The sequence below is a fragment of the Bacillus sp. AFS023182 genome, assembly GCF_002560575.1.
GTDB lineage: Bacteria > Bacillota > Bacilli > Bacillales > Bacillaceae_G > Bacillus_A > Bacillus_A arachidis.
Window position 1 is genome coordinate 173014 of the sequence record NZ_NTRO01000028.1, and the last position, 57671, is coordinate 230684.

Below are 57671 nucleotides of genomic sequence, written 5' to 3' on the forward strand. Positions count from 1 at the left end.
AGAGATGTTTTTGTATTGAGAAAAATCTTGAAGCAGGAAAATAAGAGTGAGAAAACGAATGTTATCATTAAATGTAAGCGCGTTCAATTTAGGGGGATAATATATTTTTAGGAGGGATCACGATGAACAGTAGTACAGTAAGTAGGCAAAAGGGTATTCAATTAATTCCGTTTACGGTAAATAAAGTAGTGGAGCAAGTGAATGAAATTCCGCCAGGTGTACAACTGATTCATGCTCCTGAAGTTTGGGAAAAGAGTGCAAAAGGGAAAGATATTATAGTTGCGGTATTAGATACAGGTTGTGATATAAATCATGTTGATTTAAAAGATCGTATTATTGGTGGAAGAAATTTCACTGAGGATTATGAAGGTGATCCGAAAATTTATCTTGATAATAATGGTCACGGTACGCATGTTGCAGGAACAATTGCAGCAGCAGAAAATGGTGTTGGAGTCCTAGGAGTTGCGCCACTTGCCAAGTTATTAGTGCTAAAAGTATTATCAGGAGATGGCTCGGGAAGCTATCAACAAATTATTGAAGCGATTGATTATGCTGTACGTTGGAGAGGACCGAATCAAGAACGAGTACGGATTATTTCTATGTCACTTGGTGGACCACAAGATGTACCAGAGCTACATGAAGTCATTCAACATGCTGTAAAACAGGACGTACTTGTCGTATGTGCTGCAGGAAATAATGGAGATTGCAGTGATAAAACGGAAGAATTAGATTTTCCGGGTGCATATTCAGAAGTAATTGAGGTAGGGGCTGTTAATTTAGAAAGGAAACTCGCTTGCTTTAGTAATTCAAATCAAGAAATTGATTTAGTTGCACCAGGGGAGAAAATCCTCTCCACTTATCCAGAAGGAAAGTATGCGGTATTAAGTGGGACTTCAATGGCAACACCGCATATTGCAGGAGTATTAGCGCTTCTGATTAAGCAATGCGAAAGAGAATATGGAAGAAAGTTATCAGAGCCAGAAATTTACGCACAGCTTATTAAACGTACTGTACCATTAGGGTATGAGCGAACATCAGAAGGAAATGGATTAATAGATTTGTTAAAAGAATAATTGTTACTAAAAAACATCTCATTTGAATATGAGATGTTTTTTAGTATGGTTCTGTCCCATGTAAGAGTGTATCAAGTAATCCTTGGAATCTAGCGTTTAAATTTTTTGTTCGAATTGAAATCTTGTGTTTAGAAGAAGTGATCGGCATATAGAAAAAGAAGACAGTGAAAAGTAGAGCGTTATTTCATAATTGAATAACTATAAAATGATACTTCCATCAGTGGAAGATTCGCCATTGATGATGATTTGAATGAATCAAGTTTTGACTTTCTATTAGTATAAGATAAAATAATTATGTAAACAAAATGACGAAAAGCACTGTTTTAGTAATATTACTAAAACAGTGCTTTTCGTTTAGATTGAATAGTTGCAGCATTTTCATCTTCTATTCCTGCTTCTTCGATAATTCGTTTTTTTGCTTTATCCAATAGGTGATTGACTGCTTCACCAAAATAGTTAGCTTCGCGCTTTGTGCGGGCTGCTCGTAAACATTTATAGTTTTCTATCAGTTCCTCTTTTTCAGAGTCTGTTAAGAAATCTTCTATTTTTTGTTTTGTCATACGAAACACCCTTTCTTCTGACAGACGACGCAATTCAGAAATATTTATTCCCCATTATAACAGTAAATTTCAAATGAAGTATAGCTTAACGTCGCAATAATTTGTCAATTTCTTGGATTTTTTCATCAGCTTTACCAATCTGTGTGTTTTTTGCTTGTTCACCACCGAGAGCTTGATGAAGTAAAAATGTTTGCCCTGAAATGGCAGTGACAATGGACACTTTAATAATTTCTTTTAAAGTATTCACATCAAATAAGACGAGTCCCAGAAGTGCCGCAAGACTACCAGTTAAAATATCAGTGAAAAACCCGAGGTGAAAAAATGTTTTTAAACGGCGTGGAAGCAATAACTTGCCTTGGTTATTGATAAGATGGGAAACGAAACCAGTAACGCCACCAATGAGAACAGCAGTTAGCCATTGATACATCTCCATCAAATCCACTCCTTTTAGTGAATAAGATTCGTTTTTTGTATTTGTATTCCTTTTTAAATTTTATATCAGCATATTGAGAAAATTTGGTCTGGCTACGTGCTTGTTCATTTTTATTATAACAGAAAATTTAGATATATTTCAGTCTATTATATGATATCACTTTTCATTATTACGAGTTTAGAAAAGGGGGCAAGAAAATGAATATGAATACTCCCCCACTTAACTTCGTTTAAAGTAGGGGTACTCTTTCGGTAAAATCTGTTAGATTATCGAAAAAAGGATGTAGAGGGCTATATGAAAAATATTGGACAACTTGTTAATATGCTTGAGCATGCAAGAGCGGTCACATTGCAAGAAATAAAAGATTAAAAAAAGATGATGATTGGTTAATGTCAGAAGGACGATGGGAAAACGGCGTCGTATATAATCAGTACTATTTGTGGTTTCATGTACTAGAAGATGAAATCAGCCATCGTGGGCAAATAAGAACAATAAAAGAAATGTATCTGAAAAATCAGTTAAATAAAGTAGCTTTTCAAAATTCTATCACATATAATGAAATTAACTAAAGTAAGAACGGAGTGATGTGTTATGGCGATGATTATTGATATGAATGTTAAAGCGAATACAAAGGTGGACGGAAAGAGCGGTACTTTGTAAGAATCGCGTATTCCTTCCACTGAGTTCAAAATAGGGAGGATAAAAATTTGAATCAAAATCGTTTAGAATCATTTGGATGGGATTCTTTTTTTGAGGATCAATCTATAGAAAAATATGAAGTAGGTCGTATTTTACTTGAACATAAGCACATGTATCGTATTATTTGTGATGATGGTGAGTATATAGCTGAGTTATCCGGGAAATTTCGTCATGAAGCATTAGATAAAGGGGATTATCCAGCAGTTGGTGATTGGGTGCATATAAAGAAAATAGAAGAGGAAGGCAAGGCTATTATTCATCATGTTTTCCCAAGAAGAAGCTCCTTTTCTAGGCAAGCAGCTGGCGAGAGAACGGCTGAACAGATTGTGGCAGCAAATGTTGATTATCTTTTCTTAGTCAATGCGCTTAATCATGATTTTAACGTAAGAAGAATCGAACGTTATTTATTATTAGCTTATGAAAGTGGATCAATGCCTATTATTGTTTTGACGAAAAGTGACCTATGTGAAGAAATGGAGCAAAAGATATTGGAAACAGAAGCGGTAGCCATGGGTGTTCCGATCTTTGCGGTTGATAGTTTGCAGCAAACAGGAATTGAATCATTGAAACAATTTGTTGCTTCTGGCAAAACGATTGCCCTTGTCGGTTCATCTGGTGCGGGTAAATCTACTTTGTTAAATGCATTAATGGGAAGTGAAGTTGCAAAAACAGGTGGTATTCGAGAAGAGGATAGTAAGGGAAGACATACTACGACTCATCGTGAGTTGTTCCAATTACCAAGCGGTGGCCTAGTGATTGACACACCAGGAATGCGAGAGCTTCAACTATGGGAGGGAAGCGAAGCAATTCATGCAGCGTTTTCTGATATTGAGAAACTTGCGGAAGGATGTCGTTTCCGTGATTGTGAGCATGAAAATGAACCTGGGTGTGCCGTTCGCAAGGCTATTGATGAAGGTGTTTTAGCAGAAAACCGTTTGCGAAATTATAAAAAATTGCAAAGAGAGATTGCATACGCGATGAGAAAACAAGATCCAGTGCTCGCTCGTGCTGAACGAGGGAAGTGGAGAAAAATAACAAAGCAGAATCGGAAAAAGTAGAATAAATTAAAAAACCAAAAGCAAATAGAGTGCTTTTGGTTTTTTGTCATTTATTCTATAAAAAACAGAAAATTATAGTCGGAAAATAAAGGATTTTGTTATATACGTGTATAATTATTGTAAAATAGACTATTTATAAAGGAGAAGAGTATGGGAGTGTACTGGGGAACTAAAAGACATTCTTGGCTTAGCTATGCCTCATTTTGGTTAAGTATTTCATTTTTTCTTATCTTTTTAATTGAGGTGTTTGTATTTAAAACACTTTTAAATAGTTCGAGTGGTGTCGTACAAATTATTAAATATTTTTATTTCATATTTGTACCACTAAATATCTTTATTAGTTTAAGACTATTGTTTAAAAAGAATGAAAAGAAAACATTACCGATTTTTAGTTTTATTGTCTCGTTATTATTCGCAAGTTTTATAGCAGTATTAGCTTTAGCTGCTACAGGAAAAGTATTTTGATGAAAAACAGGAATGATAAAAGTCATTCCTGTTTTTTTTCATAATTTATATAAAAGTGATAAAGTAGAACAGGCAGATGAATACAGCAAGTCAATTGATATATGGTACAATAAAATTGATAGTGATAGAGAAAAAGGGTATATAAAATACTCATTGTTTTTTAGTAAGAGAGGGGTTATCTTATGCTATACGGGGATTTGATGTCATTATTTCAAGTTGCTCCAATGGAAGATAAGAAAAATGGCTGGAAATATATAATCCAAGAAGAAGATGGTCAATATTCAATTGTTAATAGTGTATCAACGGAACATATGAGTGTAGAATTGTTTTTTAATGAATATGACGAGTTGCGAATTACTTTATATAAAGAGGGTCGGCAGATTACAACTATACAACGAATAGCAATCTTAAAAACCGAGTTAGAAGAGGATGAAGAAGCGGTTCAATTTGTTTTAGAGCGTATGCCAAGCAGAATGATTCGGTTACAATTAAAACCATTTCTCGCAGTAGAAATGGGGCTATATTGGGAAGTCTGTGAAGATTGTGAGTAAAAAAGCATCCGTACATAGCGGATGCTTTTTTACTATGTTTTTTCTAACTGTTTATATGCGATAATTGGCAGAAGAATGATGCTAACCCATCCGATGATAGGATATAAGATATGAAGAAGTTCACTGTAACCAATATAGCTAAAACAATAACTAATAAGTAAAATAAAATAAATAATATGGTTGCTCTTCCAGCCAGTAATAGACTGCATTTGTTTTGTCATCCCAAATACGTTTCCAACTAATGTTGTAAATACTTCCCCAAAAATAATAAGGACAAAGAAAAAATGGAAAGTAGCATTAAATCTTCTTACTACTTCAGCCATAGGAATATTATATTGGTAAAATTGATCAATAGATAAAATAGCTAGATGACTACATAATAGAATAAAACACAGCCCAGCTCCTCCTAAAATTCCGCCCCATAGAATCGCTTTTTGATCTTTTACTTCGCTTGCTAGCGGTACCAGAACACTTTGGGCGAGAGAAAGATTTAAGGCGACATATGTAAGGGGACTTGTTACCCATTTCATATTCCAACTCTCTGTCGGAACTGTGTTAAGGATAGGGATCGCACCATGAATAAAAGTTGTAATAGCAAGTCCGATAATAAAAATCATCATAATTGGTACGACAAGTGTATTTACTTCAAATACACCTTGTAAGCCGCGGCTTCCAATGATAATACACGCGATAACTGTAATGAGAATACCGAGTTGTCGTGGTAGACGTAGTTGTTCCTCGAATACAGCACCAGCACCTGATAGCATGACACTTGTTACACCAAAAAGTACGAGTAATAACAAAGTGTTTATCACATTTCCAAATACATCACCAAACAAATATCTGTTAAATTCCTGAGCGGAAAATGCACCGATTTGTGAAGAAAGTAACATCATTTTTGTACCCAGCCAAATGAAAAGAATTCCACTTATGCATATTCCAATTGTTCCGTATAATCCGTTAATCGTAAAAAATTCAACAATTTCTCGTCCGGTTGCAAATCCAGCCCCAACGACAGTCCCAATATAAGTAGCAGCAACTTTTTTAGCTACTTTCCACTGCTGATTATCCATGTAATCCCTCTTTCTACTATGATGAACGTGACCTATTATTATGCATATGTGTGAGCTTGGACAATTAGACATATGAAGTGAAAGAAAGGGTACATAGATTTTTCAACATTAGTAAATGATTAAAGTTGTTGCAACTTTGTGACATATAGGTGGATGATTTGGATGAGTAGGGAATTTATGGTACAATAAGAATGTGTTCTTAAAAGAGAATAATTATAAGATAATAAGAGGAGTGGATTGAATGAGTACAAAAACAAATGTTGTTGAAGTATTAAACAAACAGGTAGCAAACTGGAGTGTGTTATATGTAAAACTTCATAACTATCACTGGTATGTAACAGGCCCACACTTCTTTACATTACATGAAAAATTTGAAGAGTTTTATACAGAAGCAGCAACGTATATTGATGAATTAGCAGAGCGTATTTTAGCGTTAGAAGGAAAACCATTAGCAACAATGAAAGAGTATTTAGAAACATCTACTGTACATGAAGGAACGAGTAAAGAATCGGCTGAAGAAATGGTACAAATATTAGTAAAGGATTTCTCAGCAATCATTCAAGAATTAAAAGAGGGTATGGAAGTAGCGGACGAGGCTGGAGACGAAACATCAGCAGATATGCTATTAGCGATTCATACAACATTAGAACAACATGTTTGGATGTTAAGTGCATTCTTAAAATAAGATATTGAAAACCTATTGAAAATTCTTTCGATGGGTTTTTTTATGATTTTTAAGCTTTCTTTTTATGGTATAATATAGTAAAAAGGAGGCGATACAATGTTTCGCTTTTTCAAAAGTGGAAAAGAGGAGAGGCAAATTACGAAAGATGAATTAGAACAAGCAATGGCTAAATTTCTAGAAAAAAATGCCAATATTGTTTATACAGTATTAGTTAATGAAGATTATACAGTGAATTATGACTTATTAAAACCATATCTACCAGCATTTCCTACAAATACGTTCATTATAACGAAGGAAACACTTGAGGTATTTGAACATACAGAAGAAAATTTAGAACTTGTAAAAGAAATTGATATTGTACAAAAAGCGGTAGACCAATATGTTACCGAAAAAGAAATGTTTCCTATTGTAGAAAACGATGAGGATCGCCTTATATGTGGAATGAAACTAGCACCGTATTTAGATCGTATATTAAAGCGAAAATTATATATTTCAGAGAAACATTATTTAGTCTCAAGTAAACCAGATAAAAGTAAAAAAAATATTGTTTAACAAAAAAACAACAATGATATATTGTTGTTTTTTTGTTAAAAGAAATGTGAAACTATAGTATATTTTGTTTTATAAATTGACTTTTCTGTCAATTTTGTATTTAATTATATAAGAGATAGAAAGGAGTGATGTATTATGAAAAATTGTAAGTTATTTTGTAAACGTTATCCTAAGAGTGGGAGTAGTTACTGTTAATCTAATATTTAAAATTTGACAGTATGTATTACCGGAACCTTAGGGTGACTGAAAGCATGTTAAAGAAATATATATTCCTAAAAGGTTACGGGAGGTAAGTGTAGATGAATAAGGTTACTTACATTGGTTTACTAAATGAGACGTTAGAATGTTACGCGAAAGATGGTAGTTTAGAAGCATATTATTATATTACTAAAAATGCAGACAAGGTAACTGGTGGTAATAAGGCGCAAATATTTAATTTTAGATATGCATTGGCAAGTGCATCTGGGCTTGAGAAAGAAGCTTTACATATAATGAAAGAAGCGATTGTCGAAAATGAGTTTTGGTATGGATATGAATATTTGATTACGGACGAAGATTTAAAACCGCTTCATAAATATGAAGAATTTAATCAGATGATTCAGTTATGTAAAGAAAGAGAAGAAGCAGCAAAGAAATCTGAACAAGTTCATTTGAAAACGCTACAAGGGAAGAGCGGTATTCATAACAATTTATTAATTGCAGTGCATGGTAATCAAGAAAATATAAAAATAGCAGAACCGTATTGGAAACCGGTTGTGAATCAAGGTTATTTGTTAGCATTACCGCAGTCCTCTCAAATTCAATTTTCAGAAGGTTATGTTTGGGATCATGTCGAAAAGGGATCCCGTGAGTTAAAGGAGCATTATGAAAGTATTATAGCGAACAATCGTGGTGAGCTAAATCATACAATTATCGGAGGCTTTTCTGCTGGTGCAAGGGTGGCGCTACATGCAATATTAAACGAAGATATAGCGGTACAAGGTTTTGTTTTTGTAGCACCGTGGGTTCCTGAGATTGAAGAATGGGAAGACTTGTTGAATAAATTGAAAGATAAAGGTATTAAGGGATATATTATTTGTGGGGATCAGGATGAAGATTGCTTTGAATGTACACAGAGGTTTGTGAAGCTATTGGAAACGAAAAACATACAATATAAGTATAAAGTTATATCTAACGTAAACCATGATTACCCTGAACAATTTGAAGACGTATTGAAAGAAGCTGTTGAATATATTACGAAAACAGAAGTATAAAAAAGAGATGCATCACTCTATGTGATGCATCTCTTTTTTATGCTTCTGCTAGCAACCGATATGACTTTAATTTATCCTCAAATAAACAAGCGAATGTTTTTACATCCGCTTGTTATGAGAAATGCCACGTTCATAATGATTCATCTCCACTAAAGTTAAAATATATTCGTAGTTATCGATCTCCATCTTAATTTGATTTCGATCTTCTTCAGTTAAATTTACATTTAATAATTTTTTGCATAATAGTTGTTTTTTTAATTCTAAATGTTTTTTTGTTTCAAGATAGTCGTAAGTGCGTTTCATTGTTATCAATCCTTTCCTTACATTTCCTATCTGCATCTTTATTATATGATAAGGAATGGCGAATGAGAGTAAATCTCTGTGAATTATTAATGAATATTCTGAAATATATTGTGTTGTTCTACTATACTTATGAATACAATTCAAAGAATCACTGTTTTGTATTTTTTAAAGCAAGGGGTGGAATGATGCAAGTGCATACACAATCCCGTGTTACAACTGATGAAATGTTGAAAATTATTGATAAAGGATTACCGAAAACAGTAGAGCCAAAACAAATCATTATAGTTGGTGCTGGAATGGCTGGTTTAGTATCAGCATCGTTACTTAAAAACGCAGGGCATTCTGTGAAAATTTTAGAAGCGAATAACCGTATAGGAGGCCGAATTGAGACTGTTAGAATGGAGGACACTGGATTATATTTAGATGTTGGAGCGATGCGTATACCATATATACATACACTAACGATGGCGTATATAAGAAAGTTCGGGTTGCAAGTAACTCCTTTTATTAATCGAAATGAGACAGATATTATTTATGTGAATGGTAAAAAAACGACGTTGCAGCAATATGAAAATAATCCTAGTATTTTAAAGTATCCAGTTGCAGTGAATGAGGTGGGAAAGACCTCTGAGGAGTTATTATTATTAGCAGTACAGCCAATTATTGATTTTATTAAAAGAGACCCAGATAAAAACTGGAAGATTGTTGAACAAGACTTCGGAAAGTATTCAACAGCACAGTTTTTAAAATATCATCCGTATCAATATAAAACGTATTTTTCACCAGTAACGATTGAGATGATTGGTGTACTTTTGGACTTAGAAGGTTTTTTAGAAAAATCATTTGTTGAAACGTTACGATTTATATATATTTTGCAGCAAGAAAGTGGTTTTTGTGAAATTAAAGGGGGCAATGATCAGCTTCCAAAATCTTTTTTACCGCAGTTACAAGATGATATTATATACAATCAAAAATTGATGAAACTTCATCAACATCAAAAAGGAATAACAGCTTATTGTAGACATGAAGAAACGTTTGAATATAGTAGTATAACCGGTGATTTAGTTATTATTACAATTCCGTTTTCTACAATGCGCTTTGTGGAAATTGATCCTTTCGATTCTGTATCACATGAAAAGTGGAGAGCGATTCGTGAATTACATTATATGGCTGCTACGAAAATAGGAATTCAGTTTAAAAGTCGCTTTTGGGAAGAACAGGGTCAATTAGGGGGAAGGATTATAACGGATTTACCAATCCGTTATGCATATTATCCGAGTCATGGGATTGGTTCAAAAGGACCCGCTATTATGCTTGGAAGTTATACATGGTCTTTTGATGCATTATTATGGGATGGATTATCGAAAGGTGATCGCATCTATTATACATTACAAAATTTAGCGACTATATTAGGTGGTCAAGTGTATGATGAATTTATGTCAGGAATATCCAAAAGTTGGACGTTAGATCCGTATGCATTAGGAGGGTTTGCTATTTTTCAAGCTGGTCAAGAAGTAGAATTGCAACCAGCAATTGTAAAACCTGAAGGAAAAATTTATTTTGCAGGAGATCATACAACGCTTTATCATGGATGGATACAAGGAGCGATTGAGTCTGGAATACGTACAGCGGTAGAGGTGAATCAGTTGATTGTATGAGTTTAATAGTAGAGAAAGTGTGCATATAAATTGAGTGAGCGTGTTGTTTAAGTTTTAAAATAAGTAAAATTCAGAAAAGTATTTACTATATAGTTTAAATTTAATATTATTATATATAAAAGAAAGATGAGGAGTGTTTGGAATGAATCCATTATTACTTGATTTTCCTTCTGAATTTTACACAGACAGGCTTTTTATTCGAATGCCGAAACCAGGGGATGGAAAAGCAGTATATGAAGCTATCAATGCATCGGTAGAAGAACTAAAGCCGTGGATGGTTTTCGCTCAAAAGGAGCAAACAGAAGAAGAAATCGAAGCGAGTATAAGAAGGTCGCATATTCAATTTTTACAGCGTGAAGATTTGAGATTACTAGTATTTTTAAAAGAAACAGGCGAATTTGTAGCATCTGCTGGATTGCATCGTATCGATTGGGAAATACCAAGATTTGAAATTGGATATTGGATAGATTCTCGCTTCGGTGGAAAAGGCTATATGACAGAAGCGGCGCAAGGTATTATGAATTATGCTTTTACTGAGTTAAAGGCAAATCGGATAGAGATTCGCTGTGATTCACGAAATGTAAAAAGTAGAGCGATACCAGAGAGGTTGGGTTTCAACTTAGAAGGGGTTTTAGAAAGCAGTAGTGTAGCAGTAGATGGTAATGGATTAAGGGATACATGTGTGTTTGCGATGACAAGAAATAGGTATGAGAAAGCAGAGCAATAATGTAGTAGCTTTGCTTTTTGAATTGTATTATTATTTAAGTTTCAGTCATTATAAGAATTGTTTAATGATTTTTACCCAGCCTAAATAGGAAACTCCTAAAATAATAGCCCATAAGAATGCAAGTCTTGCACTTCTTGGAATAGATAACCAAATTTTGAGTAATTTCCAGGAGTAACCTTTATTCGAGTTATTCATAAATCCAACTCCTTTTTATGGTAATTATAACATAAAAAGGAGTTGGGTATTCAATACCTACTATAATGTGTTAGCACATTAAGGTACGGGGTGTCCATTCGAACTTTCAAAGATTGTAAACCATTGCTGACGATCTAATGTAAGTTTTGTAGCTTCGATTGCCGTCTTCACGCGCTCTAATTTACCAGAACCAACGATTGGCATCATGTTTGCTGGGTGAGCAAGTAGCCATGCATACATGATAATATCAATGCTATCAACATTTAATTCATTTGCAATCTTTTGTAAAGTTTCTCGTAAGCGTATAGCACGTTCATTTTGTCCTGTAAAGATTTCTCCACCAGCAAGAGGAGACCAAATCATGGGATTAATTCTTTTCTCTTGGCATAAGTCAATTGTACCTTTTTCAAAATGTTGAAGCTGCATCGCAGATACTTCAATTTGGTTTGTAATGAGCGGGAAATCTAAATATGAGCTAAGCATATTAAACTGAGACGGTAAAAAGTTAGATACGCCAAAATGACGTACTTTTCCATCTTGCTGTAAACGTGTGAAAGCTACTGCCACTTCACTTGGATCCATAAATGGGTCAGGTCGATGAATGAGTAGCAAATCAATATAATCGGTATGTAAGTTTTGTAGCGACTGTTCTACACTTTTCACGATATGTTCAGCACTAGTATTATAGTGAGCAACATATCGTTCTGGGAATTTTGGTGATAAGGGAGCGATTCCACATTTTGTGACAATTTGCATACTTTCACGTAAAGAAGTCTTTAATTGTAATGATTCCCCAAATAACGATTCGCACGTATATCCCCCGTAAATATCAGCGTGATCAAAAGTTGTAATTCCCATATCCATACAATTTTCGATGAAAGAAAGTAATTCTTGTTTTGACATATTCCATTCTGCTAAACGCCAAAATCCTTGAATGATACGAGAAAATTCAAGGTTATTAGCCATCTGAATTCGTTTCATTTTGAGTAGACCTCCTTGATGAATAATGATATTTTTGAAAAGGCTTTCTTGTTTGGTAATATTATATAGCTAGCAAGAGATGCTTACAATAAATATGTCTTTTCTGTATGATATAATGTATATAGATATAGGCATAAGGAGCTGTAAAAATGATTCCAGTAACAATTTTAACTGGTTTTCTTGGATCTGGGAAAACTACATTATTAAATCGTATTTTATCGGAAGAACATGGTAAAAAACTAGCGGTTATTGTAAATGAAATAGGTCAAATTGGCATTGATAATCAATTAATTATGAATGTTGAAGAAGAAATTATGGAAATGACAAATGGCTGTTTATGCTGTACAGTGCGTGAAGACTTACTTGTTGCTTTAAAACAATTACTTGACGTAAAAGCAGAAGGGAAAATGGATTTTGATGGTCTGGTGATTGAAACAACAGGTCTTGCAAACCCAGGACCGATTATCCAAACGTTCTTTTTGGATCCAGTTATTCAATCAGCATACAAAATTAATGGTGTTGTGACAGTGGTAGATAGTTATCATATACATAAACATTTTGAAAAAGGATTAGAAGCAAAAGAGCAGATTGCCTTTGCTGATATGATTTTAGTAAATAAAGTAGATTTAATTGAAGAAGTGGATAAGGAAAAACTTCTTACTGAGTTACAAGGGATTAATCCGATGGCAAAATTAATACCAACGACAAATTGTGAAGTAGATATTCCTGCTTTATTAGAAATTCAAACGTTTAAAACACGTGATACATTAGAAATTTATCCGCATAAAGAGCACCATCATTTAGAAGGTGTGAAATCGTTTGTATTACGTGAAGAGCGGCCATTAGATTTACAAAAGTTGAATGAATGGATGTCAGCTGTCGTTCAAGAATTAGGAGAGTATTTATATCGATATAAGGGCATCCTTTCGATTGATGGAGTGGATCGCCGTGTTGTTTTTCAAGGTGTTCATACTTTGTTTGCTGCTTCTTATGATAGAGAGTGGAAAGAAGGGGAAGAACGCGTAAGTGAAGTGGTTTTCATTGGGAAAGATATTAATAAAGAATGGTTCCAAGAACATTTTAAAGAGTGCGTAAAATAAGCCTGTTTTCACAGGCTTATACTTTCATTTATTTGTAATTCCATTATAACACCAACAACGGGTCCTTCATCATCAATATCACCAGTTAAGTGAAAGCCGAAAGACTCATATAGTTTCATTGCTAGTGTGTTGTCTGGATGAAGACTTAAATAAATTTTTCTACATTGAAATTTTTGTTGTAAATACTGGATTAGCAGCTGCAGAAACCGTTTTGCATACCCGTTTCCTTGGAAATGATAATCAATCATAAAACGATCTAACCATACGCTATCATCTTTTGCTGAATACCAACCATACATCGCATATCCAACAAGTGTCTCTCCATCATATAAGCCTACTGACGTTCCGTCCCCTTCAAATAAAGACTCTGCTAAAGAAAATGCATTACTCTCAATAAATTGTTGCTGCCCCTTTGTTACTTGTAAAGCAGCGACTGAACGCCAATTGTTTGCTGTTACTTCACGAATGTGAAGATTCATAGTTCCAACTCGCTTTCTGAAGTGTTATAAAGCTAATATGGATAATTTTACTTGCTCTTTCGTTTAAGTCAAGTTGATGTATTGGAAAAAGACAGCTGAATATGTCCAGCTGTCTTAGAGGAAAGGTACATTTAACTTGTAGCTTCTTTTAAAGCATTCACGTTTTCTTCCATTAATGTGAAGTAATCTTTGTTTTTCTTTGCATCATCTTCAGAAATAGTAGCGAGGTGATTTAAACGTAAAATTTTCGTTCCTGTTTCTTTTTGAATAACTTCTGCTACTTTTGGAGTAGAGAATGTTTCAAAAAGAATATATTTCAAGCCATGATCTTTTACTGTTTTTGTAATGTTAGCCAGTTCTTTTTGTGACGGTTCATCGGAAGCAGAGATTCCAGCAACTGGTATTTGTTTTAATCCATAGCGTTTTTCCCAGTACCCATATGCAGCGTGAGAAACTAGAATATCTTTCGTTTTTGCACCTGAAACAACAGATTTAAAATGATCATCTAAGTCAGTAAACTTTGTTTGCAGAGCAGCGAAGTTTTTCTCGAATTCTTTTTTATGATCTGGTTGCAATGCTACAAGTGCATCTTTAATTTTTTCAGCCTGTTTCATTGCGAGTGTAGGATCCAGCCATACGTGTGGATCTTTGTCGTGATGGTGATGTTCTTCTTCTTTATGACCTTCTTCGTGTTCATGATGTTCTTCTTCTGATGAAGCGATAAGATCGAAGCCTTTAGATGCATTAACAATTTTTACATTTTCTTTTTTTAATGTTTTTTCCATTTTTTCTGCAAACGGTTCTAATTCTGCGCCGTTGTATACGAATAGATCTGCCTTTGCAACTTGCACCGTTTGTTTTTGACTTGGCTCATATGTATGAGAGTCAGCACCAGGTGGATAAATTGTTTCAACAGTTACATAGTCACCACCGATTTTTTTAGCGAAATCAGCAAGTGGAAAAATGGTTGTATACACAGAAAGTTTGCCATCTTTTTTTGCTAATCCTTCTTTTTTGCTGGAACATCCAGCGAAAATTAATGTGAAAATAAGTATAAAAGAAAATACCATTAATCTTTTCTTCATATAATTCTCCTCTTTTCTTTCTTTTCCAATTTTATTTTCTCCCAAAATAAGAGAAAAAACATTTTTATTGCAAAACGTAATAATTACGTTTTAAGTTGCGAACTTAGTATAATACATCTTTACGAAAGTTGCAATAAAGTGAAACATTAATTGTTGTGGGATAAAGTCCCGTACCAATTATTAGCCTTCACCAATCAGGATTTTACGGGCAGTTGATCCCCATAAAACATCTTTATTGTGCTGGATTTTGAGGCGGGGATATTTCTGCACGTTAATGCGGAGTAAATAATAATCATTTCGATTTGATTTTGTTATAAAGTTGTCAAAAAGAGCAGTATTAATTTTTATGAATGTCGCATAAGTGGCAACATTGCTTTCATATATTGAGGTAGAGGGGATGAAAAGGGGATGAGCGAGTGGATTACTTGATGGAGGCAATTTTATTGATATTAGTAGTTGTTTTACCATTAACATGTGTTTTGATTTTCCTTAAAACATTAATAAGTAATCTGGGTGACTCTACAATCATAACAAAGTTACCAATAGAGAAAACAAGAGAGAAGAGTGAGTAAAGCGCTTGCGTCACGCATAGTGCTTTACTTATGATAGAATAAGTAAAAAGGAAACTCCTAGAAATAGGATTGGTACTGCCTAATTGGACGGTATAAAATTAGATAAAGAGGTATAGGGATAGATGAATAAACGAACAGCGCTAGTACTCGGTGCAAGTGGTTTAGTTGGACAAGAAGTGACGCAGCTATTACTTGATTCAGATTACTATGATTCGGTAATGGTTTTTGTAAGAAAACCATTACAATGGGAGCATGAAAAGTTACAACAGAAACAAGTGGACTTTTCTATATTAGAAGAGTATAAAGAGTTATTTGCTGTTGATGATGTCTTTAGCTGTCTTGGGACAACAATTAAGAAAGCAAAAACGAAAGCGAATTTTAAAAAAGTAGACTATGAATATACATTACGAGCAGCTTGTTTAGCAGAAAAACAAGGTGTGCAAAATTTTCTTGTTATTTCTTCTATGGGTGCCAATCCGAAATCTCTATTCTTTTATTCACAAGTAAAAGGGAAGATGGAGGAAGAACTTCAAAAGTTGGTGATTGGTGGAGTTCATATATTTAGACCATCATTACTACTTGGGGATCGAGAAGAATTTCGTTTTGGAGAAAGAATGGCTGAGAAGATATTTGGTATCGTACCATTTGTATTTAATGGTACTTTAAAAAAGTATAAGCCAATTACAGCTGAGCAGGTTGCAAAAGGGATGTATCTAGCAGCGCTACGTGAAGAATCTGGTGTTCATATTTATAATTCTACAGAGATTACAATGATGAAATAATGAAAGAGGAGAAGGGACGTCCTTCTCCTTTTTGTTTTATCTCATTTTAGCGGCGAGTCGGGGTTGTTTTACCGCGAGCACGTTGATATTGGTGTGGTTCTTGTAATTCAAATCCAAGTTCGTTGGCTGCTGTTCTTGGGAAATATGGATTGCGAAGTAGCTCGCGACCAATAAAGATCAAGTCCGCTTCATTATTTGCTAAAATTTCTTCTGCTTGTATACCACTTGTAATTAGTCCTACTGCGCCTGTCGCGATGCGCGCTTGTTTTTTTATATGATTTGCATATTTTACTTGATAGCCAGGGTAAACATCAATTTGTGCAGGTACAACTGCACCAGAACTACAATCAATTACATCTACCCCTTGTTCTTTCATCCATTTTGCAAATTGAACATAGTCATGTTCTGTTAATCCTTCAGGGTGATAGTCATTAGCAGAAATACGCACAAATAAAGGACCATTCCAAACTGCATTTACAGCATTAATGATTTCTCTTAAGAAACGGTAACGATTTTCAGGTGATCCACCATATTCATCAGTCCGTTTGTTTGATAATGGAGAAAGAAATTCATTAATGAGATAGCCATGAGCCGCATGTAATTCAATAATATCAAATCCTACTTGTTTGGAGCGGTATGCAGCATCTTGAAAAGCGGAAATTGTTTCTTGGATTAGCTGTTTATTCATTTCTAACGGAATTTTCATAGCATCATTAAATGCAACAGCCGAGGGTGCCACAGCATCTGTATGTAATTCAGCTTTTCGTCCAGCGTGTGCTAATTGAATAGCTGCTTTGGCACCATTTTCATGGATGAGTGAAACCGTTTGTTGTAAACCTGGAATATGATCATTATTCCATATACCTAAATCTTTATTAGAAATACGTCCTTCAGGTACAACAGCTGTAGCTTCAAGCATTACAAGACCTACTTGACCAGCTGCTCGAGATGCATAATGGATAGGATGGAAATTTGTAACCTTTCCATCCTCGTGTTCTGAAGAGTACATACACATCGGTGACATAACAATACGATTTTTTAATGTGATATCTTTCATCGTATAAGGTGAAAAAAGATGATAGCCCATAGTTATTCCCCCTTATTACAGTTTTCTTAATTGTATCATCATCATTTTTGTTTCCATAATAAAACGCTTATTCTCGAAAGATTGCACATTTGTGTTACAATTATTGAAATGAATCAAATTGGAGGGTAGGAGCATGTACCGAGCGTATTATGAAAGCGAAATAGGTTTGCTTGAAATTACTGCAAATGATGAAGGAATTACGTCTGTTATTTTTGTAGAGAAACGGAAAGAAGAGAATACAAGTCAAATTGTAGAACAGTGTCTCGCTGAATTAGATGAATATTTTCATCAAAAGCGAACTGAATTTACAGTACCACTATCAGCAGTCGGAACACCATTTCAAAAGAATGTTTGGGATGCACTTTATACGATTCCGTATGGAGTGAGTGCTTCCTATCTAGATATTGCAGAAAAGGTTGGTAACACAAAGGCAGTACGTGCGATTGGCGGAGCAAATAGTCGCAACCCGATTTCTATTATTGTTCCATGTCATCGTGTAATTGGAAAAAGTGGAAAGTTAGTTGGCTATGCAGGTGGACTATGGCGAAAAGAATGGTTATTACAACATGAGGGGATTTTAAAATAAGACGAAAAAATGTTCGGATGGAAATAGTAGTTTTCATTGATTAAAGGAAAAAGAATTCTATATTACGATCTAATCTGAATGGTTTCGCCTATTATTTGTGGGTGTACGATCCTGTAAAAGCCTCTTTCTTCAAATCATTAAGTTTTTAGTATGTTGGACAATAGAAGTATCAGTAGCGGACAAATCACGGAAAGAGGGATTATTTTGCATTGTATAAATTGTGGGAATCCTTGTCCTGACAGTCAGTTCAATTGTAAAGATTGTCAGCAAGTTTTACATAATAGAACAAAAGAGGAAACCTCACCAATAGAAAAAGATATGGAACAATATGTGGGAGCGCATTATCCATATTATAAAGGGAAATGGGAGAAAGAAAAAAAACGAATAGCAGGGTGGAGTTGGAATGGATGGGCGGCTATTTTCAATGTTGGATGGTTTGGCTATCGAAAGTATTACTTACCTGCTTGTTTATTTGTAATATTATTAGTAGCTTGTAATGCATTCTCCTATTATATGGGTTTCAATGTTGCACTTCCAATCATAAATATGGTGCCGCTTACTTTTTTATTACTCATTTTAATGATGATAGGAATTGGGATATTTGCTAATGGGCTATATTATCGATTTGCTGAGCGGAAAATATATCGAATAAAGGCAAGGGGGGTAAAGGACGAAGCTGTTGAAAGTTATCTTATTCGTGATAATGGTGGAACAAGTAAAATTGGAGCGGCTATTGTTACAATTTTGACAGCGACTAGTATATTTATGAGTCACTTTTTCTTTCCCACAGATCAAGATGTCATTCAAAAAGTACGAGCAAGTTCTCTTTATGAGTATCCCTTCTTTTCTATTGGAGAATCGTTTGAACACTATTTTAAGCAACCAACCTGGGTTTATTACCGCGGGGGAGATGGATTAGAATTAGTAGAATTTCATGGATATAATAATGGTATGGCAAGACAAAAAATTGTCATTCAATTTGTTGTCGATTACAGGTTGAATGAAATTGAGCCCTATTCTCTTACGATTAACGATGAGCCACAAGATGAAAAAGAATTCTTGATAATGATGGAAGATGTGTTTCGTACGCAAGATCTTTTTGAGTTTGATGATGGATTACAAAAAGATGAAATAAAAGAGATGTTATAAGAAATGGATGTAAAAGCGGATAAAGTAGCTTTTACATTCATTTCTTTTTATTTCAGTAAAGAAAAATATTTGAAATAATCTGAATGTTTTGTATAATATTATCATATAGGCCTTATTGTATACATAAAGATTGGGGGAAGAAAGAATGAAGAAAAAAGTTTCAACGCTTGCTGCACTTGCACTATCAACAAGTATGTTTGTTGCAGGTTGCGGGAATGGGGAGAAAGCATCGACAACGAAGAAAGAAACAGGTAAGGGGATGGCCGATAAACAAGTGTTAAACTTACTAGAAACAGCAGAAATTCCTTCGATGGATACGTCAAAATCAACAGATTCCGTATCGTTCCGAGTATTCGTAAATGCAATGGAAGGTTTATATCGATTAGATAAAGATAATAAACGAACTCCAGGTATGGCAAAAGATGTGAAAATTAGTGAAGATAAGAAAACATATACTTTTGAATTACGAGATGCAAAGTGGTCGAATGGTGAGCCGGTTCGTGCGCAAGATTTTGTATATGGTTGGCAACGTGCGCTTGATAAAGAAACAGCATCTGAATATGCATTTATTTTATTTGATGTAAAAAATGCTCAAAAAGTTAATAAGGGAGAGTTGCCTCTTGATCAGCTTGGTGTAAAAGCAAAAGATGATAAAACACTAGTGGTAGAACTTGAACAACCAGCTCCATATTTTCTTGATCTTACATCATTTCCAACATTCTTCCCTTTAAATGAGAAGTTTGTAAAAAAACAAGGAGATAAATATGCACTAGAAGCTGATAAAGTTTTATACAATGGACCATTTACGTTAAGTGAATGGAAACATGAGCAAAGCTATAAATTAAAGAAAAATCCAAATTACTGGGATAAAGGTACTGTAAAACTAGAAGAAATTAATGTCGGTATCGTAAAAGAAACGAGCACAGGTGTGAACTTGTATGATAGTGATGAAGTAGATCGCGTCATTTTAACCTCAGAGTTTGTTGATAAATATAAAAAGAATAAGCCAGATGAATTCAAAACGAAACTAGATCCGCGCATGTATTTCTTACGTTTTAATCAACAAAACTCAACATTTAAAAATCAAAAAGTGCGAGAAGCGATTGATTTAGCTTATGATAAAAAAGGTATTGCAAATGTCATTTTAAATGATGGATCATTACCAGCATATTTCTTAGTACCGGAAAAATTTACAACGGGTCCGGATGGAAAAGATTTTCGTACTGTAAATAAAAATTTCCGAGATAGTAACGATAATGCGGCAAAAGCGAAAAAGTTATGGGAAGAAGCGAAAAAAGAATTGGGTCAAGATACAATTACGGTAGAATTACTAAACGATGATAATGGTAGCCGCAAAAAAGTTGGTGACTTTATTAAAGAAGAACTTGAGAAAAATTTACCTGGAATTAAAGTGAATTTGAAACAACAACCATATAAACAAAAATTAGATTTAGAGAAGAAATTACAATATGAGTTTTCGCTATCAGCATGGAGCCCTGATTATCCAGATCCAATGACATACATTGATATGTTTATTACAGGAAGTTCATTTAATGAAATGGCTTATTCAAATCCAAAGTATGATGATTTAGTTGCTAAGTCAAAAGGTGAATTGTTAAAAGACGATGCAGCACGTTGGAAAGCACTTGCAGAAGCGGAAAAAATCTTAATTGGAGAAGATACCGCAATTTCACCTGCTTATCAGCAAAGTACAGCATATTTAGAAAAAACATATGTAAAAGGAATTGCAAATCATACATTCGGTGGCGATTTTAGTTATAAATGGGCATATGTTACAAAAAAATAGTATAATAAGAGATGTGCGAATTTTTGCGCATCTCTTATTTTGTAAGGAGGTTCTATGTTGATAAACGGATTTAATCATCTTTGTTTTTCAGTTTCAAATTTAGAAAGATCGATTCAATTTTATGAAACAGTATTAGAGGGAAGGTTATTAGTAAAAGGAAAAAAACTCGCATATTTTGATGTATGTGGAATGTGGGTCGCACTCAATGAAGAAGCAGATATTGCAAGAAATGAAATTCATCAGTCATATACACATATTGCATTTTCTGTTCAACAAGAGGAATTTGATCAGCTATTAAAGCGATTAGAGGAGAATAAAGTTCATATTTTACAAGGAAGAGAACGTGATGTAAGAGATTGTCAGTCTATTTATTTTATTGATCCAGATGGACATAAGTTTGAGTTTCATTCAGGTACATTGCAGGATCGCTTACATTATTATAAGGAAGCAAAACCACATATGAAATTTTATTGTTGAAATAAAGGGGGCAGGGAAGAGCATGCATGCGCTCGTTATTGGAGGGACAGGAATGCTAAAGAAAGTGTCCGTTTGGCTCTGTAATCAAGGCTTTTATGTTTCTGTTATTGGACGAGATAGGGATAGGTTAGAAGGTGTGAAACATGCATGTAATGCTCCCGGAAATGTTACATGTATTTCTCTTGATTACCACGATAGCGACATCTTAAAACAATCTATTAAAGGTGCTATTAAACAAAATGGCCCTATCACATTAGTAATAGCTTGGATACATACAACTGCTAAAAAGGCGCTTCAAGTAATTTGTGAAGAAATTGAGTTACATTCTAAATCCTATGGTTTGTTTCATATATTAGGGAGTAGTGCTTCTCAATTGGAACGGCAAAAAATAGGAAGTTCTTCATGTGATTATCATAGAATTTTATTAGGGTTTATTTTACAAGGTGAACATTCAAGGTGGTTGACTCATGAAGAAATTGCAGAAGGGGTTATAGCAGGAATTCAGAGTAAACAAAGTGATTGTATTATAGGAACATTAGAGCCATGGGAATTACGACCAATTCATTGAGGGGGAAGGAAACGAATGAAGACGACTTTATATGTAACACGTCACGGAGAAACAGAATGGAATATAGCAAAGCGTATGCAAGGAAGAAAGAATTCGAATTTAACCGAAAAAGGAATGCTACAAGCAAAACAATTAGGGGAACGAATAAAGGATATACCACTTCATGCAATATATAGTAGTCCAAGTGGGAGAACAATGCATACGGCAGAGCTGATAAAAGGAGAGCGGAATATTCCAATTATAGCTGACGAACACTTTTATGAGATTAATATGGGAATCTGGGAAGGGCAAATGCTTGCGGATTTGGAAGCGCAGTATCCAGAGGACGTACATACGTTTTGGAATGAGCCGCATCGTTTTTGTTCGACATCAGGAGAAAATTTTAATGATGTATATAAACGGGTGATAGAAGGGGTCAACATTCTTTTAGAAAAACATAAAGGAGAAAGTATTTTAATTGTATCACACGCAGCGGCAGCAAAATTACTAGTGGGGCACTTTGCTGGTCTTTCGGTTGAAAAAGTATGGGATGATCCATTTATGCATAGTGCTAGCTTAAGTATCATTGAATTTGAAGAAAAAAAAGCTAGTGTTACACAGTTTGCCGATATAAGTCATTTTCAGCAAGTGTAAAAAGACCGCAATAGAGCGGTCTTTTTACACTTACTATTAACAATCGGGGATAAAGAATTAGCAATCGCGTTTTCTAAACCAGAAGTGATCATTTTTTTTTCTCTTTTTGCAGGATGAACGTTTATGGTGATCGCAATCATGGCAGCTTGAATGACTGTCATCATCCCATGAGTGATCGCAAGATTTTTTATCATGCTCACGGATGAATTCACATTTTTTACAGAAACATCGTTTTGTCCAGAAACATTTCTTTTCAAAACGAACGCATTTTGTAACGAACGTACATTTTCTTACACGCGTACATTTTGTAACATGAGTGCACTTTTTCACACGTGTCCGTTTTGTAACGAAAGTACATTTTTTCACGCGTGTAACTTTCGTAACAAAAGTCCACTTTTGCACACGTACACGAGTACGCTTCGTAATGAACGTACATTTTTTCACACGTGTACATTTTGTAACACAAGTACATTTCTTCACACGCGTACATTTTGTAACGAACGTACATTTTTTCACACGTGTACATTTTGTTCGAGGACATTTACCACCCGTTGTATGTTTACAGTGTGTTGTACGTTTATGATGCGAAAATTTATCATCGTCGCACTCAAAAGTACTTGGGTCTTGATGTAAAAATTCCTCCATCCCTGCACTTTTGATTTCTTCAACAGCTTTTTGAATATCGCGTTTCATAGAAACCCTCCTTATCGCTAATTAAAATGAAAAGGTAACCTTTTACATTAATCATGATATGAAGAGAGAATCTCTTCTGCATGAGACAGGAGTTTAATTTTCAATGGAAATTGGCATATGACGGATATATGGACACATGGACAAAGTAATGAGCATACATTAAAGGGAGAAAAAAAGAAGGGGTGGAGAACAATGTTGCCTTCTTATGATTTTTTTATTCATCCAATGTATGTTGTTGAATTAAAGAAAGATATTTGGTCTGATAGTCCTGTTCCAGCAAAATTAACATATGAGAAAAGAAAATATGATATTGATATTGTTTACCGAGGGGCTCATATTCGGGAGCTTGAAAAAAAATCATATCATGTTATGTTTTACAAACCAAAACGATTTCAAGGTGTGAAAGAGTTTCATCTAAATTCTGAGTTTAAAGATCCGTCACTGATCCGAAATAAATTATCACTTGATTTTTTTAGCGATATTGGTGTACTTTCACCAAAATCTCAGCATGTTTTTATTAAAATTAACGGTCAAATTCAAGGTGTATATCTACAATTAGAATCTGTTGATGAAAATTTTTTGAAAAGCAGAAAATTACCGAGCGGTTCAATTTATTATGCAATTGACGATGATGCAAATTTTTCTTTAATGAGCGAGCGAGATCAGGATGTTAAGACAAATTTATCTGCAGGGTATGAGTTTAAATGTGCAAATGAACATAGTGAAGAGCAACTTAGCGAATTTGTTTATCAAGCGAATGCATTATCGCGAGAAAAATATGAAAAAGAAATTGTGAATTATCTTGATGTTGAAAAATACTTGCGATGGTTAGCAGGTGTTATTTTAACGCAAAACTTTGATGGCTTTGTTCATAATTATGCATTGTATCATAATGATGAAACGCATTTGTTTGAAGTAATACCATGGGATTATGATGCAACATGGGGGCGTGATGTAGAGGGAAGGCCACTTAACCATGAATACATTCGAATTCAAGGGTATAATACATTGAGTGCCAGAATTCTTGATATACCGGTATTTCGAAAACAGTACCGCAGTATTCTTGAAGAAATTTTGGAAGAAAAATTCACGGTTTCTTTTATAAAACCGAAAGTAGAGGGAATGTGTGAAGCGATCCGTCCGTACCTGGTTCAAGATCCCTATATGAAAGATAAAATAGACATTTTTGACCAAGAACCCGATATTATCTTTCAATATATAAACAATAGGCGTCAATATATACATGAGTATTTACATGAACTATCATAAATGAAAAAGAGANNTCTCTTTTTCATTTATGATAAATATAATCTTTCATTTTAGATAAAAAGTATGAATGCTTAAGTCTTTATGAAAATAATTGATTCCTTTTAAATTTTATGTGAATAAGCTACGATTTGTTTAGGTGCTGTAAATAAAGTTGAAACAGTATAGTATATTTTTAAGGTGGAGGAAATATGGAAGCGAAATGGATCGATTGGGTAAAACAAATACAAGCTATTGCTCAGGCTGGTTTAACGTATTCAAAAGATGTGTATGATATTGAACGTTTCGAGCAGTTACGTGACCTCACAGTTACTATGATGTCTCATTATACGAAGACAGATTGGGAAGTGGTAGAGAAATTATTTGCCAATGAAACAGGTTATCAAACACCAAAAGTAGATATTAGGGCTGTCGTGTATCAGGATGATAAATTATTATTTGTAAAAGAAAAAAGCGATGGGAAATGGGCTTTACCAGGTGGCTGGGCAGATGTTGGCTATACGCCAACAGAAGTGGCAGCAAAAGAAGTATGGGAAGAAACGGGTTATAAAGTTGACCATTTTCGATTATTAGCAGTATTCGATAAAGAAAAACATCATTCATCACCATCCGCAACACATGTATATAAAATATTTATTGGTTGTGAAATCGTTGGGGGAGAAAAACAAACAAGTATTGAAACGGAAGCAGTGAACTTTTTTGGTGAAAAGGAAATTCCGGAGTTATCGATTGCTAGAAATACAGAGGGGCAAATTAGAGAGATGTTTGCATGTATGAAAGACAGTAATAAGCAATCCTTACTTGATTAAGAAAAAATGTGTAAAGATAAAAAATAAGAAATTTTACATGTATAACCCTCTCTTTTCTTTCTATTTGTGCCTGGTATATTTACAATGAATGGTACATATTTTGGGTAAAGAACTAGGAACTTATTGGCATGCATAAATCTTTGTGAGATAATAGGAAGGCATGTAAGAAGAAAAGGAGACAGAAAAGAAAATGTTATCGAATTTAATAGAGCAGTTATTGCAATTTTTTGCAAGTTTAGGATACTTTGGAGTAGCCTTAGGGTTAATGATTGAAATCATTCCCAGTGAGATTGTTCTCTCTTATGCTGGATTTTTAGTAGCAGACGGTAAAATCAGTTTTATTGGAGCGGTGATTGCTGGTACAATCGGTGGTACTTTAGCACAAATCTTCTTGTATTGGTTAGGGTATTACGGAGGACGTCCTGTCGTTGAAAAATATGGAAAATATTTATTGATTAACAAGCATCATTTAGATGTGGCGGAAGGCTGGTTTAATCGATATGGGGCGGGAGTAATTTTCTCAGCACGCTTTATACCAGTTGTGCGTCATGCAATTTCGATTCCAGCAGGATTAGCGAAAATGCCTTTGAAAAATTTTACACTATACACAGTAATCGCGATTATCCCATGGTCAATTTTGTTTATTTATTTAGGAGAAAAACTAGGTGGGAATTGGCGTCATATTAAAGAATATGCCGCTGACTATACGCATTACATAATTATTGGGGCAGTGTTCTTTATTGCTCTTTATTTCGGTTTAAAAATATTGAAAAAAAGAAAAACAGTTCGTTAAAGCCAATGATTTCATTGGCTTTTTTCATACCTTTCAGTTCTAAAATAAAGAAGTTGTCCATAATGTGTAGTAATAAAGCGTAGCGGGGGAATGAAATGAAGGGATCACCGTTTTTACGTGGAACATTATTTTTAACGATGGCAACGATGATATCTAAAATGCTCGGATTTATATATGTTATTCCATTTACAGCAATGGTTGGTACTAGCGGATATGTATTATATACGTATGCATATCGGCCATATACAATTATGTTAAGCATTGCAACGATGGGATTACCACTTGCTGTTTCAAAAATGGTCTCGAAATATGATCAGTTAAATGACTATCATACAGTAAAACGGGTGTTGAAAAGTGGAATATTTTTTATGATTTTTATGGGGCTAGCTTCATTTCTAGTTCTTTATATGTTAGCTCCATATCTTGCAAATCTAGTGATCGATGGAAGTGATCAAACTGGTAATAGTATGAATGCTGTTACATATAATATTCAAATTGTTAGTTTTGCACTACTGATTGTACCAGTAATGAGTTTATTACGCGGTTTTTTTCAAGGATTTCAATCTATGGGACCATCGGCTTCTAGTGTAGTTGTAGAACAGTTCTTTCGTGTATTAACAATCTTAATAGGAAGCTTTGTTGTGTTGCATATTTTGAAAGCATCTGTTTCGTTAGCGGTTGGAGTTTCAACTTTTGGTGCATTTATGGGCGCGGCAGCTGGACTAACTGTTTTGATTGGATTTTATATGAAAAGGCGGAAATACTTAAAACGGAAAGAGAAAGCCAGTATCCCGCAGACAACGAAGTCTTTTTTTGCTTTATATAAAGAGCTATTTACGTATTCAATCCCATTTGTTGCGGTTGGACTAGCGATTCCGTTGTATCAAACAATTGATACATTTACAATCAATAAACTTTTAATAGAGATAGGTTACGTGCAAATCGAAGCAGAAAAAATAAATGCGATAATTGGGCTTGTTCAAATGGTTGTACTAATTCCAGTGTCGGTTGCAACAGCCTTTAGTATGTCTCTCGTTCCTGAGATGACGAAAGCTTATATAGCTGGAAATGTACAATTATTATATAAGCATTTCACGAAAACGAATTTACTTGTTGTAGCGATTACAATTCCAGCAGCAATTGGAATGATGATATTAGCTAAACCTATATATACTTTTTTATTTGGAGTAGGAAATGATCCGAGTTTAGGAAGCGCTATTTTACAGTACTATGCACCGGCATGTATATTATTTTCATTGTTCACAGTTACTGCTGCGATGTTACAAGGCATTAATCAGCAACAAAAAACAGTTCTGGGTTTAACCCTAGGGATTATCATTAAAGTCGCATTAAATATTGTATTATTACCGTACTTTGACTACACTAGTTTTATTATCTCAACATATGCAGGCTATACTGTTTCGGTTTCATTTAACTTGTGGATGCTTTCTAAATATGTTATAAAGGCAACATAAGCTTTTGGAAAGACAGAGCAATCTCTGTCTTTTTCTATTTTAAAAGAATTTATGAAGAAAAGCGTTTTCAAATTAATTTTCTATTGAAATTTGAACGTTTGTTTCATATGCTGAAAATAGCGGTTCAAAAACTGTTGTTTAAGTGAGGTAGATTCCCACATGTAAAAAGAATCGGGGTGATAGTATGTTAAATATTTATTTAACAGACCGAAACGGAAAACTACAAGAAATAGAGGAAATTGAAAAAGGTTGCTGGATTAATGTACTTCATCCAACAGAAGAAGAAATTCAATTTTTAGTGCAAACATTGAATGTAGAATTGGATTTTATTAAAGACCCATTGGATGATGAAGAACGATCTCGTATTGAAAAAGAAGATGATAATGCATTAATTATCGTTGACATTCCTACAGTGAGGCATGATGAAGAAGGAAATTCAATATATGACACGATTCCGATTGGTATGATTGTAATGCCGGAATGTTTCGTTACAATCTGTTTGGAAGAAAATCCGATTTTCGAGCGATTTATTAATCAACGTATTAAAGAATTTTATACATTTAAAAAGACGCGTTTTGCACTGCAGCTCTTATATACGATTTCTACTTATTATTTACGATACTTAAAGCAAATTAACAGAAAAACAATTGACTTAGAACATGAATTAAATAAGTCAATGAAAAATAAAGAAATCTTCACATTATTAGGTCTTGAAAAAAGTTTAGTGTATTTTACGACATCTTTAAAAGCAAACAAAATTGTTATTCAGAAGTTAATGCGTAATAATAACTTTCTTAAAATGTATGAAGATGATCAAGATTTATTAGAAGATGTATTAATTGAAAATAAACAGGCCATTGAAATGGCCGAAATATATAGTCATATTTTAAGTGGTATGATGAATACGTTTAGCTCAGTTATTTCAAATAACTTAAACAGTGTAATGAAACTGTTGACGTCAATTACAATTATTTTATCATTACCAACAATGGTTTCGAGCTTTTTTGGAATGAATGTAGAAATTCCACTTGGTCATAGCCCACATGGTTTTATAATTGTAATGATTATATGTGCAACATTATCTTGCACTTTAGCGTTTATTTTTTGGAAGAAACGTTATTTTTAAAGATAAAGAAAGCTGCTATAGCATAGTTATTAAACTGCGCTATAGCAGCTTTTTTGTCGTAATATAACGTTTCTTATATACGATACATATATTGATGGAAAACTTTTTTTGCCATGATTTACAGATTTGAAAAGGGCTTGTTCAAATAATAAATTGAGGTTAAAATTACATATTGTTAATGAAAAAATGGAGGAAATACATCATGGAATTGTTTCAGTTACCGAAAGCATTCCTGCAAATGAATACAATCTTTATCTCAATTTTAATTGAAGCACTACCATTTGTGCTAATTGGTGTATTTATTTCAGGATTCATTCAAATGTTTGTGACAGAAGATATGGTGGCAAAATGGATGCCAAAAAATCGATTTCTGTCTGTGTTATTAGCCACTTTTCTTGGCATGATGTTTCCAGGGTGTGAGTGTGGGATCGTTCCGATTGTAAGACGTCTAATTGGTAAAGGTGTTCCGCCATACGCTGGAATCGCATTTATGTTAACGGGTCCGATTATTAATCCGGTTGTATTATTTGCAACGTATGTTGCATTCGGAAGTAGCATGCATATGGTATGGTACCGTTCGATTGTAGCTATTGTTGTAGCGATTATTGTTGGAATTATATTATCATTTATGTTTAAAGATCATCAATTACGTGATGAGCATTTCCCAGAGGTGGATCATAAGCGTCCACTGCGTAAAAAAATGTGGGATGTTTGTACACATGCGGTTGAAGAGTTTTTCTCAATGGGAAAATACTTAGTAATGGGGGCATTAATTGCCGCTGCTGTTCAAACGTTTGTACAAACTTCAACGCTACTTTCTATAGGACAAGGACCGTTCTCTTCATCAGCTGTTATGATGGGACTTGCGTATATTTTATCACTATGTTCAGAGGCGGATGCTTTTATTGCATCGTCGTTCCAAAGTACATTTTCAACAGCATCACTTGTCGCGTTCCTCGTATATGGACCGATGGTGGATATTAAAAATATGTTTATGATGCTTGCGACATTTAAAACGAAATTTGTAATTGTTGTGATAGCTACAGTTACACTCGTGGTTTATGCAAGCTCACTACTCATTTATGCGATGGGGTGGTAGGTTATGTTTCGAGCGTATATTTTACTCGGGTTTACAATCTTAATTACGCAGCTTCATATTTCAGGTAATATAACAAAGTATATAAATATGAAGTACGCCTATTTATCAAAAACAGCAGCAATTATTTTAGGGTTTTTAACACTTATTCAAATCATTGTTGTTTTCCAAAAGGAACACCAAAAGGAGAAAGATCAGCACAATTGTGGTTGTAATCATAGTCATTGTGGACATGATCATTCAAAAGATGAAAATACATGGTGGAAACGGACTTTTGCGTATACATTATTTTGTTTTCCTATTATTTCAGGACTATTCTTTCCAATTGCGACATTAGATTCGGATATAGTTAAAACAAAAGGTTTTCATTTTCCTGTTGCGCAGGCAGAAAGCACAGATCCATTTATGACAAGGCAGTTTTTAAGACCCGATACGAGTATTTATTATGGAAAAGAAGGATATCGCGGTGTAATGGAAAAAGGGAAAAAAGAATATGTAACAAAAGATAGTATCGCTTTAAAGGATGAAGATTTCTTAAAAGGAATGGAGACAATCTATAATTATCCTGGTGAGTTTACAGGGAAGAAACTTTCTTTTAAAGGATTTGTCTTCCGCGATGATTCTGCAAAAAAAGAGCAATATTTCTTATTCCGCTTTGGTATTATTCATTGTGTAGCCGATTCAGGTGTATATGGAATGTTAGTGAAAAAGCCAGATGGGGTAGAGTGGAATAATGATGATTGGATTCAAGTAGAAGGGGAAATTTCAACTGAGTTTTATCAACCATTCCACGCAAATATTCCTGTTTTAGAAGTGGAAAAGTGGAATAAAGTTGAACAGCCGAAGGAACAATATGTATTTAGAGGAGCCGATTGATTATAATCGGTTCTTTTTTACATCCAGTTCGTTTATGTTAGCTATGAATCGTTTGTGTTTGGACAGGATTGCTGTTTTACGTGCAGAGCAACGTCATATTCAAAAAAAGAAAGTAAGAAAATTGCAACGGTATTAGCTTTATAAGTAAACTAGAATGAAAAGCGGACACCTAAATTTAGGTGTCCGCTTTTATAGTTTTTTCATCTACATATCGCTCTTAAGGGTAGCTAACTAGCAAAAGCAAGCAGCACCGACGATAATTAAGAGGATAAATAAGACGACAAGTAACGCGAATCCATTCCCATGTGCGAAGCCCATTGTTATTTCCTCCTTTTATTGTAAGATACAACATACAATATGCAAATTCACTTTTGTTTGACAGGGACATATATCACGAAACTGTGGATTTTTCTTGTATGTTAACGTAAAAAAAAGGAAACATATAGGAATAACAGCTTTTGAAGAAAGGGTTTTATCCATGAAAAAATGTATAGCTATTTTGTTATGCATCATAGGGATATCTATATGGATGACTATCGATCTAGAAATGGGGAAGAAAATGAATAGTGGACTTGAAATATCAAAATTTCGATATGGGAATTTTCAATTGTATACGAACGGGGAAGATTTGAATCGAAACTTGTTTGAAGATATAAATCGTGCTGAAAAATTTGTTTATCTTCATTTTTATATTGTAGGTAAAGATAAAGTAAGTCGTGATTTCTTACAGCTATTAGAGAAGAAAGCATCGAGTGGTGTAGATGTGAAATTATCAGTAGACCGCATTGGTGGCTATAAAATTAAGAAAAAAGTGATTCAGCAGTTAAAAGAAAAGGGTGTTAAATTTACTTTTAGTAAAAAGCCTAAATTTAAAAATCTGTTTTATTCACTACATCAACGTAATCATCGCCGTATTGCAGTGATTGATGGGAAAGTTTCTTATGTCGGCGGTTTTAATATTGGAGAGGAGTATCTTGGAAAGGATCCTAAATTCGGAAGATGGCGTGATTATCAACTGCGTATTCAAGGAGAGGGAGCAGTTGATATGGAACAAAAATTTGTAGAAGATTGGTACGAGGATACTGACGAAAAGCTTTCTTTGTACGAAGGGCCACCTCAGCAAGGGAAAGCAAAGTATCAATATGTATTTTCGAATGGGAAAGGGTTATGGCAGGAATACGGTGCATTCATAAAAGAGGCTAAAAAATCATTAATTATTGCAACGCCGTATTTTGTACCAAGTAAGGAAATGATGGATGGTTTACAAGAAGCATTGCAGCGCGGAGTGGCTGTAAAGATTCTAGTTCCCTTTAAAAGCGATGCCCTATTACTAAAACAAGCTGCTTACCCCCATTTAAAAAAGATGTTAGATGCTGGTGCAGAAATCTATCAATACCACAATGGCTTTTTTCATGGAAAGGTGACAATAATTGATGGTACAAGCGCTGATGTAGGAACAGCTAATTTTGATAATCGTAGCTTTTATATTAACATGGAGTCGGATTGTTTTATATATGATAAAGCAGTTGTAGCTGAAGTGTGGGGACGATTACAAGAGGATTTTCATGACTCTAAGCGTTTGACGGATAAAGATTTTGACAAAATTAGTAGCTGGGACTGGTTTTTAGCAAAGATAGCAAATGTTCTGGCTTTCTATTTATAGGCATATATTAGAAGGAAGGGGGAGCTATAATATGAGATGTATGGAAGAATTACTACAGTGTAGTTATGAAATGATTCATATGATGGGTGAGTATATGAACAAAGTGGAAGATGAAGAGCTAGGAGATATATTAAAACAGCATTTGCCCTATATTTTGCAAGCTTACAATGAACAAGTGAACTTTCAAGAAGGTGAAAATGTACAGCATATGATTTGCGAACAACTGAGGTCTCCCCTTATACAAAATGGTATACCGATGACTAATACAAGTAAGGGTGATACCGAAATTGCTATTTCCTATATCTCGAATTTAAAAAGATTAGCACTCAGATTTGCTCAAGTTGCTGTAGAAGTTGCAAATCCGGAATTTCGATCATTTTTGGAAAACTGTTTTGTTAAAATGAATCGTTATGCTTATAGCATATGGCAATATGTTGTGAAAAAAGAATATACAATAGAAAATATATATGCAGCCGAAAGGTTTGCATGGAATGAAAAACAAGACAGTGTATGAACTGTCTTGTTTTTTTGAAAAGAATTATAAGCTTTTTACCATTCCACCATCAACAAGGAAAGATTGCCCGGTCATATATGTATTTGCATCGGATGCAAGGAATGCAGCGAACGCTGCGAACTCGCTAGGGCGACCGTATCTTCCGAGAGGGATAATTGATTCATATTGTTTTTGAACGTCTTCTACTGTAATTCCGTGCTTTTCGGCAGCTGTTTCATCGAGAGAAGCGATGCGGTCTGTAGCGATACGTCCTGGGGCAATGGTATTAATTAGAATGTTATATGGGGCAAGCTCAGATGCTAACGTTTTTGCTAAGCCTGTAATACCGACGCGGAATGTATTCGATAATAGTAATCCGGGAATTGGCTCTTTAATAGAAGACGAAGCGATGTTAATAATTTTTCCGCCTTGTTCCTTCATATATGGGAGTACTTCACGAATCATACGTACGTAACTTAATAAATTGAGTTCAAATGAATTGTACCAATCTTCATCTGTTAATTGTTCAAATGTACCAGGCTTAGGACCGCCGGCATTGTTTACTAAAATATCAATTGTGCCAAAGTTTTGTACAGTATATTCTACCGCTTGTTTAATGCTTTCTTTATTTGTAACATCACAAACTGTATACATGGCAGTACCTTTATTAAGAGCGATCAATTCTTTTTGTAAAGATGCTAGCTTTTCCTCATTACGACTCAGTAGCATAACATTTGTACCTTCTTTTATAAGTTCTGTAGCAATCGCTTTTCCTAAACCTTGACTAGATGCGACAACTAGAGCAGTTTTTCCAGCTAATCCAAGTTCCATATATATCAACCTTTCTCTGTTATATTATTTTTATTATAAGCGAAAATGATTCAAAATAAAAAATAAACGCCTCCCTTGTCAGAAAATTTACAGAAATTTACCGTATCTTTACTTACTTCTCATATTTCCTTCAAAAAAGAGAAGTAATATGAGGTTGTACATATTCTATCAAAAGGGGGAAAAGCAAATGAATAAATGGGTTAAATCTTTAACTGTAATGGCACTTGCGAGCTCTTTATTTCTGGTAGGCTGTAATAATAGTGAGGATAAGAAAAAAGAAGAAGATACAACAACACAGCAAGATAAAAAGAAGGATCAAGAAACGAGCAAGGATAGTACTTCTTCAGATTCAAAGGAAAAAAAATAATATTTTGAATGATAGGGCTTCCTCATGTGTTGAGGAAGCTTTTTTAGTTGTATATTTTCCACTTTTGAGAAAAAATAGAGAGAAATAATAAGTAAGGAGTACGAGGATGAAAATATGTATATTTGGGGCAACTGGAAGAGTTGGCTCACAGTTAATGAAACTAGCATTACAAGATTTACATGATGTCACAGTATTAGTTCGTGACCAAAATAAGGTTGTGGAAAAACATAACAATCTATATATAGTAGAAGGAAATGTATTACAGGAAAATGATGTGAAAAAGGCGTTAAAGGGGGCGGATATCGTGTTAAGTGCTCTTGGGACTGATGGAAATAGAACATTATCGCATAGCATACCTACTATTATAAAACATATGGATAAAGAGGGAATAAACAGGATTATCACGATAGGAACAGCAGGTATTTTACAAGCTCGAACAAATCAGAAGATATATCGATTTCAATCGGAAGAATCAAAGAGAAAAACTACAACAGCTGCAGAAGATCATCTATCTGCTTATGTAGCTTTAAAAAATAGCGAGTTATGCTGGACAATTGTTTGTCCTACACATTTAATTGATGGAGAAGAAACGGGTATGTACCGCACGGAGGGGGAAATGCTACCACTGGACGGATCAAAAATTACGGTAGGAGATACGGCTCGTTTTACGTGGTCTTTAATAAATAAAAAAGTATATGAAAACACTCGTGTAGGTATTGCGTATTAAAAAACCATCCCTGAAAAGGGATGGTTAAAAAAGAATGTAACATACAAAAATGATAATCATAATAATTTGTAAAATCGCTTTTGCCACTGTACTGCTTAAAAAGCCGACGACTGTAGCAATTCCCACCATAAAAGCTTCTTTCGGTGTCTTTTTATGCAATATTTCTGTCATGAAAACAGACAGAAATGGAATGATAATGAGACCAAATGGCGGGAAGAAAAAGGAACCGACAATAATAGAGAGCATTCCCACACGTTCGCCCCATTTGGTACTTCCATATTTCTTTAAGAAATATCCATTTGCGATAAAATCAGCAACAAAAATAAAGATGGTAAAAATGATTTGAAGGATCCAAAAGCTTGTTGATAGCTCCCCGCTATTTATACCAAAATGATAAATGAGATATCCAGCCCATAGTGCGAGTATGCCAGGGATAATTGGATAAATAAAAGCAATAAATGATACGATGAAACATGCAATTATACAAAGTGTAAGAAAAATAGTCACTTTATATCTCCTTTTTACTATCTAGTTTATGTACAGCAACTTTCTTAATTTGATGCCCATCAATCTCTAATGCTTTGAATTGGAAACCAGCATATTCAATTGAATATCCAGCTTCAATATTTAAATCAATAGCTTGGGATAGAAGCCAGCCGCCAATTGTATCTAAATCACTTTCATCAATATGTAAACCAAACATATCATTTACTTCTGAAATGAGCACTTTTCCATCAAATACAGTAAGTTTTGGTGTGCGTTTTTCAATCATTGGTGGTTCATCTGCATCAAACTCATCTTGAATTTCACCAATAATTTCTTCAATAATATCTTCCATTGTTAATAGTCCAGCTGTCCCACCATATTCATCCACTACAATCGCCATTTGAACACGGTTTTTTTGGAGGTGGATTAATGTTTGACGAATTGGAACTGTTTCAAAGACAGTTAAGACGGGATGTATGTATGCTTCTAAAGGTTTGTGAATTCCCTTCGTTTGATCGTGAAAAATTTCTTTTGTATTTAGCATACCAATAATATCATCTTTATCTTTTTCTATTATCGGATAGCGTGTATATTTTTCAGATGCGATAATTTCCATATTTTCGGATAATGTATTTTCTGTAGATAAACAAATCATTTCTGTACGAGGTACCATAATTTCTTTGGCAACACGGTCATCAAACTCAAAAATATTGTTTACATATTTATATTCGGTTTGGTTAATTTCACCACTCTTAAAGCTTTCACCTAAAATAAGTCGTAATTCTTCTTCTGAGTGCGCAAGTTCATTTTCTTTTGCTGGTTCGAGGCCGAATAGTTTTGTAAAGGATACGGCTGTACTATTTAGTAACCAAATGAAAGGATACATGATTTTATCAAACCAGATGAGTGGTTTGGCAAATTTTAATGTAATTGCTTCAGCTTTTTGAATCGCAAAAGATTTTGGAACAAGTTCACCTAATACAACATGAAAAAAAGTAATAACACTAAAAGCGATGATGAAAGATAGCGTATTAGCCATCGCTCCAGTAATATTTATTTTTTCAAATAGTGGTCGTAGTAAGTGTTCAACAGTTGGTTCGCCAAGCCAACCAAGCCCTAAAGACGTGATGGTAATACCAAGCTGACAAGCTGATAAGTATACATCTAAGTTAGAAACAACGCTTCTGGCAGCTAGTGCTTGCTTATTTCCTTCATTTGCAAGCTGATCAATTCGGCTTTTTCGTACTTTTACAACTGCAAATTCAGATGCAACGAAAAAGCCAGAAATGAGGATAAGTACAAAAATGAGAAAAATATTTAATATGTCCAAGTGTGTTCTCTACTCCGAAGTTGGAATAAAGATGTCACCTCCTGCAAGTATGTTATACTTTTATAATAAATCGAAACGAAAATAATAGTCAAAGGAAATGAGTAAATATTGGGATGTTTTTCTAATCATTCATGAATTTGTTGGTATTTTACCCTGAATGAAAGAGGAATAACCCTCCATTTTAAGGAGGGGGATGGCTTATATCTTAATTATTTAATCATTGTTTTTGCAATAGCGTAAGTTTGATGTTTAGACTGGTTTGTTGTCCATACGGATTGAAGGAAGGAAAGAATGATATACGGAATATAAAGGAGTAACAGTCCAATTGTAACAACAGTTGGTGAACTTCCTCCAAATTGAATAATAAATTGTAGTAATCCTTTCGTATGAAAAATACATTCCATATAACAGAATGATAAAATAATGGAACTTAAAATAGATTTATGATTTGAAACGATTGCTATAAATAATGTATTAATGAGAAAAGATGAATCGCGTATAACATGTTCTTCCGTTTTATTTAAAAACGGGATCCATTTTTTAATTGCCTGTATAATGATAATCATTGATGTACTACATATGATGATGAGGGAAGAAAGGAATGGAATTGTTATGTACTTTGCGATGTGTAAAGAAATTAATACAATAGAACATTGTAATAAAACGGTACTGAATGAGTATGGAATCCAGCGCAATATAACAGTATACTTTTTTAATTGTTTTGGTACTTTTAAGAATAAATGTCCAATTGCTAGGCTAATGGAAAAACCAATTACGAGTGTGAATGTAAAGCGAACGATCGATAAAAAGTATACTTCCCATATATAAGGGAATAGAAGTGTAGATTGTCCAGAAACATGTAACACTCTAGTTGAGTTTATAATAGGTTGAGATGAGAAAAGAATAGATTCATGCATCCAATCAATCATGGGGATTGAAATGTGCGGAAAATGAGTGAAATTATAAAAAATCCCAAGTAAGCCTTTTAAATAAGAAGGCTCATGCGCTAATAATATAGCAGGAATCGGGCTTATGATAAGAATGATTAGAAGTCCAGCTAAAAAACGATACGTATAAGAACGAAATAATGAAGACATAATTGCTCACCTACTCTTTGAAAATTCAGAAAATTATTATTCTTATTCTAGCGTTTTTTTGAATAAGTTACAATATCTTTTTCTTTCCATATAGGTTCAGTGTAATAATTTGTGAATATTGCTTTTGTACAGAATAATAATCTACTAAATTTCTCAAAAAATGAATCATTCATGAACAAATAATGACAGTAGTATGAATAGTTTTCAGAAAAGTAAAATAAAATATTTATTTTTTTCTAAAAATATAATATAGTTAGGGCACAGAAAGTATTTTAACATAAGGAGGCTTTTTATGAGGATTAAAGGGAATTATGTACCAAAAAGAGAAGTTTTATATTGCTCCATATCATTAACAATAGGTGAAGCATTGGATCATTTAAATAAAACGGGTTATCGCTGTGTGCCTGTTTTAGATGAAAAGAAAGAGAAATTTTTAGGAAATGTATATAAAGTAGATATTTTAGAATATAAAGGTTCATTAGAGGATAATCTATCAGAATTATTAAATGATAAAGAGGGCTATGTGAGAGAAGACTCTTCTTTCTTTAAAGTGTTCTTTACAATTAAGAAACTACCATATTTGTCGGTTGTCGATGAGAAAGGAACATTTCTTGGAATCTTAACTCATAAAAAGGTATTTGAGCTATTAGAGGATGCATGGGGTGTTCATTCTAGTAAGTATTCTGTTATGGTGGGAACCCAAGATTATAATGGAGCGATTCAAAAACTATCTACGGTTTTGAAAAAGTATAGTGGTATCCAAAGTCTAATGACATTTGATAATGATGCATTGTTAATACGCAGAATTATGTTTACATTGGGTGAAGAGTTTAAAGTAGAAGAGTTAGAGACTTTATTAAAGGATTTAGAGGATCACGGATTTCGTGTTGTATATGTAGAAGAAATGAATAATCCACGTGAAGTGGAGACAATAGAATAGAAATGAAAAGCCATCTGTATAATTTGGATGGCTTTTCGTTATACATAAGAAAAGAAATGTTAATGTTATTTTAAAATAAAAAAATGAATGCGTACGTATTTATTTTTAAAATATTTTTCTAAAAGAATAATAGATGAAAAAGGTGTGCATACTATTTAACTTTCGGAAAATTCTATATAAAAAATATGTTTTTATTTTTCAACTAAATGTGTTACTATATTTGTGATAAAAGTAAAGAGGTCTGACAAGTTTCACTTCACGGTGTAATACTCTGATGATTTAAATATTCGAAAAAATCAAAAATATAAATCAGAGTAAAGAAGAAGGGGAAGTGGAGAAATTATGGAGAAAGACATTGCTTTTTTAGGGGCATACATAATCAACAGGAATAGAAAGGAGGATGCATAGCATATTGTGAAAGAGACAAAAACAATAGAGACATGCTATGCAAAAGAGAGATGAAGGGACGATTAAGGCCAGGAGACACGATAGCGATTGGTTTAATGTTGTTTGCATTATTTTTAGGAGCTGGAAATTTAATTTTCCCACCAGTATTAGGACAACAAGCTGGAGAAAATGTTTGGATTGCCACCATTGGATTCCTTGTAACAGGAGTCGGACTCCCCCTATTAGCTGTAACTGCTGTCGCTTTTGTAGAAGGGGACTTGAAAGCGTTATCCTCTAGAGTACACCCTATATTTGCGTTTATTTTCCCACTGGTTAGTTATTTAGCGATTGGACCATTCTTTGCAATCCCGCGAACAGGAGCGGTTTCTTTTGAAATGGGAATGAAGCCATTTCTACCAGAAGCGTTTGTGTCAGAGTGGTATATGCTGTTTCTTTACACGGTAGTTTTCTTTGGGGTAACTTGGTATTTATCACTAAACCCATCAAAATTAATTGACTGGTTTGGAAAGTTTCTTACTCCGTTATTAGTATTAATTGTTGCTATAATTGTTGGGAAAGCGATTATCGATCCAATTGGGGCACCTGCTGCACCGTTAGATGCATATAAAGATAATGCGTTTTTCGGTGGATTTATTCAAGGATATTTAACAATGGATGCTATTAGTGCACTTGTATTTGGAATCGTTGTGGTACAAGTTATTCGTTCAAAAGGAATAAAAGAGAGCAGACAAATTGCAAAAACGACAATTGTATCAGGAATTATTGCTGTACTAGGTTTAACGTTAATTTATTTATCACTCGCGTATCTCGGCTCAACAAGTACATCACTTGGCGTTTCTGATAATGGAGGTCTTATTTTAACGAAAGTTGTAAACGAGCTATATGGCACGAGTGGCAAAATATTATTAGGCCTTGTTATTACACTTGCTTGTTTAACAACGTCAGTTGGGCTCGCATCAGCATGTGCGGGATTTTTTACAAACTTATTCCCAAAAGTATCACATAAAATGGTTGTAACATTGGTATGTGTGTTTAGTTTAGTTGTATCCAACCTAGGGTTAACACAGCTTATTGCTGTAACATTACCAGTATTGATGATTATTTATCCTGTTGCAATCGTATTAATTGTATTGTCTTATTTCCATAAATGGATCGGACAGCGAAATACAATATATATCGGTGCGATTTTAGGTGCACTAGTTATTAGTTTATTTAACGGTTTAGAAAGTGCAAATATTAAGTTTGATGTAATAACAAATGTCCTGCAAATGCTTCCTTTATATAAGGAAGGAATTGGTTGGTTACTGCCATCATGTGTTGGCGGAGTTATCGGTTATTTTCTATATAGACCAAAAGAATCAGGTGAGTTGCAAAAGAAAGGTGCTTAGGTATCTTTCTTTTTTTAGAGGGAATTTGTATGTTTTGTCTAAATGGTAATTTTGGAGGGAGAATACAATGGCTAATTTTGAAGACTTTTTACAGTTAGATTTACGTATTGGCACGATACAAAAGGCAGAAGAGTTTAAAGAAGCGCGCGTACCTGCAATTAAGCTTGAAATCGACTTTGGTGAACTTGGTATGAAACAATCCAGCGCTCAAATAACAAAGAGGTATATACCAGAAGAGCTAATTGGGAAACAGGTTGTAGCTGTCGTGAACTTCCCGCCCAAGCGTGTTGCAGGCTATAAATCAGAAGTACTTGTGCTAGGTGGAGTTCCAGAACAAGGGGATGTAATCTTATTGCAGCCTGATATAGAAGTCCCAAATGGAACATCTATTAGTTAAATAGGAGGGGACAGGGATGGAAGTTGGAAAAGCTTATTTAGAATGTGCTGTTTCAAACTTTAAGGCGATTCAAAAACAAGGGGAACGGACATTTTCACAGTTATCATACGAACAAATCAGTTGGATACCTCATGAAGAAGCAAACAGTATTGCTATTATAGTCAAACATTTGCAGGGGAATATGCGATCGAGATGGACAGATTTTTTAACGACAGATGGTGAAAAATTAGATCGGAACCGTGATGGTGAATTTGAAGGCGGTTATGCTTCAAAAGAAGAGATGTTAGTAGCGTGGAGGGATGGTTGGGGTTATGTTTTTCAAGCGCTGCAATCATTAACTCCGCAAGATCTTTTAAAAAGCGTTCATATAAGGGGAGAAGCACAAAGTGTTATGCAAGCAATTGAAAGGCAAATCACTCATTATGCATCACATATCGGACAAATTATTTATGTTGGAAAATTGCTGAAGGGAAAAGAGTGGGAATGTTTAAGTATTCCCAAAGGGCAGTCTAATCGTTATCTTCAAAAGTGACGTTCAATATAATAATAAGAAATAAAACGATATAGAACGGGCACTAAAAAAATAATCCAAATGACTGATGGTTCTGTTATTGTTAAAATAGTGCCTATAGCGAGAGTATACCAAATGAAATATATTCCAAATAGCGTATTAATAGGAATAAAGTTAGAAAAGAAAAATTGTTGATTAAAACAAGCATTGTGAAATAAGTACATGCGTACGTAAAGCATTGTAGTAATAAGATCTTGCTTTCTGACAATTTTTTTCTGACATTTATGACATATAAAAGTTATTTTCATTCATACACTCCATTTAAAAATAAGATTATGACTTTCTTAAATTTGTTATTAGTTTATAAATAAGGAGATATAAAGAATATACTCCTACATAAGCTCCGGTAATGAGAAATAATGGGTTCAATAAAATAGCGTGAATCGTTGTCATAAATACTAAGCCGTGCAGTACAACATCATATATGTTAAAAGCAATTAGTATACCCAGTATATATAATGAAAGGTACGCGCAAATATCTAAGAAAGCATGGATTTTAGGGTGTACTGCAAATAATAAAAAAACACATGATAAAACAATAGGCATGATACCTATAATTAGCTTCAATTCATTTCACCTCTAAGACAATATTGCCCAAATTTAGGCGGTCTATTCTCGATAGCTTGTACATAAGTTGGAACAGAGAGGGTGATGTTATGAATCGAGGCTTTTTTTATGTGAAATTAACAAGTGTACGAAAGCTTATTTTATTTGTCGTCATTATGGTGTTAGTAACCTTTTTCCTTATTAGTATGATGGTGACTTCATTGAAAGAAACAAAGTCAGCATATTTATATAATTGGTTGAATGAGTTATCAATGAATGGTTATATGTATGTGATTGGAAAGGAAAATCATTATTTTACACAAGAATATCGGAATTTAAATCAAGATTTTTCGATTTCATCTTTTCTTTTTTCAACAGCAACAAATATTCGATTTGATGATGTACGCAGTTTCGTTGGGAAAGAACTTCCTGGATTCGGAAGATATGATACAGAAATTGTCATTGCTGGTGAAGGAACAAATTATTCTAACTTACCTATTGAGTCGAGCGTTCCACTTGAAGAAGTGGTGAAAGAGCGTACAGGAGAAACAGGACAAGTTCCGAAAACGGATCCGAACAAAGAGAAAAAAGAGCCTGCGCAAACAACAGGGAAAAGACAAATTGCATTTATTTATCATTCTCACAGTTGGGAATCATATTTACCTTTATTAAATTTAACAAATGATCCAGATCCGAATAAGGCAACAAGTTCTGTGACGAATATTTCTATACTTGGAGAACGGTTCCGTGACCAATTAGCAAATGAAGGAATAGGAGCAGTTAATGACAAAACAGATGTTGGGAAAAAGTTGATAAGTAAGGGGTTAAATAGTAATAGTTCTTATAAAATGTCTCGAGAAATTGTACAGGAGGCAATGGGAGGAAATAAAGAGCTACAATATTTTTTTGACTTACACCGAGATAGTGCCCGCAAAAATGTCACGACAAAAGCAATTGGAGATAAATCGTATGCGAAGCTTGCCTTTGTCATTGGAAAAGGAAATAAAAATTACACAAAAAACTTACAATTAGCAACTGCCCTGCATGAAGCGATTAATAAAAAATATCCAGGGGTAAGTCGAGGAGTTATACAAAAGGGGTTTCAAACAGGGAATGGTGTTTATAATCAGGATTTGTCAGGACAAGCGATTTTAATTGAGGTAGGAGGTGTAGATAATACATCTGAAGAACTAAATCGCTCCATTGATGTATTGACAAAAGCATTTAGTGAATATTTTTGGCAAGCAGAAAAGGTGAATGGGTGAACGTAAGCGAACTGCTTACGTTTTTTTGTATTCAATAAGAAGAAAAAGATAAGAACTAATGCTTTTCTAAATAAAGTTTCATCTTCATTATACTAATATCGAAATTTGTCTATTTATCCTATGAAAAATAGAGAGGTATTTCATAAAAAAATGGCGAAATCCTCTTTACGGATAAAGTTTTTCACATTATAAAGTTGACAGGGTGATAGAGATGATACGAGAAATTCAAATAGAGGACGCAGCAGCATTTTTGCAATTAGGAAAACAATTGGATGAAGAAACTTCCTATATGTTATTGGAACCAGGTGAGCGGAATACAACAGTGGAGCAACAAAAAAATATGATCAAACGCTTTATAGAAACTTATAATTCTACAATATTTGTAGCAGTAGAAAAGGAACAATTAGTCGGATTTATTTTAGCTAATGGTGGTAATGCACAAAGAAACAAGCATGCAGTAGCAATTGTAATTGGAATTTTACAAGAATATAGCGGAAAAGGAATTGGGGCGGCTTTGTTTAAAGAGGTAGAAAGATGGGCAAGATTACATGATGTATGGCGTTTAGAGTTAACAGTAATGGCCCATAATACACGAGCACAAACACTATATAAAAAAGCAGGATTTGAACAAGAAGGTATAAAAAAATCTTCTCTTATCGTTGATGGGAGAAATATTGATGAGTATTATATGGCCAAATTATTAAAATAAGAGGTCGTTTTATGAAAAAAAGATGGAGACTACTGGTTCTCGTAGTAGTTGCGATTATTATTGGAGTGGCAGGCATTAATTATAAAATGTATAAAGATAAACGGGCACAAGAAGTGAATGGTAGCGCTGTATTTCCAAAAGCGCAAGACACGATTGCTAAAATGGAAGGGGATCTCGCGGTTGTGAATAATCCAGATTCTGTACTCGTACTTGTAAATAAAAGTAGACGGCTACCAGATCGTTATAAGCCGCAAGATTTAGTTATTCCCAAAGTACGTTATTCCAGTGAAGGTGATCAAGAGAAAAAAAAGATGAGGAAAGAAGCGGCGCAAGCACTTGAAAAAATGTTTGAGCAAGGTGATCAAGAGAGAATTTTTCTCTTTGCAGTCTCAGGTTTCAGATCTTTTGATCGGCAAAAAGCGTTAAATACAATGTATAAGATTCAAGATGGGGAAGCGAAAACAGCGATGTCGAGTGCAGTACCAGGAACGAGTGAACATCAAACGGGACTTGCAATGGATATTACGTCACAATCAGCTAAATTCCAATTAGAGTCTGTTTTTGGAGATACCAAGGAAGGAAGATGGCTTGCTCAAAATGCACATAAATTTGGTTTTGTCATTCGGTACACAGAAGAGAAAGAGGCTATTACAGGTTATCGATACGAGCCGTGGCACGTACGTTATGTAGGGAATCCGCAAGCGACATATTTATATGAAAATCAATTCACCTTAGAGGAAGCAATGCAGTAATCAATTTAAGGGGAGAGGGTCCAGGTGACAATGTTATATAAGAAAAAAGTATATGCATACATTACAAGGGAGAAAGCAGGAGTTATACAGTTACTGGTTTTTACTCATCGTGATATACCAGATGCAGGTGTACAGGTCCCAGGCAGCACGGTTGAAGAAGGAGAAAAATTAGAAGAAGCAGCAATACGTGAAGTGTTAGAAGAGTCGGGTTTACGTCATTTATGTATAGAACGTTACATTGATGATTATATCATCCATGTAAAAGAAAAACAGGAATATCAAAAATGCCATTTTTTCCATATTTCGTTGTTAACAGATGTAAAGGATACGTGGGAACATACAGTAAGTGCCGGGGATGAAGATCGAGGTTTAGTATTTTGTTACGAATGGATCGATATTGCAAAGTGTCCTGTATTAGCAGGAAATCAAGGCGAATTTATTCATTTATTAGAAGAGATGTATGTGAAGTAGAAAGTTTGTTCATATACTAAAAAACGTTTTAGACAGCTTTTGTTCGTCTAAAACGTTTTTTTATTCTCTTTGAAATGGAAGGTTTTTGAAAGTGGAAGTTGAAATTCTTGGTAGAAGATTTATTTGTTGAAATGGGGAGAAATCACAATGATTAAAATTGATAAGTAATAAGATTTGAAATGAGGAAAGAACGAATAAGGAGAGATTTTAGGTGGAGATTCAATTCAATAAACTACTAAGAAAAGAATTAACAATTCAAGATATACAAACAGCGATGGAGAATGGGGAATTTACTTCGAAAGAGTTAGTTATGTATTATCTTCATAGGATAGCGAAGTATGACCAGGACGGTCCGAATATAAATTCTATTTTAGAAATAAATCCAGATGCGATTTTTATCGCAGAAGGATTAGATCATGAAAGAAAAATAAAGGGTGTCAGAGGTCCTTTACACGGTATTCCTGTTCTCTTAAAAGATAATATTGAAACAAATGATTCAATGCATACAAGTGCAGGGACAATCGCTCTTGAAAACTATATAAGTAGTAGTGATGCATTTCTTGTGAAAAAGCTTCGTGAAGCAGGTGTTGTTATATTAGGTAAGACGAATATGACGGAATTAGCGAATGGGATGTCTTTTGAAATGTGGGCTGTATATAGTTCAAGAGGAGGACAAGTCATTAATCCATATCGTTCAGGTGATGATGATTTTTTTGTTGGTGGTTCGAGTACAGGATCAGCTATAGCAGTTACTGCAAACTTTACTGTTTTATCTGTTGGAACAGAAACGGATGCCTCTATTTTAAGTCCGGCAGTTCAAAATTCTGTAGTTGGTATTAAACCGACTGTTGGTTTGATTAGTCGCAGAGGGATTATCCCTTTCACATATTCGCAAGATACAGCGGGACCTTTTGCTAGAACAGTAACTGACGCGGCAATTTTATTAGGGAGTTTAACAGGAATAGACCAACTTGATCCTGCAACCTATAAAAGCGAAGGGAGAGCTCAACAAGATTATACGGTTTATTTAGATTCTAATGGTTTAAGGAGCGCTAAAATTGGAGTATTTAACAAAGCATCTGAAGGCTATTACGAATCTGGAGAGTATGATGAGGAACTATTTCAGAATGCTGTACAAGTACTGCGTAATGAAGGAGCGACAGTATTAGAAGATATCGAAATCCCATCTTTTCATAGGGAGTGGAGTTGGGGAGTCTCGTCGTATGAATTAAAACATAGTCTAGATAATTATCTTTCTAAGTTACCTTCAAATATTCCAGTTCATTCTATCTCTGAATTAATTGCATTTAATAAAGGCATAGAAGAAAAAGCATTAAAATATGGACAAAAAAGGTTAGAAATGGGAAAAGATTTTCCTAATACCCTAAGAAATCCTGAATACTTAAATGCAAAGTTAGAAGATTTATATTTTTCCCAGGAGCAAGGAATTGATTTTGCCTTGAAGAAATATGGTCTTGATGCAATTCTCTTTCCTTCATATATAGGATCAACAATATGCGCTAAAGCTGGCTATCCTTCCATAGCGATACCGGCCGGATATAGGAACAGCGGCAGGCCTTTTGGAATCACTTTAGCAAGTACTGCATTTAGCGAAGGTACGTTAATTAGGCTTGCATATGCATTTGAACAAGCTACAAAATATAGACGAATTCCAAATCTATCATAAATACAGCGCAAAAAGGATAGGGTGACCTATCCTTTTTGCATTCTGTGAACTTAAAGAGAAAGGTCCTTTTCTTGCCGCTTCGTATGTTTTAGTAAAATAAAAGATAAACAAGCAGAACATAAAATTAGAAAAGCAGCAATGATATAGATAGTACGGACACCGAACATATCGGTAATAATACCAACGCTTAGCATAGAAATTCCTGAAACAGCCGAAGTAAGTGTGCCATGAGCGGTATACACTTTTGATAATAGAGGCGGTGGTACGCTTGATTGTAAAGCGGTTGTTTGGGAAATATCTCGAATTTGATAGGAAGGCCCCATTAGAACACAAAGAAACAGTGCAAGAAATCCGTTGCTTGTTATGCCATATAGGAAAGTGAGCACGCTGAATAGAAGAGATCCTAAAGCCATTGAGCGTATTAAGTTATTTTGAATATATGTACTTATTCGCCATGCTAATAGTCCACCAATTAATGTTCCGATATAATAGCTTGTGTTAATATACCCCCACCACTCTTCTCCTTTATGAAGAGCGGTCGTTACGTAAGCCATTGTAATACCGCCAATCCATATCGTGCCAGCAAAAGTTTCAATTAAGTCCATATATGTAACGATACGGAGGGAGGGGTGCTGAAATAAAAGTTTCCATCCTTCTATTAATGTAGCTGATTTGGAAGATGATTTCTCTATTGTTTGTTCAGATTGTATAGTGTGCAATGAAACATATAATGTAGTACATCCAAAAATCATTAATACGTTGTTTATCATAAGTGTAGGAGTAGCACCAATTAATAAGACCACTACACTTGTAAATGAATAAGCAGTTGCTTGAACAATTTGTGTTGAAAAGGAAAAGACACTATTTACTTTTACTAATTTTTCTTGTGGTGTTAGGCGTGGAATAACAGCATATAATAAAGGGGAACTCCAACCTTCGCATAATGAAATGAGAATAATAAAAGCAAGAAGGGCAACGATGTTAGAAGATAGTAAGGGAAATAGTACGGTTAATAGAATCAAAAGGGAAGTCTTAATCCCCTGTAATGTAATGAGTAATGAATAAGATGGAAAACGATTCATTAGAAGTGGTGCGGATGTACTCGCAATAAAACTTGTAATAACTCGTAATAATGGAAAAAAAAGCTGTGATAGTAGCTGATTTAGTTGTTATATAAATATGAGTAGTAAGAATCATTATGTACACAACTTCAACAAGAGTGATGCATATTTTAGAAATCCAATAAAAGGATAATGGTCGTTGAGGCAATAGGAATACCACCTTTTTATAAGTAATTATTTTTTCTTTATATTCATATTAATCTGCGGAAAAGTTTTTTGAAAGAATTTTATTTTTTGTAACTTTTAGACAGGAATTTTCATGTATAATAAAGAATATATTAATATACTATTTTAGTGATATTCATCGTAACAGTGAATATGTATAATGCTTCCGTTGAAACGTCTCCTATTAATTAGGAGGACGTGATAAACAATTCTTTTTTTCATATACATATAGAAAATAAAAAAGAAAGTGAGGGTTGCATATGGCTGGGTGGGTAGTTTGGTTTATTATAGCCGGTATTTTATTTATTGCAGAAATGTTATCAATTACCTTTTACATGCTATGGCTTGGCATTGGAGCAGTTGTCGGAGGTCTTATTGCATTATTTGCTCCAGATGCATTATTTCTACAAGTTGTTGTAGGAGCAATAGTGAGTTTAACATTGACTTTCTTTACGAAACGAATCTCTAAAAATTTTCGAGAGGCAAAAGGATTTACGGATACTGTCGATAAACTGGCTGGTAAAAAAGGAATTATCCTGCAAGCGATTACAAGTGAAGAAAATGGGATTGTGAAGGTGGATGGCGATACTTGGACTGCGATTTCAGATGTTCCCATTTCTACTGGGGAAAGAGTCATTGTTATAAAGAGGAGCAGCACTGTTTTACATGTGAAAAGGGAGAGTGAATAAAAATGGTAGCATTAACATTAACGATTATTTTTGCATTAATTGTCATTGTATTCATCGCGTTAACAATTAAAATCATGCCCCAACAAAAGGTAGGTGTGGTTGAAAGGTTTGGTAAATTCCAACGCATCATGCAGCCGGGGTTAAATCTAATAATCCCAATTGTAGATCGTATACGTGTATATCATGATTTACGTATTCAACAAACAAATGTACCACCACAAAAAGTTATTACGAAAGATAATGTACAAGTAGAAATTGATACGATTATTTTCTATCAAATTGTTGAGCCTGAACTGGCGACATATGGTATTTCTAACTATGAATATGGTGTTCGTAATATTACATCCGCAACAATGCGTCAAATTATTGGTAAAATGGAACTGGATGAAACATTATCAGGACGTGAAAAAATTTCGACAGAAATTCGTCTAGCGCTTGATGAAGCAACTGAAAAATGGGGCGTTCGGATTGAACGTGTAGAAGTAGTAGACATTAATCCGCCAAAAGATGTGCAAGCGGCAATGGAAAAACAAATGAAAGCAGAGCGTAATAAGCGTGCTATTATTCTAGAAGCAGAAGCGGCGAAACAGGATAAAGTCCTTCGTGCAGAAGGGGAAAAACAAAGTAAAATCTTGATGGCTGAAGGGGATAAAGAAGCGCGTATTCGTGAAGCAGAAGGTATAAGGGAAGCAAAAGAATTAGAAGCGCAAGGGGAAGCGAGAGCGATTGAAACGATTGCAAAAGCGGAGCAAAACAGAATTGAACTACTACGTGCAGCGGACTTAGATGAACGCGTTCTTGCTTATAAATCATTTGAGTCATTGGCTGAGGTTGCAAAAGGACCAGCTAACAAAGTCTTCATTCCGTCTAATGCGATTGAAACACTTGGTACACTCGGTGCAATTGGTGAAATTTTCAAAGAAAAACAAGAGAAGAAATTGCCTTCTTCTGATACACCGAAAGAACAATAGAAACGAAAAGGAGAAATGGGCTACCATTTCTCTTTTTTTATCATTCTAACTGAGAAGACTTCCTACGCTAAACGAAGTAAGAGTTATATTACATAAGGCTTGTGTATATTCGTATATAAAGATGGTGATACATTAAAAAATATGCTGCTCATATACACGGAAAGAAAGTGTTATTTTTTATTTTCTCATATACATTTGTAATTAATACTTTGGAAGAGTTATATAATACAATCAATGTCTTAACGGAAGCATTTAGTAAATATTATTGGGATACAGAGAAGGTGAATAGATGATGCAACGCTGCTTGAACAAATATTGTAATTCTCCCCATATCCGTATATAATAGTGTCTTAGGAGCATTATACAATACTCAAAATTCCGAAAATTCTAGTAGTTTGACTAGAAAATTGAAAAGTATTATATTGTAAAAGGTCATATTAAACGAGAAATAGAATGGAAAGCAATTATTGAGTTAGGAGTTTAGACCGATGAGTTTGAGATATGGAAGAGATACAATTGTTGAAGTGAACTTAGATGCTGTAAAACATAATGTGAGAGAATTTAAAAAACGTGTAAACGATAAAAATATTGCAATGATGGCAGCTGTAAAAGCGAATGCATATGGACACGGGGCGGTTGAAGTCGCAAAAGCAGCAATTGAGGCAGGAGTGAATCAACTTGCTGTTGCATTTGTAGATGAAGGAATTGAACTGCGCGAGGCGGGAATTTCTGAGCCGATATTAATTTTGGGTTATACACCAGTAGAAGCGGCAATAGATGCTATTGAATATGATATCATGATGACAGTATATAGAATAGAAGACTTAAAAGGTATTGATAAAGTAGCGCAGCAGTTAGAAAAGAAAGCACGTGTTCAAGTGAAAATTGATACAGGAATGAGCCGTATTGGTTTGCAAGAAGAAGAAGTTTCGCCATTTTTGGAAGAACTAAAAAAAATGAAGCATGTAGAAGTAGAAGGTATGTTTACACATTACTCTACAGCTGATGAAATTGATAAAACATATACAAATATGCAAACGAATTTATTTGAGAAAGCTGTCAATACAGCGAAGGAAATAGGGATTCACCTTCCGTATATTCACAGTTCAAACAGTGCTGGATCAATGGAGCTAAGCAACACATTTCAAAACTTGGTTCGTGTTGGGATTGGGATTTACGGCATGTATCCTTCACAAGAAGTAGATCATACCGTTGTTTCATTGCAGCCGGTATTGTCATTAAAATCGAAAGTAGCACATATTAAGCACGCACAAAAAAATCGTGGTGTAAGTTATGGGAATACGTATGTAGCAACTGGTGAAGAATGGATTGCGACTGTTCCGATTGGTTATGCAGATGGATATAATCGTCAGCTATCAAATAAAGGGCATGCGTTAATTAACGGAATTCGTGTACCAGTTCTTGGGCGAGTTTGTATGGACCAGTTAATGTTAGATGTTACAAAAGCAATGCCTGTACAAGTAGGGGATGAAGTAGTTTTCTATGGTAAACAAGGTGAGGAAGAAATTCCAGTAGAAGAAATCGCAGATATGCTTGGGACAATTAACTATGAAGTGACTTGTATGCTAGACCGAAGAATCCCGCGCGTATATAAAGAAAATGATGAAATGACTGCTGTTGTGAATATATTAAGAAAAAAATAATTGAGAAAAGGGCTGAATCGCTAAGGTTCAGTCCTTTTTTATTTTCAATTGAGCAAGCGATGTTTTTACCCGCAATTCTCTATATTGTTACGAAGGAGTTAGAACTTTTTGTTACGTATCTACATGGAGAAGGTGTTTTTTTAGGAGAACACCAGAGAAGCATCTACTGTATTACAAAACGTTTTATTTATCCAAAGATGGAAGATCTCGTCCTCTCTGTAGATTCAAGTGCATCATTGAAGCTTCTTATTCAAAAGAAACAACTGGTGTGAAACGTCCAGGAATGTTATCGTGTTCAGTGCGAGCATCAAATGATCAGATGTGAGAAAAACAGCTCCTTGCAATTATTTTTGCAAGGGACCGTTTTTTTTAGCAAACCAAGCTTCTTTTAGTAATATTACAACGGTTTCGATTGTATTAATCGGTATCCCACCAAAACCTAGTAATACATAAGCTTCTTTTAGTAAATTATTTACTGAATCGTAGATGGATAGAGGATAAAGTTTTACATGTTTTTCAGCAGCTGATTGAATAAGTTCTTGTTCATTCATGCCGTTATGAACATGTAGTACAATGTGAAGTCCAGATTGATCCCCAAGGATATCAACATTAGTACCCATTTGGATCGAAATTGATTTGACTAATGTATGATGCTTTTTCTTATATAATGTACGAACGCGATTTAAGTGTCGATCCCAATCTCCTTTTTGAATGAAGTTAGCAAAAGCAAGCTGTTGTATTTTAGATACAGTTTGTTTGAAAATGCCACCTAAGTTTGTATAGACTTCCAAAAGGTGATTAGGAAGAACGATATAGCCCATTCTTAAGGAAGGTAAAAATGATTTTGAAAAAGTCCCCATGTAAATAACACGTTCATTTGTATCAAGTCCTTGCAAGGAGGGAATCGGTTTTCCAACGTAGCGAAATTCCCCATCATAATCGTCTTCAATAATATAACCAGATCGATCATTGGCCCATTTTAATAATTCAAGTCGCCTTGATAATGGCATAATCATGCCATATGGAAATTGATGAGAAGGCGTAACATAAGCAACATTTGCATCGCAATTACTGAGAGATGAAATGTTCATTCCTTTTTCATCTAATGGAACAGGATGAATAGGAAGTCCGCAGCTTTGGATAATGGTTTTTATGCGATGAAACCCAGGGTTTTCTATGGCGTATGATTTTTGCATTCCAAGCAATTGTAAGAGTAACCAAAGAAGGGGCTGTGTACCGGCACCAATAATAATTTGATTAGGTGTGCAATGAACCCCGCGAGCATGATACAAATACTTTGCAATGTGAGTGCGAAGTATAAGTTCTCCTTGTGGGTCTTCTTTTGTAAATAAGTCATTTTCATATTGGAGTAAGCTTTCATGTAGTGCTCTTTTCCAATTTGAGAGTGGAAAGGCTGTTTGATCGATATTTCCTTGGCTACAATCAAAATAGAGCGGTTCTGTTTGTGTTTTTTGAGATTCGTAAGGGGTAGATGGAGCTTGGTGTTTATTCGGTATAACATCCACATCTACTTCCGTTACAAATATACCACGCTTTGGTTTGCTTTCCACATAACCTTCCGCGGATAACTGCTGATAAGCTGATTCGACTGTAATACGGCTGACACCAAGTTGTAATGCTAAATTTCGATGAGAAGGGAGACGTGTTCCAGCAGGTAGTGTTCCCTTTAAGATTTCTTGTTTTATGTAGTTGTAAATTTGTATATAGATAGGTGTTTGACTTTCTAATTGTAGAGGAATAATTAAATCCATTGTATACGCCCTCCCTTAAAACTGTCCTTATAAAAAAGAATTAAACTGCCACTTAAGGAAAGGGCAGTTTCTATTTATAGTAATGATATAACATTTAGAAAATTTTATAAATAGTTAGGGGGAGATTACTGATGAATGTTAAGGAAATAAAAACAAAGGAGCAATTAGAAGGAGTATTACCCGTTTTACAACAATTACGAACTGCACTTACAAAAGAGGAAGTGCAATCTTTATTTCATCAGATGAAAGAGGAACGTTATCAATTATTTTCTTTGTATAATGAAGAAAATGAGGTGGTGAGCCTTGCTGGGGTAGCGATATGTACGAATTTTTATAATAAGAAACATGTTTTTGTATATGATCTTGTAACGGCAGAGGCTCATCGCTCCAAAGGATATGGTAAAGCATTATTATCATATATAGAGGAGTGGGGAGCAGAAAAGGAATGTAGTTCGGTTGTTTTGACGTCAGCGTTTCCAAGAATTAATGCACATAGATTTTATGAAAGAGAAGGATATGATAAGGTAAGTTATGCTTTTTGTAAAGAGCTACAATAGTGAAGAAAAATAGTAGATTCTAAATGTGATAGGATATAGAATCTGCTATTTTTTTGTTATAACAGAAATAAGTGAAAAAAAGGTGTAATAGGGTATTTTGTCGAATTGTTTTTATGAAATGATGAAAAAACATTTAAATATGTAGAAAGCTGTAAATGAAAAAAGGGGCGTCTATATTGGATAAAATAAAAAAATATCAATTCCAAACGACGGAAGAGTTATTGTTATTTCTGATATTCATGGAGAGCTAGAGCTTTTTAAAAAACTATTAAGCAAAGTTAATTTTAGTGCAGAAGATTATTTAATAATTAATGGTGATCTTTGTGAAAAAGGAAGAAATAGTAATGGTGTTGTAAACTATGTCATGGAACTTTCAGCACAGAATCAAAAGGTACATGTTGTTGAGGGGAATTGTGAAGCTTTAGTTGAGGCTCTTTTAAATAAAAATCCCGGGTTAATAAACTATTTATGTACGAGAAAGTATTCTATCTTTAATGAATGGCTTTCCCAATTAGATTTTCATATTAATGAAGAGACGGATATTGGTGAGGTAAAAGATATATTAATGAGCTGTTTTTCAAAAGAGATTAATTGGCTCACGGAATTACCAACTGCTATTGAAACAGAGGACTATATTTTTGTGCATGCAGGACTTGAGGATATAGAAGATTGGAAGAAGACCGAACGGAAAAATGCGTTTGCAATGCCGGAGTTTTTTACTAAGTCACATCGCGCAAATAAGTATGCAATAGTTGGACATTGGCCTGTTGTTAATTATTCTGAAGAGGCACCATCTAATAATCCAGTTATCGATGAAAATAAAAAAATAATTGCGATTGATGGCGGGAATACTATTAAAGAAGCGGGACAATTAAATGCATTTATCATTCATAGATCAATTTCTAGAGATGTGTTTTCATCTACAGATGTAGATCATTTTTCACAATATGAAATTTTAGCGGATTTTAATGCGGAACCAATGATGCAAGGTGGAGTCATGTATCCGTATTATCATATCGTACCAGTTGAAGGAAATGATGATTTTACAGTATGCAAACAAATAGAAACAAATAAACGATTATATGTTAAAAATGAATATATAAAGCAAGATGAAGCAGGTAATTATACTGTTAAAACCGATATTTCTTGTGCGCAAATAAGTGTAAGGAAAGGTGATATTGTTTCACTTATTGATGATAGCTGTACGGGATATGATTTAATAAAAAAAGATGGTGTGGAAGGCTGGATAGAGAAAGGGATTTTACTTAGGTTAAGTGAGAAAAAGATTAAGACAGTTAGCTAATGAGAGAAAATAGGGGGAACTTATCCCCCTATTTTCTATGTTGTAGGCTTTGGGAGCGAATTTGCATTAATATAAAAAGTATAGATTAACAAATAGTTTTTCTTTTGTATAAGTTCAATCATTTTTTACAAATGTAATGAAGACCGTTTTCTTTTCTCTAAAGAAGCAAATGAAAAAGAATCTTTATTTTTCACATATATTTTTTGATCTTGAACAGGTTGTACTATTATTACTTGCGAACTCCTTGTTTTTAGGGCATCTTGAATTCCAATAGTCATAAGTTTAATGAAAAGTATAGTAATAAAGAATGTGATGAGTGTATAAAAGATAATCCATAATGAAAGACTCATTTCATAACGATTTAATCCAATAAGGCCTGCCCAATCATTCGAGAGTGAAACAGGTTTGAACTCACCTTGGTCCATTTCTTTCAGTTGTATCCCACCGATTATAATGTTAAGTAATGCTAGATGGATCATAAGTATGAGTGTTTGGACAATATGCTCCATAAATAAAACAAATGCTCGGTCTAATAATAAGACACGCAAGTGTTTTTTAATAATATGAAAACGGCTTGCCCCCATTAATTGTGAGCTCAATATATAATCTTGTTTCATAAACTCATCAACTTCTGATGAAATATAAAAAGAAATTGTAGGGAGAGCAATAAAAATGAGTATGATAGCTTGATAAAGTGCAAATGGGATATTTGGACTTAGTCGATCTGCATTTGATGTGATTTCAATATTAACCGGTGTAATGAGCATAAATGCGATAAATACAGTTGGGATATAATAAAATACCTCTGAACATGCCTGGAAAAATCTTTTACATTTTGCTGCGTATAAGCTTAATAGGATACCTAAACATGTCCCAAATAAAATACGTAATAAACTAATTGCAACAGCAAATAAAATTGTAAATTTAGCTCCGTCTAAAATTTGTAAGAAGATCGATTCTCCAAAACGGTCAGAGCCAAAAGGTGGCATTAAAGATGGTGAAAAGGGTGCCTTTCCAAGTAACTCATTCTTGTCATTATAAAGCAACAGAGGTGCCTCTGGTATACTATCTTTAAAGAACAAACTATAAATACAGCTAGCTGTAACTAATGCAAAAAGATAAATGAATCCGACTAAAAAACGTTTTGATTTCCAAATAGATTTCATAGAGTTTCTCCTTTTATTTGTTTTTGCCACCTATTCATCATTAAAGAGATTATTTGAAAGATAATATAAAACGGTAAAATAATCATGATAAGTATGATAAATGTAGCAGAAGGTGAAACAAACGCCTTGCTAAATAAAAATTGAATAATGCCCTTCATATTAAAAATAAATTCTAAAATGAACAAGTTAGAAAGTAAGAAAACAAAAATTGTTTTTAAATGGTGGAAGAAGTGAATAGATATATTTTTAAATAAGTGGATACATAGTATATAACTTGATGAAAGACCTTTTCCATATGCAACCTCTACATATTGTTTTCCATGTTCTTCTTTTATATATAAAATCATCATCCGAAACATTTGTAATGTAGGTAAAACCGCTAAAGATAAAATTGGAAGTAAATAAGCTCGATTTTCATTAAAAGAAATAATTGTGACTGGAGATTCCCCGAACTTCCTAAGAAACCAAATGAAAAACATTTGTAAGCAAATCATCATCATCATGTCAGGGACAGCCTCTAATATAAAAACAAGTCGATTTATCCACCTTTTGATAGAATCTTTTGCTAAAAAATAAAAAAATGCCATGCTAGATGAAAGAAAGAGTGCAAGAACAAAAGCTGTGAACAAAACAGTAAATGAATATATATAAGGTTCTAATACGGTTGGAAACAACGGAGTTTTTTTTAGATTGCCGAACTTCGCTTCTGATGATAGAACGATAAGGGATTCCGGTGATAAAACTTCTTGTAACATAGTAAAAATCTGTTTGAAAAATTGAAGCGGCTGAAAGGTGAATCCGCCTTGAGTAACAAATAAATAAGGTAAATTTAACAATAGTAAGAGTGATAAAACAATCGATGAAAGTTTTATTGTGAATTGAGATATTTTATGTAACATTAAATCCCTCCGACATCTTTTTACAATATTATACAATAAAGTTATCGTTATTGTTTGATTTTTCTAAAAAAATAAATATAATATTAGTAGTATGTTAAATTCTAATATTCTATTTAATAGTATGGGAGGAAAGTATGGAACATATATATTTACAAGGTAAAAAAGTGATCGTAAGAAAAATAGAAGAGAAAGATATACATTCTTTATATTCACAAATATATAAGGAAGAAAACCCTGAGTGGAAAAAGTGGGATGCACCATACTTTCCGTTTTCTATTCAGAAATATCCGGTGTATATGGAAAGTTTACAGTCTAAGCTAAAAGAGGAGCCTCTGTCGCAATTTATTATTGAAACGGATAAAAAAATAATTGGGATAGTTGGCTTCTATTGGGAATATAAGGCGTCACGCTGGTTAGAAATAGGGATTACGATTTATGACCCAGCGTATTGGAATGGTGGTTATGGAACAGAAGCCTTGCGATTATATAGGGATTTGCTATTTGAAAACAT

64 protein-coding genes and 3 pseudogenes (1 of these 67 running past the window's edge) are annotated in these 57671 nt (G+C 34.2%); 45 read left to right on the forward strand and 22 right to left on the reverse strand.

The features are described 5' to 3' along the window. The first annotated feature begins 122 nt into the window (after positions 1-122). Positions 123-1073: a S8 family peptidase gene (locus CN288_RS15345; RefSeq protein ID WP_026592267.1), complete on the forward strand. Its 951-nt coding sequence runs from the start codon at positions 123-125 to the stop codon at positions 1071-1073. 335 nt (positions 1074-1408) lie between these two features. Here CN288_RS15345 and CN288_RS15350 read toward each other — a convergent pair whose 3' ends face one another. Together CN288_RS15350 and CN288_RS15355 are read right to left on the reverse strand one after the other, a co-directional pair. Then, entirely contained in the window at positions 1409-1633 is a 225-nt protein-coding gene (locus CN288_RS15350) for a hypothetical protein (protein ID WP_026592266.1), read from the reverse strand. Positions 1634-1718: 85 nt separating this feature from the next. Further along, the gene (locus CN288_RS15355; protein WP_026592265.1) at positions 1719-2066 is read right to left on the reverse strand and encodes a DUF4257 domain-containing protein; all 348 of its coding nucleotides are present in this window, start codon (positions 2064-2066) and stop codon (positions 1719-1721) included. Between the two features lie 368 nt (positions 2067-2434). Between CN288_RS15355 and CN288_RS15360 the strand changes: the two are divergent. The 4 genes and pseudogenes from CN288_RS15360 to CN288_RS15375 all read left to right on the forward strand — a co-directional run. Next, a pseudogene (locus CN288_RS15360) lies at positions 2435-2635 on the forward strand (hypothetical protein); the annotation flags it as partial. Between the two features lie 138 nt (positions 2636-2773). After that, a complete protein-coding gene (gene rsgA, locus CN288_RS15365; RefSeq protein ID WP_026592263.1) occupies positions 2774-3823 on the forward strand; it encodes a ribosome small subunit-dependent GTPase A in 1050 nt (349 codons plus the stop codon). Between the two features lie 150 nt (positions 3824-3973). Continuing rightward, complete coding sequence (locus CN288_RS15370) at positions 3974-4288, forward strand: hypothetical protein (protein ID WP_026592262.1); 315 nt, start codon at positions 3974-3976, stop codon at positions 4286-4288. A gap of 182 nt (positions 4289-4470) precedes the next feature. Continuing rightward, positions 4471-4839, forward strand: a complete 369-nt coding sequence (locus CN288_RS15375) for a DUF3979 family protein (protein WP_026592261.1) — start codon at positions 4471-4473, stop codon at positions 4837-4839. 32 nt (positions 4840-4871) lie between these two features. Here CN288_RS15375 and CN288_RS15380 read toward each other — a convergent pair whose 3' ends face one another. Next, complete coding sequence (locus CN288_RS15380; RefSeq protein WP_026592260.1) at positions 4872-5912, reverse strand: YkvI family membrane protein; 1041 nt, start codon at positions 5910-5912, stop codon at positions 4872-4874. Between the two features lie 241 nt (positions 5913-6153). Here CN288_RS15380 and CN288_RS15385 point away from each other — a divergent pair, with 241 nt between their 5' ends. The 3 genes from CN288_RS15385 (at position 6154) to CN288_RS15395 (ending at position 8402) form a co-directional block, all read left to right on the forward strand. After that, positions 6154-6597, forward strand: a complete 444-nt coding sequence (locus tag CN288_RS15385) for a Dps family protein (RefSeq protein ID WP_026592259.1) — start codon at positions 6154-6156, stop codon at positions 6595-6597. Positions 6598-6693: 96 nt separating this feature from the next. Then, complete coding sequence (locus CN288_RS15390; RefSeq protein WP_026592258.1) at positions 6694-7149, forward strand: DUF3939 domain-containing protein; 456 nt, start codon at positions 6694-6696, stop codon at positions 7147-7149. A 299-nt stretch (positions 7150-7448) separates the two neighbouring features. Beyond that, positions 7449-8402, forward strand: coding sequence for an alpha/beta hydrolase (locus CN288_RS15395; protein ID WP_026592257.1), 954 nt, complete (start codon positions 7449-7451; stop codon positions 8400-8402). Positions 8403-8501: 99 nt separating this feature from the next. On the opposite strand, the gene CN288_RS15400 is transcribed toward CN288_RS15395, so the two are convergent. Then, positions 8502-8705: a DUF3896 family protein gene (locus CN288_RS15400; RefSeq protein WP_026592256.1), complete on the reverse strand. Its 204-nt coding sequence runs from the start codon at positions 8703-8705 to the stop codon at positions 8502-8504. Between the two features lie 185 nt (positions 8706-8890). Between CN288_RS15400 and CN288_RS15405 the strand changes: the two genes are divergently transcribed. Further along, positions 8891-10363 (forward strand): flavin monoamine oxidase family protein, encoded by a 1473-nt coding sequence (locus CN288_RS15405; protein WP_026592255.1) that lies wholly within the window; start codon positions 8891-8893, stop codon positions 10361-10363. Positions 10364-10505: 142 nt separating this feature from the next. Beyond that, a complete protein-coding gene (locus CN288_RS15410) occupies positions 10506-11090 on the forward strand; it encodes a GNAT family N-acetyltransferase (RefSeq protein WP_090688659.1) in 585 nt (194 codons plus the stop codon). Between the two features lie 48 nt (positions 11091-11138). On the opposite strand, the gene CN288_RS28815 is transcribed toward CN288_RS15410, so the two are convergent. Continuing rightward, positions 11139-11285 carry a hypothetical protein gene (locus CN288_RS28815; RefSeq protein WP_170833619.1) on the reverse strand — a complete coding sequence of 49 codons (147 nt, stop codon included), beginning with the start codon at positions 11283-11285 and terminating at the stop codon, positions 11139-11141. A gap of 78 nt (positions 11286-11363) precedes the next feature. Continuing rightward, positions 11364-12266: an aldo/keto reductase gene (locus tag CN288_RS15415; protein WP_026592253.1), complete on the reverse strand. Its 903-nt coding sequence runs from the start codon at positions 12264-12266 to the stop codon at positions 11364-11366. A 149-nt stretch (positions 12267-12415) separates the two neighbouring features. On the opposite strand from CN288_RS15415, the gene CN288_RS15420 reads away from it, so the two are divergent. Then, a complete protein-coding gene (locus CN288_RS15420; protein ID WP_026592252.1) occupies positions 12416-13366 on the forward strand; it encodes a CobW family GTP-binding protein in 951 nt (316 codons plus the stop codon). A gap of 8 nt (positions 13367-13374) precedes the next feature. On the opposite strand, the gene CN288_RS15425 is transcribed toward CN288_RS15420, so the two are convergent. The 3 genes from CN288_RS15425 to CN288_RS28820 form a co-directional block, all read right to left on the reverse strand. Continuing rightward, positions 13375-13845 (reverse strand): GNAT family N-acetyltransferase, encoded by a 471-nt coding sequence (locus tag CN288_RS15425; protein WP_098302579.1) that lies wholly within the window; start codon positions 13843-13845, stop codon positions 13375-13377. A gap of 131 nt (positions 13846-13976) precedes the next feature. Then, positions 13977-14930 (reverse strand): metal ABC transporter substrate-binding protein, encoded by a 954-nt coding sequence (locus CN288_RS15430; protein ID WP_026592250.1) that lies wholly within the window; start codon positions 14928-14930, stop codon positions 13977-13979. A gap of 180 nt (positions 14931-15110) precedes the next feature. Further along, complete coding sequence (locus CN288_RS28820) at positions 15111-15398, reverse strand: hypothetical protein (RefSeq protein WP_176527680.1); 288 nt, start codon at positions 15396-15398, stop codon at positions 15111-15113. Positions 15399-15624: 226 nt separating this feature from the next. On the opposite strand from CN288_RS28820, the gene CN288_RS15440 reads away from it, so the two are divergent. Beyond that, positions 15625-16284, forward strand: a complete 660-nt coding sequence (locus CN288_RS15440; RefSeq protein ID WP_026592248.1) for an oxidoreductase — start codon at positions 15625-15627, stop codon at positions 16282-16284. A 46-nt stretch (positions 16285-16330) separates the two neighbouring features. Here the strand turns inward: CN288_RS15440 and namA are convergent, their stop codons facing one another. Next, positions 16331-17371: an NADPH dehydrogenase NamA gene (namA, locus tag CN288_RS15445; RefSeq protein WP_090688677.1), complete on the reverse strand. Its 1041-nt coding sequence runs from the start codon at positions 17369-17371 to the stop codon at positions 16331-16333. Positions 17372-17504: 133 nt separating this feature from the next. On the opposite strand from namA, the gene CN288_RS15450 reads away from it, so the two are divergent. From CN288_RS15450 to CN288_RS15475, 6 genes are all read left to right on the forward strand, one after another. Then, positions 17505-17957, forward strand: coding sequence for a methylated-DNA--[protein]-cysteine S-methyltransferase (locus tag CN288_RS15450; RefSeq protein WP_026592246.1), 453 nt, complete (start codon positions 17505-17507; stop codon positions 17955-17957). Between the two features lie 204 nt (positions 17958-18161). After that, positions 18162-19106, forward strand: a complete 945-nt coding sequence (locus CN288_RS15455; RefSeq protein WP_026592245.1) for a DUF2628 domain-containing protein — start codon at positions 18162-18164, stop codon at positions 19104-19106. 145 nt (positions 19107-19251) lie between these two features. Continuing rightward, entirely contained in the window at positions 19252-20913 is a 1662-nt protein-coding gene (locus CN288_RS15460) for a peptide ABC transporter substrate-binding protein (RefSeq protein ID WP_026592244.1), read from the forward strand. Between the two features lie 57 nt (positions 20914-20970). Next, positions 20971-21390, forward strand: a complete 420-nt coding sequence (fosB, locus tag CN288_RS15465) for a FosB/FosD family fosfomycin resistance bacillithiol transferase (RefSeq protein WP_026592243.1) — start codon at positions 20971-20973, stop codon at positions 21388-21390. A gap of 22 nt (positions 21391-21412) precedes the next feature. Then, the gene (locus CN288_RS15470) at positions 21413-21958 is read left to right on the forward strand and encodes a short-chain dehydrogenase (protein ID WP_026592242.1); all 546 of its coding nucleotides are present in this window, start codon (positions 21413-21415) and stop codon (positions 21956-21958) included. Positions 21959-21973: 15 nt separating this feature from the next. Then, positions 21974-22591, forward strand: coding sequence for a phosphoserine phosphatase 1 (locus CN288_RS15475; RefSeq protein WP_026592241.1), 618 nt, complete (start codon positions 21974-21976; stop codon positions 22589-22591). 57 nt (positions 22592-22648) lie between these two features. Here CN288_RS15475 and CN288_RS15480 read toward each other — a convergent pair whose 3' ends face one another. After that, the gene (locus tag CN288_RS15480) at positions 22649-23284 is read right to left on the reverse strand and encodes a CotG/ExsB N-terminal domain-containing protein (RefSeq protein ID WP_026592240.1); all 636 of its coding nucleotides are present in this window, start codon (positions 23282-23284) and stop codon (positions 22649-22651) included. Positions 23285-23476: 192 nt separating this feature from the next. On the opposite strand from CN288_RS15480, the gene cotH reads away from it, so the two are divergent. From cotH to CN288_RS15515, 7 genes are all read left to right on the forward strand, one after another. Then, a complete protein-coding gene (cotH, locus tag CN288_RS15485; protein ID WP_026592239.1) occupies positions 23477-24553 on the forward strand; it encodes a spore coat protein CotH in 1077 nt (358 codons plus the stop codon). A 188-nt stretch (positions 24554-24741) separates the two neighbouring features. Beyond that, positions 24742-25359, forward strand: coding sequence for an NUDIX hydrolase (locus CN288_RS15490; RefSeq protein ID WP_026592238.1), 618 nt, complete (start codon positions 24742-24744; stop codon positions 25357-25359). Positions 25360-25549: 190 nt separating this feature from the next. Then, the gene (locus CN288_RS15495; RefSeq protein ID WP_026592237.1) at positions 25550-26152 is read left to right on the forward strand and encodes a DedA family protein; all 603 of its coding nucleotides are present in this window, start codon (positions 25550-25552) and stop codon (positions 26150-26152) included. 95 nt (positions 26153-26247) lie between these two features. Continuing rightward, entirely contained in the window at positions 26248-27627 is a 1380-nt protein-coding gene (locus tag CN288_RS15500) for a putative polysaccharide biosynthesis protein (RefSeq protein ID WP_098302580.1), read from the forward strand. 184 nt (positions 27628-27811) lie between these two features. Further along, positions 27812-28753 (forward strand): magnesium transporter CorA family protein, encoded by a 942-nt coding sequence (locus tag CN288_RS15505; protein ID WP_026592235.1) that lies wholly within the window; start codon positions 27812-27814, stop codon positions 28751-28753. Positions 28754-28955: 202 nt separating this feature from the next. Then, positions 28956-29852, forward strand: coding sequence for a permease (locus CN288_RS15510; RefSeq protein ID WP_026592234.1), 897 nt, complete (start codon positions 28956-28958; stop codon positions 29850-29852). Positions 29853-29855: 3 nt separating this feature from the next. After that, positions 29856-30725 (forward strand): TIGR03943 family putative permease subunit, encoded by an 870-nt coding sequence (locus tag CN288_RS15515; protein WP_026592233.1) that lies wholly within the window; start codon positions 29856-29858, stop codon positions 30723-30725. A 231-nt stretch (positions 30726-30956) separates the two neighbouring features. On the opposite strand, the gene CN288_RS15520 is transcribed toward CN288_RS15515, so the two are convergent. Further along, positions 30957-31043 (reverse strand): YjcZ family sporulation protein, encoded by an 87-nt coding sequence (locus CN288_RS15520; RefSeq protein WP_000505094.1) that lies wholly within the window; start codon positions 31041-31043, stop codon positions 30957-30959. Between the two features lie 160 nt (positions 31044-31203). On the opposite strand from CN288_RS15520, the gene cls reads away from it, so the two are divergent. After that, positions 31204-32388, forward strand: a complete 1185-nt coding sequence (gene cls, locus CN288_RS15525) for a cardiolipin synthase (RefSeq protein ID WP_026592232.1) — start codon at positions 31204-31206, stop codon at positions 32386-32388. 31 nt (positions 32389-32419) lie between these two features. Then, positions 32420-32902: a spore coat protein gene (locus tag CN288_RS15530; RefSeq protein WP_026592231.1), complete on the forward strand. Its 483-nt coding sequence runs from the start codon at positions 32420-32422 to the stop codon at positions 32900-32902. 24 nt (positions 32903-32926) lie between these two features. On the opposite strand, the gene CN288_RS15535 is transcribed toward CN288_RS15530, so the two are convergent. Beyond that, positions 32927-33712, reverse strand: a complete 786-nt coding sequence (locus CN288_RS15535) for an SDR family oxidoreductase (protein ID WP_026592230.1) — start codon at positions 33710-33712, stop codon at positions 32927-32929. Between the two features lie 187 nt (positions 33713-33899). Here CN288_RS15535 and CN288_RS15540 point away from each other — a divergent pair, with 187 nt between their 5' ends. Together CN288_RS15540 and CN288_RS15545 are read left to right on the forward strand one after the other, a co-directional pair. Continuing rightward, on the forward strand, positions 33900-34079 hold the full coding sequence (locus tag CN288_RS15540) for a hypothetical protein (protein ID WP_026592229.1): 180 nt from the start codon (positions 33900-33902) through the stop codon (positions 34077-34079). 106 nt (positions 34080-34185) lie between these two features. Further along, complete coding sequence (locus CN288_RS15545) at positions 34186-34806, forward strand: NAD(P)-dependent oxidoreductase (RefSeq protein WP_026592228.1); 621 nt, start codon at positions 34186-34188, stop codon at positions 34804-34806. Positions 34807-34830: 24 nt separating this feature from the next. On the opposite strand, the gene CN288_RS15550 is transcribed toward CN288_RS15545, so the two are convergent. The 3 genes from CN288_RS15550 to CN288_RS15560 form a co-directional block, all read right to left on the reverse strand. Further along, entirely contained in the window at positions 34831-35313 is a 483-nt protein-coding gene (locus CN288_RS15550) for a DUF456 domain-containing protein (RefSeq protein WP_026592227.1), read from the reverse strand. A gap of 1 nt (position 35314) precedes the next feature. Then, the gene (locus CN288_RS15555) at positions 35315-36622 is read right to left on the reverse strand and encodes a hemolysin family protein (RefSeq protein ID WP_026592226.1); all 1308 of its coding nucleotides are present in this window, start codon (positions 36620-36622) and stop codon (positions 35315-35317) included. Positions 36623-36831: 209 nt separating this feature from the next. Next, positions 36832-37719: a hypothetical protein gene (locus CN288_RS15560; protein WP_090688701.1), complete on the reverse strand. Its 888-nt coding sequence runs from the start codon at positions 37717-37719 to the stop codon at positions 36832-36834. A 292-nt stretch (positions 37720-38011) separates the two neighbouring features. Between CN288_RS15560 and cbpA the strand changes: the two genes are divergently transcribed. From cbpA to CN288_RS15580, 4 genes are all read left to right on the forward strand, one after another. After that, entirely contained in the window at positions 38012-38659 is a 648-nt protein-coding gene (cbpA, locus tag CN288_RS15565) for a cyclic di-AMP binding protein CbpA (protein WP_026592224.1), read from the forward strand. 458 nt (positions 38660-39117) lie between these two features. Next, positions 39118-40455 carry a branched-chain amino acid transport system II carrier protein BrnQ4 gene (gene brnQ4 / locus CN288_RS15570; RefSeq protein WP_026592223.1) on the forward strand — a complete coding sequence of 446 codons (1338 nt, stop codon included), beginning with the start codon at positions 39118-39120 and terminating at the stop codon, positions 40453-40455. 67 nt (positions 40456-40522) lie between these two features. After that, positions 40523-40852, forward strand: coding sequence for a chaperone CsaA (csaA, locus tag CN288_RS15575; protein ID WP_026592222.1), 330 nt, complete (start codon positions 40523-40525; stop codon positions 40850-40852). 16 nt (positions 40853-40868) lie between these two features. Beyond that, positions 40869-41384, forward strand: a complete 516-nt coding sequence (locus CN288_RS15580) for a DUF1572 family protein (RefSeq protein WP_026592221.1) — start codon at positions 40869-40871, stop codon at positions 41382-41384. On the opposite strand, the gene CN288_RS29635 is transcribed toward CN288_RS15580, so the two are convergent. Together CN288_RS29635 and CN288_RS15585 are read right to left on the reverse strand one after the other, a co-directional pair. After that, positions 41375-41671 carry a permease gene (locus tag CN288_RS29635; RefSeq protein WP_255259987.1) on the reverse strand — a complete coding sequence of 99 codons (297 nt, stop codon included), beginning with the start codon at positions 41669-41671 and terminating at the stop codon, positions 41375-41377. The two genes, CN288_RS15580 and CN288_RS29635, sit on opposite strands and share 10 nt — an antisense overlap. Before the next feature lie 25 nt (positions 41672-41696). Beyond that, positions 41697-41990, reverse strand: a complete 294-nt coding sequence (locus CN288_RS15585) for a hypothetical protein (RefSeq protein ID WP_098302581.1) — start codon at positions 41988-41990, stop codon at positions 41697-41699. 89 nt (positions 41991-42079) lie between these two features. Between CN288_RS15585 and CN288_RS15590 the strand changes: the two genes are divergently transcribed. The 5 genes from CN288_RS15590 (at position 42080) to CN288_RS15610 (ending at position 46853) form a co-directional block, all read left to right on the forward strand. Next, positions 42080-43234 carry a stage II sporulation protein P gene (locus tag CN288_RS15590; RefSeq protein ID WP_026592218.1) on the forward strand — a complete coding sequence of 385 codons (1155 nt, stop codon included), beginning with the start codon at positions 42080-42082 and terminating at the stop codon, positions 43232-43234. Positions 43235-43445: 211 nt separating this feature from the next. Then, positions 43446-43943, forward strand: coding sequence for a GNAT family N-acetyltransferase (locus tag CN288_RS15595; protein ID WP_090688704.1), 498 nt, complete (start codon positions 43446-43448; stop codon positions 43941-43943). A gap of 11 nt (positions 43944-43954) precedes the next feature. Then, entirely contained in the window at positions 43955-44695 is a 741-nt protein-coding gene (locus tag CN288_RS15600; protein WP_026592216.1) for a M15 family metallopeptidase, read from the forward strand. A 24-nt stretch (positions 44696-44719) separates the two neighbouring features. Beyond that, entirely contained in the window at positions 44720-45166 is a 447-nt protein-coding gene (locus CN288_RS15605) for an NUDIX hydrolase (RefSeq protein ID WP_098302582.1), read from the forward strand. Between the two features lie 211 nt (positions 45167-45377). Further along, positions 45378-46853 carry an amidase family protein gene (locus CN288_RS15610; RefSeq protein ID WP_098302583.1) on the forward strand — a complete coding sequence of 492 codons (1476 nt, stop codon included), beginning with the start codon at positions 45378-45380 and terminating at the stop codon, positions 46851-46853. Between the two features lie 50 nt (positions 46854-46903). Here the strand turns inward: CN288_RS15610 and CN288_RS15615 are convergent. Continuing rightward, a pseudogene (locus tag CN288_RS15615) lies at positions 46904-48122 on the reverse strand (MFS transporter). Positions 48123-48399: 277 nt separating this feature from the next. Between CN288_RS15615 and CN288_RS15620 the strand changes: the two are divergent. From CN288_RS15620 to CN288_RS15635, 4 genes and pseudogenes are all read left to right on the forward strand, one after another. Then, a complete protein-coding gene (locus CN288_RS15620; protein ID WP_090688714.1) occupies positions 48400-48828 on the forward strand; it encodes an NfeD family protein in 429 nt (142 codons plus the stop codon). A 2-nt stretch (positions 48829-48830) separates the two neighbouring features. After that, positions 48831-49799, forward strand: a complete 969-nt coding sequence (locus tag CN288_RS15625) for an SPFH domain-containing protein (protein WP_090688717.1) — start codon at positions 48831-48833, stop codon at positions 49797-49799. Positions 49800-50287: 488 nt separating this feature from the next. Then, a complete protein-coding gene (gene alr, locus CN288_RS15630; protein WP_026592210.1) occupies positions 50288-51463 on the forward strand; it encodes an alanine racemase in 1176 nt (391 codons plus the stop codon). 26 nt (positions 51464-51489) lie between these two features. Beyond that, positions 51490-51788 (forward strand): annotated as a pseudogene (locus CN288_RS15635) (DUF2179 domain-containing protein); the annotation flags it as partial. Positions 51789-51807: 19 nt separating this feature from the next. On the opposite strand, the gene pdxR reads toward CN288_RS15635, so the two are convergent. After that, positions 51808-53235, reverse strand: coding sequence for a MocR-like pyridoxine biosynthesis transcription factor PdxR (pdxR, locus tag CN288_RS15640; protein ID WP_098302584.1), 1428 nt, complete (start codon positions 53233-53235; stop codon positions 51808-51810). A 131-nt stretch (positions 53236-53366) separates the two neighbouring features. Here pdxR and CN288_RS15645 point away from each other — a divergent pair, with 131 nt between their 5' ends. After that, positions 53367-53792, forward strand: a complete 426-nt coding sequence (locus CN288_RS15645; protein ID WP_090688723.1) for a GNAT family N-acetyltransferase — start codon at positions 53367-53369, stop codon at positions 53790-53792. A 193-nt stretch (positions 53793-53985) separates the two neighbouring features. Then, positions 53986-55095, forward strand: coding sequence for a metallophosphoesterase (locus CN288_RS15650; RefSeq protein ID WP_098302585.1), 1110 nt, complete (start codon positions 53986-53988; stop codon positions 55093-55095). Between the two features lie 125 nt (positions 55096-55220). On the opposite strand, the gene CN288_RS15655 is transcribed toward CN288_RS15650, so the two are convergent. Together CN288_RS15655 and CN288_RS15660 are read right to left on the reverse strand one after the other, a co-directional pair. Then, positions 55221-56261 (reverse strand): ABC transporter permease, encoded by a 1041-nt coding sequence (locus CN288_RS15655; protein WP_026592205.1) that lies wholly within the window; start codon positions 56259-56261, stop codon positions 55221-55223. Beyond that, positions 56258-57160, reverse strand: a complete 903-nt coding sequence (locus CN288_RS15660) for an ABC transporter permease subunit (protein WP_026592204.1) — start codon at positions 57158-57160, stop codon at positions 56258-56260. Before CN288_RS15660 ends, CN288_RS15655 begins: the two co-directional genes overlap by 4 nt. A gap of 134 nt (positions 57161-57294) precedes the next feature. On the opposite strand from CN288_RS15660, the gene CN288_RS15665 reads away from it, so the two are divergent. Further along, on the forward strand, positions 57295-57671 hold the 5' portion of the coding sequence (locus CN288_RS15665) for a GNAT family N-acetyltransferase (RefSeq protein ID WP_098302586.1). It continues 190 nt past the right edge of the window; 377 of the gene's 567 nt are visible here — the first part of the coding sequence; its start codon is at positions 57295-57297; the stop codon falls past the right edge of the window.

Excerpts from the sequence above, each read along its gene's own strand:
- CN288_RS15645 (WP_090688723.1), top strand. The coding sequence starts at position 53,367 with ATGAATGTTAAGGAAATAAAAACAAAGGAGCAATTAGAAGGAGTATTA.
- CN288_RS15545 (WP_026592228.1), top strand. The coding sequence starts at position 34,186 with ATGAAAATATGTATATTTGGGGCAACTGGAAGAGTTGGCTCACAGTTA.
- CN288_RS15430 (WP_026592250.1), bottom strand. The coding sequence starts at position 14,930 with ATGAAGAAAAGATTAATGGTATTTTCTTTTATACTTATTTTCACATTA.
- CN288_RS15390 (WP_026592258.1), top strand. The coding sequence starts at position 6,694 with ATGTTTCGCTTTTTCAAAAGTGGAAAAGAGGAGAGGCAAATTACGAAA.
- CN288_RS15510 (WP_026592234.1), top strand. The coding sequence starts at position 28,956 with ATGGAATTGTTTCAGTTACCGAAAGCATTCCTGCAAATGAATACAATC.
- CN288_RS15590 (WP_026592218.1), top strand. The coding sequence starts at position 42,080 with ATGAATCGAGGCTTTTTTTATGTGAAATTAACAAGTGTACGAAAGCTT.
- CN288_RS15355 (WP_026592265.1), bottom strand. The coding sequence starts at position 2,066 with ATGGAGATGTATCAATGGCTAACTGCTGTTCTCATTGGTGGCGTTACT.
- CN288_RS15655 (WP_026592205.1), bottom strand. The coding sequence starts at position 56,261 with ATGAAATCTATTTGGAAATCAAAACGTTTTTTAGTCGGATTCATTTAT.
- CN288_RS15620 (WP_090688714.1), top strand. The coding sequence starts at position 48,400 with ATGGCTGGGTGGGTAGTTTGGTTTATTATAGCCGGTATTTTATTTATT.
- CN288_RS15580 (WP_026592221.1), top strand. The coding sequence starts at position 40,869 with ATGGAAGTTGGAAAAGCTTATTTAGAATGTGCTGTTTCAAACTTTAAG.
- cls (WP_026592232.1), top strand. The coding sequence starts at position 31,204 with ATGAAAAAATGTATAGCTATTTTGTTATGCATCATAGGGATATCTATA.
- CN288_RS15495 (WP_026592237.1), top strand. The coding sequence starts at position 25,550 with ATGTTATCGAATTTAATAGAGCAGTTATTGCAATTTTTTGCAAGTTTA.
- CN288_RS15440 (WP_026592248.1), top strand. The coding sequence starts at position 15,625 with ATGAATAAACGAACAGCGCTAGTACTCGGTGCAAGTGGTTTAGTTGGA.
- CN288_RS15500 (WP_098302580.1), top strand. The coding sequence starts at position 26,248 with ATGAAGGGATCACCGTTTTTACGTGGAACATTATTTTTAACGATGGCA.
- CN288_RS15595 (WP_090688704.1), top strand. The coding sequence starts at position 43,446 with ATGATACGAGAAATTCAAATAGAGGACGCAGCAGCATTTTTGCAATTA.
- cotH (WP_026592239.1), top strand. The coding sequence starts at position 23,477 with ATGTTGCCTTCTTATGATTTTTTTATTCATCCAATGTATGTTGTTGAA.
- CN288_RS15600 (WP_026592216.1), top strand. The coding sequence starts at position 43,955 with ATGAAAAAAAGATGGAGACTACTGGTTCTCGTAGTAGTTGCGATTATT.
- CN288_RS15400 (WP_026592256.1), bottom strand. The coding sequence starts at position 8,705 with ATGAAACGCACTTACGACTATCTTGAAACAAAAAAACATTTAGAATTA.
- CN288_RS15375 (WP_026592261.1), top strand. The coding sequence starts at position 4,471 with ATGCTATACGGGGATTTGATGTCATTATTTCAAGTTGCTCCAATGGAA.
- CN288_RS28815 (WP_170833619.1), bottom strand. The coding sequence starts at position 11,285 with ATGAATAACTCGAATAAAGGTTACTCCTGGAAATTACTCAAAATTTGG.
- pdxR (WP_098302584.1), bottom strand. The coding sequence starts at position 53,235 with ATGGATTTAATTATTCCTCTACAATTAGAAAGTCAAACACCTATCTAT.
- CN288_RS15420 (WP_026592252.1), top strand. The coding sequence starts at position 12,416 with ATGATTCCAGTAACAATTTTAACTGGTTTTCTTGGATCTGGGAAAACT.
- CN288_RS15625 (WP_090688717.1), top strand. The coding sequence starts at position 48,831 with ATGGTAGCATTAACATTAACGATTATTTTTGCATTAATTGTCATTGTA.
- alr (WP_026592210.1), top strand. The coding sequence starts at position 50,288 with ATGAGTTTGAGATATGGAAGAGATACAATTGTTGAAGTGAACTTAGAT.
- namA (WP_090688677.1), bottom strand. The coding sequence starts at position 17,371 with ATGGGCTATCATCTTTTTTCACCTTATACGATGAAAGATATCACATTA.
- CN288_RS15475 (WP_026592241.1), top strand. The coding sequence starts at position 21,974 with ATGAAGACGACTTTATATGTAACACGTCACGGAGAAACAGAATGGAAT.
- CN288_RS15530 (WP_026592231.1), top strand. The coding sequence starts at position 32,420 with ATGAGATGTATGGAAGAATTACTACAGTGTAGTTATGAAATGATTCAT.
- brnQ4 (WP_026592223.1), top strand. The coding sequence starts at position 39,118 with ATGAAGGGACGATTAAGGCCAGGAGACACGATAGCGATTGGTTTAATG.
- CN288_RS15415 (WP_026592253.1), bottom strand. The coding sequence starts at position 12,266 with ATGAAACGAATTCAGATGGCTAATAACCTTGAATTTTCTCGTATCATT.
- CN288_RS15380 (WP_026592260.1), bottom strand. The coding sequence starts at position 5,912 with ATGGATAATCAGCAGTGGAAAGTAGCTAAAAAAGTTGCTGCTACTTAT.
- CN288_RS15350 (WP_026592266.1), bottom strand. The coding sequence starts at position 1,633 with ATGACAAAACAAAAAATAGAAGATTTCTTAACAGACTCTGAAAAAGAG.
- CN288_RS15410 (WP_090688659.1), top strand. The coding sequence starts at position 10,506 with ATGAATCCATTATTACTTGATTTTCCTTCTGAATTTTACACAGACAGG.
- cbpA (WP_026592224.1), top strand. The coding sequence starts at position 38,012 with ATGAGGATTAAAGGGAATTATGTACCAAAAAGAGAAGTTTTATATTGC.
- CN288_RS15395 (WP_026592257.1), top strand. The coding sequence starts at position 7,449 with ATGAATAAGGTTACTTACATTGGTTTACTAAATGAGACGTTAGAATGT.
- CN288_RS15405 (WP_026592255.1), top strand. The coding sequence starts at position 8,891 with ATGCAAGTGCATACACAATCCCGTGTTACAACTGATGAAATGTTGAAA.
- CN288_RS15345 (WP_026592267.1), top strand. The coding sequence starts at position 123 with ATGAACAGTAGTACAGTAAGTAGGCAAAAGGGTATTCAATTAATTCCG.
- CN288_RS29635 (WP_255259987.1), bottom strand. The coding sequence starts at position 41,671 with ATGAAAATAACTTTTATATGTCATAAATGTCAGAAAAAAATTGTCAGA.
- CN288_RS15660 (WP_026592204.1), bottom strand. The coding sequence starts at position 57,160 with ATGTTACATAAAATATCTCAATTCACAATAAAACTTTCATCGATTGTT.
- csaA (WP_026592222.1), top strand. The coding sequence starts at position 40,523 with ATGGCTAATTTTGAAGACTTTTTACAGTTAGATTTACGTATTGGCACG.
- CN288_RS15450 (WP_026592246.1), top strand. The coding sequence starts at position 17,505 with ATGTACCGAGCGTATTATGAAAGCGAAATAGGTTTGCTTGAAATTACT.
- CN288_RS15515 (WP_026592233.1), top strand. The coding sequence starts at position 29,856 with ATGTTTCGAGCGTATATTTTACTCGGGTTTACAATCTTAATTACGCAG.
- CN288_RS15370 (WP_026592262.1), top strand. The coding sequence starts at position 3,974 with ATGGGAGTGTACTGGGGAACTAAAAGACATTCTTGGCTTAGCTATGCC.
- CN288_RS15505 (WP_026592235.1), top strand. The coding sequence starts at position 27,812 with ATGTTAAATATTTATTTAACAGACCGAAACGGAAAACTACAAGAAATA.
- CN288_RS15535 (WP_026592230.1), bottom strand. The coding sequence starts at position 33,712 with ATGGAACTTGGATTAGCTGGAAAAACTGCTCTAGTTGTCGCATCTAGT.
- CN288_RS15520 (WP_000505094.1), bottom strand. The coding sequence starts at position 31,043 with ATGGGCTTCGCACATGGGAATGGATTCGCGTTACTTGTCGTCTTATTT.
- CN288_RS15425 (WP_098302579.1), bottom strand. The coding sequence starts at position 13,845 with ATGAATCTTCACATTCGTGAAGTAACAGCAAACAATTGGCGTTCAGTC.
- CN288_RS15560 (WP_090688701.1), bottom strand. The coding sequence starts at position 37,719 with ATGTCTTCATTATTTCGTTCTTATACGTATCGTTTTTTAGCTGGACTT.
- CN288_RS28820 (WP_176527680.1), bottom strand. The coding sequence starts at position 15,398 with ATGGTAAAACAACTACTAATATCAATAAAATTGCCTCCATCAAGTAAT.
- CN288_RS15490 (WP_026592238.1), top strand. The coding sequence starts at position 24,742 with ATGGAAGCGAAATGGATCGATTGGGTAAAACAAATACAAGCTATTGCT.
- CN288_RS15470 (WP_026592242.1), top strand. The coding sequence starts at position 21,413 with ATGCATGCGCTCGTTATTGGAGGGACAGGAATGCTAAAGAAAGTGTCC.
- CN288_RS15480 (WP_026592240.1), bottom strand. The coding sequence starts at position 23,284 with ATGAAACGCGATATTCAAAAAGCTGTTGAAGAAATCAAAAGTGCAGGG.
- CN288_RS15540 (WP_026592229.1), top strand. The coding sequence starts at position 33,900 with ATGAATAAATGGGTTAAATCTTTAACTGTAATGGCACTTGCGAGCTCT.
- CN288_RS15385 (WP_026592259.1), top strand. The coding sequence starts at position 6,154 with ATGAGTACAAAAACAAATGTTGTTGAAGTATTAAACAAACAGGTAGCA.
- CN288_RS15460 (WP_026592244.1), top strand. The coding sequence starts at position 19,252 with ATGAAGAAAAAAGTTTCAACGCTTGCTGCACTTGCACTATCAACAAGT.